The organism is Pseudanabaena sp. SR411 (assembly GCF_002251945.1).
In the GTDB taxonomy this organism is placed as follows: Bacteria; Cyanobacteriota; Cyanobacteriia; order Pseudanabaenales; family Pseudanabaenaceae; genus Pseudanabaena.
In genome coordinates this window covers 1-57,671 of sequence record NZ_NDHW01000056.1, presented here as the reverse complement: position 1 = coordinate 57,671, position 57,671 = coordinate 1, and the positions used below count along the sequence as shown (strand labels likewise).

General features: G+C 42.2%; 38 protein-coding genes and 2 pseudogenes (1 of these 40 running past the window's edge). 33 read left to right on the top strand and 7 right to left on the bottom strand.

Annotated features, from left to right (window positions below; all coding sequences use genetic code 11):
* From B9G53_RS03815 to B9G53_RS03805, 3 genes are all read left to right on the top strand, one after another.
* Window positions 1–4,174 carry the 3' portion of a non-ribosomal peptide synthetase gene (locus B9G53_RS03815; RefSeq protein WP_094529329.1) on the top strand. The gene continues 197 nt to the left of window position 1, outside the view, so only the last 4,174 of its 4,371 coding nucleotides appear in the window; the start codon falls outside the window, past its left edge; its stop codon occupies window positions 4,172–4,174.
* A gap of 298 nt (window positions 4,175–4,472) precedes the next feature.
* A complete protein-coding gene (locus tag B9G53_RS03810; RefSeq protein WP_094529326.1) occupies window positions 4,473–9,641 on the top strand; it encodes a non-ribosomal peptide synthetase in 5,169 nt (1,722 codons plus the stop codon).
* Complete coding sequence (locus B9G53_RS03805; protein ID WP_094529323.1) at window positions 9,638–13,930, top strand: non-ribosomal peptide synthetase; 4,293 nt, start codon at window positions 9,638–9,640, stop codon at window positions 13,928–13,930. Before B9G53_RS03810 ends, B9G53_RS03805 begins: the two co-directional genes overlap by 4 nt.
* A 38-nt stretch (window positions 13,931–13,968) precedes the next feature.
* Here B9G53_RS03805 and sppA read toward each other — a convergent pair whose 3' ends face one another.
* Entirely contained in the window at window positions 13,969–14,769 is an 801-nt protein-coding gene (sppA, locus tag B9G53_RS03800) for a signal peptide peptidase SppA (protein ID WP_094529320.1), read from the bottom strand.
* A 232-nt stretch (window positions 14,770–15,001) separates the two neighbouring features.
* Here sppA and B9G53_RS03795 point away from each other — a divergent pair, with 232 nt between their 5' ends.
* From B9G53_RS03795 to B9G53_RS03785, 4 genes and pseudogenes are all read left to right on the top strand, one after another.
* The gene (locus B9G53_RS03795) at window positions 15,002–16,393 is read left to right on the top strand and encodes a glycosyltransferase family 2 protein (RefSeq protein WP_094529317.1); all 1,392 of its coding nucleotides are present in this window, start codon (window positions 15,002–15,004) and stop codon (window positions 16,391–16,393) included.
* Window positions 16,386–17,561: an FAD-binding oxidoreductase gene (locus tag B9G53_RS03790; protein WP_094529315.1), complete on the top strand. Its 1,176-nt coding sequence runs from the start codon at window positions 16,386–16,388 to the stop codon at window positions 17,559–17,561. The genes B9G53_RS03795 and B9G53_RS03790 overlap by 8 nt, the downstream gene beginning before the upstream one ends.
* Window positions 17,562–17,601: 40 nt before the next feature.
* A pseudogene (locus B9G53_RS27175) lies at window positions 17,602–17,739 on the top strand (CU044_2847 family protein); the annotation flags it as partial.
* A 187-nt stretch (window positions 17,740–17,926) separates the two neighbouring features.
* On the top strand, window positions 17,927–18,280 hold the full coding sequence (locus B9G53_RS03785) for a DUF565 domain-containing protein (protein ID WP_094529313.1): 354 nt from the start codon (window positions 17,927–17,929) through the stop codon (window positions 18,278–18,280).
* Between the two features lie 125 nt (window positions 18,281–18,405).
* On the opposite strand, the gene B9G53_RS03780 is transcribed toward B9G53_RS03785, so the two are convergent.
* Window positions 18,406–18,999, bottom strand: a complete 594-nt coding sequence (locus tag B9G53_RS03780) for a cob(I)yrinic acid a,c-diamide adenosyltransferase (RefSeq protein ID WP_094529310.1) — start codon at window positions 18,997–18,999, stop codon at window positions 18,406–18,408.
* 255 nt (window positions 19,000–19,254) lie between these two features.
* On the opposite strand from B9G53_RS03780, the gene serS reads away from it, so the two are divergent.
* Window positions 19,255–20,529, top strand: a complete 1,275-nt coding sequence (serS, locus tag B9G53_RS03775; RefSeq protein WP_094529308.1) for a serine--tRNA ligase — start codon at window positions 19,255–19,257, stop codon at window positions 20,527–20,529.
* A gap of 48 nt (window positions 20,530–20,577) precedes the next feature.
* Window positions 20,578–21,249 (top strand): L-threonylcarbamoyladenylate synthase, encoded by a 672-nt coding sequence (locus B9G53_RS03770; RefSeq protein WP_094529305.1) that lies wholly within the window; start codon window positions 20,578–20,580, stop codon window positions 21,247–21,249.
* A gap of 34 nt (window positions 21,250–21,283) precedes the next feature.
* On the opposite strand, the gene B9G53_RS03765 is transcribed toward B9G53_RS03770, so the two are convergent.
* Window positions 21,284–23,434: an EAL domain-containing protein gene (locus tag B9G53_RS03765; protein ID WP_094529302.1), complete on the bottom strand. Its 2,151-nt coding sequence runs from the start codon at window positions 23,432–23,434 to the stop codon at window positions 21,284–21,286.
* A 211-nt stretch (window positions 23,435–23,645) separates the two neighbouring features.
* Here B9G53_RS03765 and B9G53_RS28935 point away from each other — a divergent pair.
* From B9G53_RS28935 to bchD, 9 genes and pseudogenes are all read left to right on the top strand, one after another.
* Window positions 23,646–23,843: pseudogene (locus tag B9G53_RS28935) on the top strand (ATPase domain-containing protein); the annotation flags it as partial.
* A gap of 411 nt (window positions 23,844–24,254) precedes the next feature.
* Entirely contained in the window at window positions 24,255–24,458 is a 204-nt protein-coding gene (locus B9G53_RS26640; protein WP_141211698.1) for a hypothetical protein, read from the top strand.
* A 64-nt stretch (window positions 24,459–24,522) separates the two neighbouring features.
* Window positions 24,523–28,014, top strand: coding sequence for a PAS domain S-box protein (locus B9G53_RS03760; RefSeq protein ID WP_094529299.1), 3,492 nt, complete (start codon window positions 24,523–24,525; stop codon window positions 28,012–28,014).
* A 444-nt stretch (window positions 28,015–28,458) separates the two neighbouring features.
* Complete coding sequence (locus B9G53_RS03755; RefSeq protein ID WP_094529296.1) at window positions 28,459–29,001, top strand: carboxymuconolactone decarboxylase family protein; 543 nt, start codon at window positions 28,459–28,461, stop codon at window positions 28,999–29,001.
* 209 nt (window positions 29,002–29,210) lie between these two features.
* Window positions 29,211–30,449: an adenylate/guanylate cyclase domain-containing protein gene (locus B9G53_RS03750; protein WP_094529294.1), complete on the top strand. Its 1,239-nt coding sequence runs from the start codon at window positions 29,211–29,213 to the stop codon at window positions 30,447–30,449.
* Window positions 30,450–30,652: 203 nt separating this feature from the next.
* Entirely contained in the window at window positions 30,653–31,057 is a 405-nt protein-coding gene (locus B9G53_RS03745) for a hypothetical protein (RefSeq protein ID WP_094529291.1), read from the top strand.
* A gap of 172 nt (window positions 31,058–31,229) precedes the next feature.
* Window positions 31,230–32,153, top strand: a complete 924-nt coding sequence (locus B9G53_RS03740; protein WP_094529288.1) for a LysR family transcriptional regulator — start codon at window positions 31,230–31,232, stop codon at window positions 32,151–32,153.
* An 82-nt stretch (window positions 32,154–32,235) separates the two neighbouring features.
* Window positions 32,236–33,264 carry an anthranilate phosphoribosyltransferase family protein gene (locus B9G53_RS03735; protein ID WP_094529285.1) on the top strand — a complete coding sequence of 343 codons (1,029 nt, stop codon included), beginning with the start codon at window positions 32,236–32,238 and terminating at the stop codon, window positions 33,262–33,264.
* 308 nt (window positions 33,265–33,572) lie between these two features.
* Window positions 33,573–35,621, top strand: coding sequence for a magnesium chelatase ATPase subunit D (gene bchD, locus B9G53_RS03730; RefSeq protein WP_094529283.1), 2,049 nt, complete (start codon window positions 33,573–33,575; stop codon window positions 35,619–35,621).
* Window positions 35,622–35,653: 32 nt separating this feature from the next.
* Here bchD and B9G53_RS03725 read toward each other — a convergent pair whose 3' ends face one another.
* Complete coding sequence (locus B9G53_RS03725; protein WP_094529281.1) at window positions 35,654–36,352, bottom strand: Uma2 family endonuclease; 699 nt, start codon at window positions 36,350–36,352, stop codon at window positions 35,654–35,656.
* Between the two features lie 144 nt (window positions 36,353–36,496).
* Here B9G53_RS03725 and B9G53_RS03720 point away from each other — a divergent pair, with 144 nt between their 5' ends.
* Entirely contained in the window at window positions 36,497–37,174 is a 678-nt protein-coding gene (locus tag B9G53_RS03720) for a DUF2459 domain-containing protein (protein WP_094529278.1), read from the top strand.
* 197 nt (window positions 37,175–37,371) lie between these two features.
* Here the strand turns inward: B9G53_RS03720 and B9G53_RS03715 are convergent, their stop codons facing one another.
* Entirely contained in the window at window positions 37,372–38,643 is a 1,272-nt protein-coding gene (locus B9G53_RS03715) for a glycosyltransferase (RefSeq protein ID WP_094529275.1), read from the bottom strand.
* Window positions 38,644–38,887: 244 nt separating this feature from the next.
* Here B9G53_RS03715 and B9G53_RS03710 point away from each other — a divergent pair, with 244 nt between their 5' ends.
* The gene (locus B9G53_RS03710; RefSeq protein WP_094529272.1) at window positions 38,888–39,682 is read left to right on the top strand and encodes a multidrug ABC transporter permease; all 795 of its coding nucleotides are present in this window, start codon (window positions 38,888–38,890) and stop codon (window positions 39,680–39,682) included.
* Between the two features lie 208 nt (window positions 39,683–39,890).
* The gene (gene crtD / locus B9G53_RS03705) at window positions 39,891–41,423 is read left to right on the top strand and encodes a C-3',4' desaturase CrtD (RefSeq protein WP_094529270.1); all 1,533 of its coding nucleotides are present in this window, start codon (window positions 39,891–39,893) and stop codon (window positions 41,421–41,423) included.
* Here crtD and B9G53_RS03700 read toward each other — a convergent pair.
* Window positions 41,397–42,488: an FAD-binding oxidoreductase gene (locus tag B9G53_RS03700; RefSeq protein ID WP_094529267.1), complete on the bottom strand. Its 1,092-nt coding sequence runs from the start codon at window positions 42,486–42,488 to the stop codon at window positions 41,397–41,399. The two genes, crtD and B9G53_RS03700, sit on opposite strands and share 27 nt — an antisense overlap.
* Window positions 42,489–42,663: 175 nt before the next feature.
* On the opposite strand from B9G53_RS03700, the gene B9G53_RS03695 reads away from it, so the two are divergent.
* From B9G53_RS03695 to clpX, 4 genes are all read left to right on the top strand, one after another.
* Window positions 42,664–43,074 carry an FHA domain-containing protein gene (locus B9G53_RS03695; protein ID WP_094529264.1) on the top strand — a complete coding sequence of 137 codons (411 nt, stop codon included), beginning with the start codon at window positions 42,664–42,666 and terminating at the stop codon, window positions 43,072–43,074.
* A gap of 288 nt (window positions 43,075–43,362) precedes the next feature.
* Window positions 43,363–44,772 (top strand): trigger factor, encoded by a 1,410-nt coding sequence (tig, locus tag B9G53_RS03690; RefSeq protein WP_094529262.1) that lies wholly within the window; start codon window positions 43,363–43,365, stop codon window positions 44,770–44,772.
* A gap of 194 nt (window positions 44,773–44,966) precedes the next feature.
* On the top strand, window positions 44,967–45,638 hold the full coding sequence (gene clpP / locus B9G53_RS03685; protein ID WP_094529259.1) for an ATP-dependent Clp endopeptidase proteolytic subunit ClpP: 672 nt from the start codon (window positions 44,967–44,969) through the stop codon (window positions 45,636–45,638).
* Between the two features lie 17 nt (window positions 45,639–45,655).
* The gene (clpX, locus tag B9G53_RS03680; protein ID WP_094529256.1) at window positions 45,656–46,993 is read left to right on the top strand and encodes an ATP-dependent protease ATP-binding subunit ClpX; all 1,338 of its coding nucleotides are present in this window, start codon (window positions 45,656–45,658) and stop codon (window positions 46,991–46,993) included.
* A 143-nt stretch (window positions 46,994–47,136) separates the two neighbouring features.
* On the opposite strand, the gene B9G53_RS03675 is transcribed toward clpX, so the two are convergent.
* Window positions 47,137–48,450 (bottom strand): phycobilisome linker polypeptide, encoded by a 1,314-nt coding sequence (locus B9G53_RS03675; protein WP_094529253.1) that lies wholly within the window; start codon window positions 48,448–48,450, stop codon window positions 47,137–47,139.
* A 409-nt stretch (window positions 48,451–48,859) separates the two neighbouring features.
* Between B9G53_RS03675 and B9G53_RS03670 the strand changes: the two genes are divergently transcribed.
* The 8 genes from B9G53_RS03670 to B9G53_RS03635 all read left to right on the top strand — a co-directional run bounded on the left by B9G53_RS03670 (window position 48,860) and on the right by B9G53_RS03635 (window position 57,330).
* Window positions 48,860–49,483 (top strand): phospholipid scramblase-related protein, encoded by a 624-nt coding sequence (locus B9G53_RS03670; protein WP_176453084.1) that lies wholly within the window; start codon window positions 48,860–48,862, stop codon window positions 49,481–49,483.
* A 12-nt stretch (window positions 49,484–49,495) separates the two neighbouring features.
* The gene (locus tag B9G53_RS03665; protein ID WP_176453083.1) at window positions 49,496–50,248 is read left to right on the top strand and encodes a biotin--[acetyl-CoA-carboxylase] ligase; all 753 of its coding nucleotides are present in this window, start codon (window positions 49,496–49,498) and stop codon (window positions 50,246–50,248) included.
* 9 nt (window positions 50,249–50,257) lie between these two features.
* On the top strand, window positions 50,258–51,316 hold the full coding sequence (locus B9G53_RS03660; RefSeq protein WP_094529245.1) for a M23 family metallopeptidase: 1,059 nt from the start codon (window positions 50,258–50,260) through the stop codon (window positions 51,314–51,316).
* Between the two features lie 259 nt (window positions 51,317–51,575).
* Window positions 51,576–52,214 carry a DUF938 domain-containing protein gene (locus B9G53_RS03650; protein WP_094529239.1) on the top strand — a complete coding sequence of 213 codons (639 nt, stop codon included), beginning with the start codon at window positions 51,576–51,578 and terminating at the stop codon, window positions 52,212–52,214.
* A 229-nt stretch (window positions 52,215–52,443) separates the two neighbouring features.
* Window positions 52,444–53,517, top strand: a complete 1,074-nt coding sequence (gene bchI, locus B9G53_RS03645) for a magnesium chelatase ATPase subunit I (protein ID WP_176453082.1) — start codon at window positions 52,444–52,446, stop codon at window positions 53,515–53,517.
* A 66-nt stretch (window positions 53,518–53,583) separates the two neighbouring features.
* A complete protein-coding gene (locus B9G53_RS27170) occupies window positions 53,584–53,727 on the top strand; it encodes a hypothetical protein (RefSeq protein WP_176453081.1) in 144 nt (47 codons plus the stop codon).
* A gap of 105 nt (window positions 53,728–53,832) precedes the next feature.
* The gene (locus tag B9G53_RS03640; RefSeq protein WP_094529236.1) at window positions 53,833–55,119 is read left to right on the top strand and encodes an ABC transporter substrate-binding protein; all 1,287 of its coding nucleotides are present in this window, start codon (window positions 53,833–53,835) and stop codon (window positions 55,117–55,119) included.
* Window positions 55,120–55,428: 309 nt separating this feature from the next.
* Window positions 55,429–57,330 (top strand): SPFH domain-containing protein, encoded by a 1,902-nt coding sequence (locus B9G53_RS03635; protein ID WP_094529339.1) that lies wholly within the window; start codon window positions 55,429–55,431, stop codon window positions 57,328–57,330.
* Window positions 57,331–57,671 lie beyond the last annotated feature (341 nt).

The window sequence follows — 57,671 nt, the reverse complement described above, 5'->3', positions numbered from 1 at the left end:
CATTGTCAAGATCGATCGCAATGGCAATTTGCCCTTGTCCTTTGGTCAGCAACGTCTTTGGTATTTACACCAATTTGAACCTGATAGCTCTTCTAACAACGTCCCTGTCGTGGTTAGGTTCAATGGAATTCTCAATATTCCAATGTTAGAGAAAAGTCTCCAAGCTGTAGCTCTTCGCCATGAAGTATTAAGAACTCGCTTTCCGCCAGTAGGTGATCAACCAACGCAAGTGATTGAACCTAATGTCTATCTTACTCTGCCCGTAGTTGATCTGCGACATCTCCCACTGGAAGAGCGTGATACAGAGGCACTACGACTAGCCACTGAAGAGGCTCGTCGTCCCTTCAATCTAGCACAGGGACCTATATTGCGGGTGCTCCTCCTACAGTTGAGTGATGATGAATATCTGCTAGTTTGGAATATGCACTGCATTATTTGTGATGGTGCTTCCTCCGATGTTTTTTATCAAGATCTCACGGTAATCTATGCTGCTTTTATTGAGGGCAAGCCTTCACCTTTAAAGGAGCTATCAATTCAATATGTTGATTTTGCCCATTGGCAACGCCAATGGCTGCAAGGAGAAGTTCTCGAATCCCAGATTAACTACTGGAAGCAAAAACTAGAAGGTTCTCTATCTACAATTAAGTTACCTACCGATCATCCTCGTCCACCGATAGTGCAAACCTATCAAGGCGATCGCCGTGCGCGCATGTTGCCTAAGTCTCTCAATGAAAGCCTCAACAACTTAAGTCAAAAGTTGGGAGGGACGCTATTCATGACTCTGATCGCCGCCTTTGAGACACTGCTACATCGGTATTCACAACAAAATGATATTTTGATTAGCTTTGCCAGCGCAGGTCGAGGTGAAGTTGAAACTGAAGGCGTAGTTGGATTTTTCTCTAATACTTTAATTCAACGTATTAATTTTGATGGCAATCCGACTTTTAGAGAACTCTTTAACCGAGTCCGTGAAGCATCACTGGAAGCGAATGCACATCAGGATCTACCCTTTGAGAAACTTGTAGAAGAACTACCTCCAGGACTAAGCCACAGCCGATCTCCTTTGTTTCAGGTTAAATTTGCGCTCAACCCACCTTGGTCGAATGGTCGTGGCATGGCTTCTGTAAAGCTTCCTGACCTGACGATCACTTCCCTATTTGGTTATATTTATCATGGCAAAACTAAGTACGACTTGATCTTAGTCATGCGGGAGCAAGATGAAGGGCTAGGGATGGTATTTGATTACAATGCTGACCTATTTGAAGCTAGTACAATTTCTCGAATGCTCGTCCATCTTGAGAAACTTCTGGAAGGGATTGTCGCTAATCCTGATCAGAAAATTTCTGATCTACCACTTTTAACAAATCTAGAACTAGAAAAGATCTTGTATGAGTGGAATAAAACCCAAACCCCAATTCCAGAACTTTGCATTCATCAATTATTTGAAACTCAAGTAGAGAAATCTCCTGATGCGATCGCTGTTATTGGTAAAGATGAGAAACTAACTTATCGCGAACTCAATAGCCGAGCCAATCAAATGGCTCAATATTTGCAATCTCAGGGCATTGGTATAGAGACCTTAGTTGCCATCTGTGTAGAGCGATCAGTAGATATGCTGATTGCCATGCTTGGCACACTCAAAGCTGGTGGAACCTATATTCCTCTCAATCCAGAATATCCCCATGAGCGCCGAGCATCTAAATTACATAATGCTCAGGTTTCTTTGATTTTAACTCAGTCTGATCTGCTAGGTTCCTTCTTAGATTATGGGTTTAGGGCAGTTTCTCTAGATACCGAATGGGAAGCGATCGCTCAGCATAGTAACGACAATCCCTTGATTGCGATGACACCCGATAACTTGGCATATGTCATTTACACATCTGGCTCAACAGGAGAACCCAAGGGCGTTACTATCTCTCATCGTAGTATGGTTAACCATTGTCTAGCAGTTGGCAAAGTATATGAGTTAAATGCTCAAGATCGAGTTTTACAGTTTTCCAATATCAGTTTTGATGTTGCTATTGAAGAAATTTTCCCCACCTTGTTGAATGGAGCCACTGTCGTTTTAGCTCAGTCTGAAGTTTATAACTCTATTACTAAGTTTATTGATAGTCTTAGCCAACAAGCAATTACAGTAATCAACATACCAACAGCTTTTTGGAATGAGATGGTTAGTAGCATGTCTATTCTAGATCATTTACTTCCTGAGAGCCTCCGTCTTGTAATTGTGGGAGGAGAGAAAGTTTCCAAATCTACCTACCAAAAGTGGCGATCACTTGTGGGGGATTATCCTAGATGGCTTAATGGTTACGGACCTACTGAAGCAACTGTCACAGCTACAATTTATGATCCCTGTAGTTCTGAGAATAATCTTCCCGCTGACTGTGAAATTCCTATCGGTCGAGCGATCACCAATCTTCAGACCTATGTTTTAGATCATAATTTACAAGCTTGTCCTATTGGCGTGAATGGAGAACTGTACATTGGCGGAGTTGGGCTTAGCCGTGGTTACTTAAATCGTCCAGACATTACTGCCAAAAGATTTATCCCCAACCCTTTTTCTAAGAATCCCAAAGATCGTCTCTATAAAACAGGTGATACTGCTCGCTATTTACCCGATGGTAATATTGGATTTATTGGTCGATCTGATTTTCAAATTAAAATTCGTGGGTTTCGAGTTGAACCTATCGAAGTTGAAACGCAATTGGAGCAGTATCCTGCCGTGAATAATTCTATTGTTCTATGCCAAGATGCACCCAATGGATACAAGATTTTAGTTGCCTATCTCAGTTCTAAACCTGATCAGGTGATTGATATTGAAGATTTAAGGGGCTTTCTCCAGCGCAAGCTACCATCTTATATGATACCTACAAGTTTTGTAGTTCTAGATGCCTTACCTCTAACAGCAAATGGCAAGGTAGATCGTCGAGCCTTACTTAATTTAGATATAGATAAGCTAGGAGATATAGAAGTAATTTCGCCTCGTGACGAGCTAGAGCAACAACTAGCAACTATATGGCAAAAGCTTTTAGGCATTAACGAAATAAGTGTGAATGCCAACTTTTTTGAGCTAGGAGGTAACTCACTTCTATCAGTCCGATTAGTTACAGAAATAGAAAGAGTCTTTAACTACCATTTCCCGCTTTCATCATTCTTTGAGATGGGAACGATCGCCGAAATTGCGAAGTGGATGCGCGAAAAGCCTTCTGAAACAATATTACCTGAGGACGTTCCTAAGGGACTTAGTATTGAAGACTATCGGGCTTTTCTATCTCTATGTGGTGGTCGGATTGGCAAGCACATCGGTAAACGAGGCTTAATCGTAGAAGTTACACCAACTGAGATGAAATCATCGAAGCCGTTTGTTTGGATTGGTTACACTGATTTTAGTAAGAATTTAGGATTGCATCAGCCTGTATATACGATGCCTGGTGGTAGTTGGACACCTTTGCATTCCACAGAAAACTATATTGAAGCGATCGCCTCAGTAATAGTTGATGAGCTACTGTCAGTTCCTCAAGATGAGCCTTACTTGATTGGCGGGAATTGCTATGAAGGTATTGTCGCAATGGAAGTAGCTCATCAATTACAGAAGAAGGGTAAAAAGGTTGCTTTCCTAGCGATAATTGATAAGCCAGGACCATCTAAAACCTATTATAAATTGCGTCAACTCGATCTTAAAATTTGTATGCTTAAATTCCATCTCATGCAGTTCTTACCGCTATCCCTGATTGACAAAGGTAAGTACATTGTTGAGAGGTTATTTTCCTTCAATGCAAAGGAAAGTATCAGTAAATCTGAGAGTGAGCGAGATTTCAGTCAATCTCTGATTGAGCAATCTCCCAAAAAGCTTAATAAACCTTTGAATGAATACGATCGCATATTACCTCAGGCATGGGACTCTATCGACCAAGTATCCAGAAATCATATTTCTAAAAGCTATTCTGGAATAGTTGTACTAACTGCACCTACAAAGAGTGGACTGAAATCGAGAACCAAAGATGTACTTTGGACGGATCTATCGTGGCTTTTTCCCTATTATGGGTGGGAAAAGTTACTAACAGGAAAAGTTGAATTGCATAAACTTGACTGCGCTCACGCTGATGTAGGGATGAAACAAAATGCTGAGCAGATCGGTCAGATTATTTGGAAAGCCTCTGAGGAGTTTCGTTGATAAATGTAACTTAGATATTCTTCTACTCAAGGATGTCATATATATGGCATCCTTGAGATTTTTTATTGTTTCCTACTTAATAACTTTAAGATATTTAAATAATATGTGACCAAAATGTTTTATAATTGTCATATGCATGATATCTTAAAAAAAGTTTTTGTCTATTATCTCGTATTTTCTAGTATTAAAAAGATATAGACTAAAAAATATTGTCTCTATCTGAAAATCTTTTGTGTATTGACCTTCCAAAATACGCTCTTAGTAGTTGTACATAAATGTTGAGAAAAGACCTAAAGTTATGATTAACACAATGTTTGACTATAAAAGCTCTGAATTGTCAATGATACCTCCCCTCAAAAATCAAGGTATTCAGCAATTATTTGAGGAGAAAGTTGAACAACATCCCGATGCGATCGCCTTGGTTTTTCAGGATCAACAAATCTCTTATAAGGAATTAAATAATCGCGCCAATCAACTAGCAAATTACTTAAAATCCTGTGGTGTTAAACCTGAGATATTAGTCGGTATTTGCCTAGAACGCTCCATAGAAATGGTTGTAGGATTATTAAGTATTCTTAAGGCAGGGGGGGCATATGTTCCACTAGATCCCACCTATCCTAAAGAGCGACTAGCTTTAATTTTAGAAGATACCCAACTATCATTTCTGTTAACACAGAGAAAGTTGAGTGATGTACTTTTTCAGTTTGAAAACTCTATAATTTGTCTTGATACAGATGCAGATTCTATTAAAAGACATAGCTGTGAAAACCCAACCAATGAGTTAAGCCCTGACAATCTCGCCTATATAATTTATACTTCTGGCTCAACTGGAAAACCAAAAGGGGTACAGATTACTCACGATAATATTTGGCAGTATCTCAGATCAATCAACAAGGTAATTCAAGTTCAGTCAAATGATATTTATCTTCACACAGCTTCTTTTTCTTTTTCTTCTTCGGTTAGGCAATTAATATTACCGTTATCTCGAGGAAGTAAAATTATTCTTGCCAGCTATGAACAAATTAGAAATCCTCTTAATCTGTTAACAATAATTCATCATCAAGGAGTAACGATTTTTGATACGGTACAGTCGGTATGGCGTTATGCACTTCAAGCTTTAGAAAGTCTAGAACAAGATTTTGTTAGAGAACTCCTACAGTCTAACTTGCGACTACTTATTTTTTCTGGCGGTTTATTACCATGCCAATTGCTTAAAAAAATCAGGAATCAATTAGCAAGTCAGACACGCATTGTTAATGTTTATGGTCAAACCGAAACTATCGGAGTATGTGCTTATCCTATCTCAGAGCAATTTGATCAAGAAGAAGGATACGTTCCCGTAGGATATCCGTTTGAACATATTCAAACATATGTTCTAGATGCTAATCTTCAGCCAGTTATCCAGAATGAGAAAGGTGAATTATATGTGGAATTTGCTGGTTTAGAGCGTGGATATTTAAATCGTACCGAGCTAAATTCTGAACAATTTATCAGTAATCCTTTTAATCAGGAATCTAGTACAAAGCTCTATAAGACAGGCGATGTTGCTCGATATCTATCCAATGGGGCTTTAGAAGTGTTGGGTCGCCTTGACCATCAAGTCAAAATTCGCGAAATGAGAATTGAGTTAGGCGAAATTGAACTGACTTTAGAGCAACATCCTAATATTAGACAAACCGTAGCCGTAACTGTAGATGATTTGGACAATGAAAAATATATAGTTGCTTATATAGTTCCTAAACTAATTTCAGATGATCTTAATCAAACTATATTTATAAGAGAAGTAAAAATATTCCTGAAAGAGAAGTTGCCTGAATACATGCAACCTTCCTCATTTGTGATACTTACCTCGCTACCTTTGACTCCTAATGGGAAGGTGGATCGACAGGCTTTACCTGCACCAGACATCACAAATATGCAGTTAGAGACTGAATTTGAGCCACCCAGTAATCCGACAGAAGAGACTTTAGCAAATATTTGGGCTAAGGTACTAAATATAAGCCGAGTTGGTATTAATGATAATTTCTTTGATTTGGGTGGACATTCCCTGTTAGTAACTCAAGTAATTTCAAGGTGTCGTCAAGCATTCTTAGTCGAAATACCTTTACTGATCTTTTTTGAGCAACCAACGATCGCTGAACTTGCTCTAATAATTGCTGAACTGAAGCTCCAAGAGACTGATTTATCGGTATCTCAAGCAATAACGCCAAGAAATAAATCCACTAACATAAAATTATCGTTTGCTCAGCAACGCCTGTGGATTTTGGATCAACTAGATCCAAATAGCGCTTTGTACAATATCCAAGATGCAGTCCAATTAATCGGCGAACTTCACGTAGATGTGTTACAACAAGCTCTTGATGCGATCGCTAAACGTCATGAAATCATTCGTACTAGTTATATTGCCGAAAATGGGAACCCTATACAAGTCATCAATGCTCCTAAATCAATAGAGTTAACCACAATTGATTTGCTAAGCTATGCAGAAACAGAACGAGAAGTTCAGATCCAAAAAATATTACAACAAGAAAGTCAACGACCTTTCAATCTAGCTTCAGACACAATGTTAAGGGGCTGTTTACTTCAACTAGCGCCACAAAAAAATATCCTGTTGCTAGTCATTCATCATATTGCCGCAGATGCTTGGTCAATGGGAATTCTTTGGGAAGAACTGACTCAACTATACCAAGCATTCTTAGAGGGTCAAGACAATCCCTTCCCTGAACTACCTATTCAATATGCTGATTTTACAGTTTGGCAGAGAGCATGGTTGTCAGGAGTAGTATTAGATCAGCAACTTCAATATTGGAAACGGCAGCTAGCAAACCTAAATCCAGTCTTAGAATTACCAACGGATTTTTCACGTCCCTTAGTTCAAAGCTATCGTGGCAAAAGTCAGTCAGTCCCACTTCCTGAAAAGCTTAGTTCTTCACTGCAAGAGCTTGGTCACCGTGAAGGTGTGACGTTGTATATGCTTTTACTCGCAGCATTTCAGACTTTATTGTATCGGTATACGGGGCAAGAAGATATTCTAGTAGGTTCGCCAATTGCTGGGCGCAATCGTACTGAAATAGAAAAATTAATAGGGTTTTTTGTAAATACCGTAGTATTACGGACTGACCTATCTGGCGATCCAAGTTTTCGGCAATTGTTGGCAAAAGTACGCTCTACAACTCTAGAAGCTTATTCTTATCAAGATTTACCCTTTGACAAACTGGTGGAAGAGATTCAGCCTGAACGCTCTTTAGCCTACAATCCCATATTTCAAGTTATGTTTTCGGTTGAGAAATCTCCTATATCGCAAAGAGAATTTGCTGGCTTAACTGCAAGATCCTTACCGATAGAAAGCAAAACTGTAAAGTTTGATTTGGATATAACTGTTATGGAGGACAGCGTAAATGAACTGGTCGTTGTATGGAACTACAATACGGATTTATTCAATCCTTCTACGATTGAGCGCATGGCTGGACATTTCCAAACTTTACTGGAAGGGATAGTTGCTAATCCTGAACAGTCTATTTCCCAGTTACCTTTGCTGACAAAATCAGAACAAGAACAGTTATTATTGGGATGGAATCATCGTCCGAGAGAATATACTCAAGAATGGGTTCAGCATTTATTTGAAGAGCAGACCGATCGCACACCAGAAGCAGTTGCGATATTGTTTGGACAACAACACCTTACCTATCGAGAACTAAATAGCAAAGCTAATCAGTTAGCCCATTATTTGCGATCGCGGGGTGTAGCAGCCGATCAATTTGTGGGCATTTCCGTAGAACGTTCCCTAGATATGATTGTGGCAATCTTGGGTGTTCTTAAAGCTGGAGCAGCCTATATTCCCCTTGATCCTGCCTATCCCAGCGATCGCTTGTCTTACATGATTAACGATGCGGATATCTCGGTGATATTAACTCAAGATTTGTGGCGATCGCAATTGACCGACCATCAAGCGGAGTTTATCTGTCTAGATTCAGACTGGGAAAAAATTGCTGCGTGTAGTCAAGAAAATCCCATCAAAACCAATACAGGGGAAAATCTAGCCTACGTGATCTATACCTCTGGATCCACAGGCAAGCCCAAGGGTGTAATGATTAGTCATCAGGCTTTGAGCATATTTACGCAAACGATTATTTCCGAATATCAAATTACCGCAGATGATCGCTTACTCCAGTTTGCTTCGATCAATTTTGATGTAGCAGTTGAAGAAATATATCCCTCTTTATGTACAGGGGCGACATTAGTAATACGTAACGATGAGATGCTATCTGACTTACAAACATTTTTTCAAGCCTGTGAAGATTGGCAGCTAACTGTAATTAATCTACCAACAGCCTACTGGCATGATTTAGTTGCCGAGATGACAGTGAAAGATATCCCTTTACCAGAATCTTTAAGACTAGTTCTTATTGGTGGTGAAAAAGTGCTACCTGAACCAGTCCGATCTTGGCAGAAATATGTTGTCAAATCTGGGAAGAGCGATCATTTGCAACTAATTAATGCCTACGGGCCGACGGAAACAACTGTTAGTGCCACATTGTATCGAGTCCCAAACACGATTGATATCAATGGGGAAGTGCCAATAGGTCGTCCCCTTGCTCACCTGCAAACCTATATTCTCGATCCACATTTACAACCAGTCCCCATCGGAGTATCAGGGGAACTTTATATAGGTGGGGATAGCTTGGCAAAAGGCTATCTCAATCGGCTAGAACTCACGAATGAGAAATTCATCCCCAATCCTTTTAGCCTAGAAGCAGGAAGCCGTCTTTATAAAACTGGTGACTTAGCTCGTTATTTACCAGACGGAAATATTGAATATCTTGGGCGCATTGATAATCAAGTCAAAATTCGTGGCTTCCGTATTGAGTTAGGAGAGATAGAAACTGTTCTTTCTCAACACCCCAATATTCGAGCAACGGTTGTCACAGCCAGAGAAGATAGCCCCAGCGACAAAAGACTTGTCGCCTATGTTGTTGCTGAGCAAGTGCAACCTCAAATCACTGATCTGAGAGGCTTTCTGCAAGAGCTTCTACCCAATTACATGATACCGACTGCATTTGTCTTCTTAGAAGCAATGCCGATCACTCCTAATGGCAAAATTGATTATCGAAACTTGCCTGCACCAGATACATCTAACCTACAATTAGACACTGAATTTGTTCCACCCAGTAATGCGATGGAAGAAAGCTTGGCTAATATCTGGGCTGAGGTACTAGGTATAAATCGAGTTGGTATTAATGACAACTTTTTTGACTTAGGTGGACATTCCCTGTTGGCGATTCAAGTAATTTCAAGATGTCGTCAATCATTTTCAGTCGAAATACCTTTGCAGATTTTGTTTGAGCAACCGACGATCGCTAAGTTAGGCGATCGCATCAAAACATTACTTTGGCTTACTGAAAGTCAACAAACTAACACCGATTCTATAACAAATCAAATGGATGAAATGGAGGAATTTGAACTGTGAACACCTTAGAATTTTTATCGGAATTGCGTCATTTAGGTATCCAAATCTCTACAGATGGCGACAAACTTCGATGCAATGCTCCTAAAGATGTATTAACATCCCAACTGCGATCGGAATTAGCTGAACGCAAAGCAGAAATTATTGCCTTATTACAGAATAATAATTCACCAGAAAAATCAACTCCTTTGAGAATACAATCTGCTTTACGAAATCAACCCTTGCCACTGTCCTTTGCTCAGCAAAGGTTATGGTTTTTAGACCAACTAGAATCAAATAGCTCTTTCTATAACTTACCAGAGGCGATGCGTTTTCAGGGTGAACTCAAGATAGATATCCTACAGCAAGCCCTTGATGAAATAGTTGTCCATCATGAAATATTACGCACAAACTATATTGTTAAGAACGGCAACCCAATTCAAAGTATTGCTGAACCTCGTCCAGTAAAGCTAAAAATTATTGATCTACAACAATATGAAGTAGTAGAACAGGAAATTCAAATCCAAAAAGTTCTACAGCAAGAAAGCCAGTCCCCCTTTAACCTTGCATCAGATCTAATGATAAGGGGATGCTTACTAAAACTATCCTCTTCTGAGCAGATCTTACTTCTAGTCCAACACCACATTGCCTCTGACGGGTGGTCAATGGGTATCCTGTGGGAGCAATTGACTCAATTGTATTTAGCATTCTTGGAAGGTAAACCAAACCCTTTACCAAAATTGCCGATTCAATATGTCGATTATGCAGTTTGGCAGAGAGAGTGGCTATCAAGCGAAGTAATAGAACGACAACTGAATTACTGGAAGAAACAACTAGCAAATGCAAACCCACTACTAGAGTTACCCACAGATCACCCTCGCCCATCAGTACAAACCTATCGTGGGGCTAGGCAGACTCACAAACTATCACCCAGTTTGAGTGCCGCAATCAATCAGCTTTGCCGTCAGGAAGGAGTGACCCTATACATGATTTTGCTGGCTGCATTCCAAGTCTTAATGCATCGCTACAGCCGACAAGAAGATATTATGGTTGGCTCTGCGATTGCGGGAAGAAATCAAATTGAAGTAGAAGAATTAATAGGTTTTTTTGTGAATACTTTAATATTACGCAACGACCTATCAGGGAATCCTAGCTTTAAAGAATTGCTATCAAAAGTACGCTCAACAACACTAGATGCTTATGCTCATCAAGATTTACCATTTGAAAAACTAGTAGAAGAACTAAACCCTGAGAGATCATTGAGTTACAGCCCTCTGTTTCAAGTCATGTTTGTACTCCAAAACACTCCTACTCAAACGGAAAAATTACTAGGCTTAGATACAAAGTTAGTCAGAATAGAAACATCAACAGCAAAATTTGATTTGGATCTTTCAGTAGAGGAGAAAGGGGACGGACTGATCGCATCTTGGACTTATAACATAGATCTATTTGATGCTGCCACCATTGAAAGGATGCATGAACATTTTCAGATTCTATTAGAAGGTATTGTCGCCAATCCTAACCAGCCAATTGATCGTTTACCTATGCTAACAGAAAAGGAACGACAGCATCTATTGATTGAATGGAACAACACTTCTACGGATTACCCTCAAAACAAATGTATTCATCAATTAGTTGAAGAACAGGTAGAACTTACACCTGATGCGATCGCTGTCATTTTTCAAGAACGGCAACTCACCTATCGAGAACTTAATAACCGCGCAAATCAGCTTGCACATTACTTGCAGAAACTAGGCGTAAGAAACGATGCGCTAGTTGGTATTTGCGTAGAGCGTTCCTTGGAAATGGTTGTGGGCTTGCTAGGCATTCTTAAAGCTGGTTGTGCTTATGTTCCACTCGATCCAACTTATCCCCAAGAAAGACTACATTTTATGCTTCAAGACACTCAAGTGTCAGTGTTATTGACCAATCAGAGTTTAGTCACTGAATTGCCAGAATACGATGCTCAGTTGGTGCTTTTAGATGCAGATTGGGATAAAATTGAGCAAGAAAAACAGGAAAATCTTATTCCTGAGGTGAGTCCAGAAAGCCTAGGTTATGTGATCTATACATCAGGTTCTACTGGTAAACCTAAAGGAGTACCAATGACACAGATTGCACTCTGTAATCTTATCTTGTGGCAACTTCGTAATACAACCATTTTTGCTCAAGCAAAAACTCTGCAATTTTCCCCTATCAGCTTTGATGTTTCTTTCCAAGAGATCTTCTCTACTTGGTGCGCTGGCGGAACATTAGTTTTGATTGGTGAAGAAATGCGGCGTGATGCTAGAGCTTTACTAAGCTTACTTAAAGAACAAGCTGTGGAAAGATTGTTTCTTCCCTTTGTTGCTTTACAGCAATTAGCAGAAGTAGCTCAAGTCTCTGGTTTGGTTCCTGATCACCTACAAGATATCATTACTGCGGGCGAACAATTACAAATTACTCCAGCAATTACTTATCTATTTACTAATCTTCCTAATGCTAGGTTACATAATCATTATGGTCCATCGGAAAGCCATGTTGTGACTGCTTTCACCTTAAATGGGTCAGTAGAAACTTGGTCACCTTTACCGCCCATTGGTCGAGCGATCGCCAACACTCATATTTTCATTCTTGACTCCCATCTCCAACCAGTTCCAATTGGCATTCCAGGTGAACTTTACATTGGTGGCGTATGTTTAGCTAGAGGCTATCTCAACCGTCCTGAATTGACAGCCGAAAAATTTATCCCTAACCCTTTCAGTCACGAGAAAGTACCGTATTTGTACAAAACGGGAGACTTGGTGCGATATTTAAGGGGAGGGAATATAGAATACCTTGGGCGCATTGATAACCAAGTAAAAATACGAGGTTTTCGCATTGAACTAGGAGAAGTTGAATCAACTCTTTGTCAACACCCTAGTGTCCAGACAGCAGTAGTAATACCACGAGAAGATATACCTGGTAATAAGCGTCTTGTTGCTTATATTGTTCCTAAACTAGAACAGAAACCGACAATCACTGAACTTCGTAACTTCCTAAAGTTAAAATTAGCAAGTTATATGATACCGTCATCATTTATTATGATGGAGGTTCTACCTCTAACTCCTAGCGGCAAATTAGACCGTCGGGCTTTACCTGCGCCAGACCTATCAAGTTTCCAATTAGATGCCGAATTTGTTCCACCGAATAACCCTACGGAAGCGCTATTAGCCAAGATATGGACTGACATACTGGGATTAGAACGAGTAGGTGTCAATGATAATTTCTTTGCTTTAGGTGGACATTCTTTACTATCTGTACGCCTAGTATCAGAAATAGAGAAAGCTTTTAATTTCCAGATTCCTCTATCTTCATTGTTTAAAATCAGCACCATAGCCGAAATTGCTGAATTGATCTGTGACAAGAAGCCACCTGAGACAATCGATGAACAGGAGATGTCTTTAGGACTAAGTCTTGATGACTACAGAGCTTTACTATCTCATAGTGCAGGTAAAGTTGGCTTGCGCTTGGGTAAGCGTGGATTAATTATTAGTATTTTGCCAGACTCTCAAACTACGTCTCAACCTTTTATATGGATTGGAGAAGTTAGAACTGGCAAAAAACTAAATCTTAAGCGACCTTTGTATGTAATGCCAGGAGCTAGTCTTTCAACCTCCATGAATTCTTATAATGACTATATTTCAGTAATCGCCTCTTTATTAGTGGATGAATTACTTAGCGTGTCATCTTGTGAATCTTATGCCTTAGGAGGCTGGTGTTATAACGGCTTAGTAGCTTTAGAAATGGCTCAAAGGTTACGCAAACTTGGCAAAAAAGTAGACTTAGTAACGTTAATTGACTCTGACTCTTTAGGTGTATCAAAAATTTATAGATTTGCCCATAAGATTAATTTCTACCTAGGAACCATAAGATTCCATCTATTTAAACTCTCAAAACTATCTCTTACAGATAAGTGGGAGTACATCATGTCCAGACTTAAGCCTTCAGAGAATAATTTTAATGATCATAATTTAAAAAACAATGCTGATGATACAAAATTTGAATTTGATCAAGAAGCTTTTAATGTACTTTCAAAAGCCGTTGTGGACTACAGACCTAAAGCTTATCGCGGAAAAGTTTTGCTGGTGATAGGCACTGAACAGATTGTATATGGAGAAAAAGATGTGAAGTATTGCGATCTTTCTTGGTTATTTCCTTATTGCGGTTGGGGTAACATACTGTGTGGTGAAGTACATGTTTCTAACATTAAGTGTGATCATCTGGAACTAATGGAAGATCCTTACTGTGAGCAAGTGGGTGTAGCTATTCAGAAAGCAGAAAGTCTACTTTGAGCAAACAAGAAGCCTCTCTAGAGTGGCTTCTTGTTTTGCTATTGCCACATCCAGAGAGGCATTCCATTGGTTTCGGCTTCAAATTGGAGACGCGCGATCGCACTGTCCGAACCGCTAGGCAAGAATTTACTGGCAAAGGATTTGGGCGGCTTAATTGTAAAGACTTTAGTGGTTTTGGGATCAAGTCCCACTAGTTCGGCAGCATAGCACCTTGCATCTTCTTCAGTGCCAATGCGATCGACTAAACCTAGTTCGACAGCTTGTTCACCTGTGAATACTCTGCCATCGGCGAACGATCGCACAGTAGCGGGGCTAAGTTTCCGACCTTCGGCTACGGTTTCGACAAATTGGTTGTAGCTGCTGTCGATTAATGATTGCAAGATCACTCTTTCTTCGGGAGTGATTTCGCGATCGAAGGAGAGAATATCTTTGTAAGTACCAGATTTGACGACTTTAAAGGAAACACCAATTTTATCGAGTAATTTTTCGATATTGTTGCCCCGCAAAATTACGCCGATGCTGCCTGTAATCGTGCCAGCATTAGAAACGATATAATCTGCACCAACGCCGATATATACGCCGCCACTAGCCGAAATATTGCCAAAACTGGCGACTACTTTTACTTTTTCGCGCAGTCGCTTGAGAGCGGCATATATTTCTTGAGAGTCGCCAACGGTTCCCCCAGGACTGTCAATCCGAAGTAATAGCGCGGGAAATTTCTGCTCCTCCACAAATTCAAGAGCTTCAAGAACGCGAGTCCTTGTGCCTGACCCGATCGCCCCCGTGATTTCAATACGTGCGATTTTTTTGCGAAATTTGCGTTTTAAAAAGCCGAACATTAAATTATGAGTTGTGATTTTGAATTGACTTTTACCATCTTAGCCTCTTACCGCAAATGATTGTCTGCACTGGATTTCTGTCAATGATTTAGATGCTAAATGCAGACAGTGCTTTGCGCCACCTACGTTTAGCATTTTTTGGGTTTTGAGAATCGCTAAAAACCAATGATCATCAAAAGCTGTATCCTAAATATATTCAAGCTAAACATTTCGCAATATATTAAAACCCCAAATGCACGAGACGGATTTTCGTAGCAGCCTTCAGACAGGAGGCGATCGCCGCAGACTGAAAACGATCATTGTGATGGCAATTGTCTATGGATCGACAATTGGTTTGCATCTTGCCCCTTGGACTCAATGGATGCTGATAGGGTTATTTAGTATTCAGGCTTTGCGGTTAATATTTGCGCCGCCGTTACCACCAATCTCGTCAGAAGCTATTTTCAACAATGATTTAGAAAGTGATTTAGAAAGTGATTCAGAGCCAACTTCTGATCAAGATTTACCATTTTTCTCATTGTTAGCATCGGCAAAAAATGAAGAGGCTGTAATTGGTAATTTAGTTAAAAATTTATGTCAGATCGATTATCCAAGCAATCGCTTCGAGGTTTGGATTGTTGATGACAATAGCAGTGATCGCACGCCTGAAGTTTTAGAATTACTGAAGCAGAAATATCCCCAATTAAAGACTCTGCGACGTGGTGATGATGCTCAGGGAGGCAAGTCGGGCGCTTTAAATCAAGTTTTAAGTTTAACGAAAGGCGATCTTATTGGTGTGTTTGATGCTGACGCTCATGTACCTGCGGATGTGTTGCGATCGCTTGTCCCCGTATTCCAACAACCAAAAATTGGGGCTGTTCAGTTACGCAAGGCGATCGCCAATGCCTCTGAGAATTGGTGGACAGCAGGGCAGTCAGCCGAAATGGCGCTTGATTGGTGTTTGCAAGATTTACGGATTCGGGTTGGCGGTGTGGGGGAATTGCGCGGCAATGGTCAATTTGTGCGCCTTGCCGCACTCAAAGACTGCGGTGGTTGGAATGAGCAAACTATTACGGATGATCTTGACCTCACGATCCGACTGCATTTGTGTCAATGGGATATTGCTTGTTTAAATTTCCCTGCGGTACAGGAAGAAGGCGTGGTTACGGCAAAACAACTATGGCATCAGCGCAATCGCTGGGCTGAGGGTGGCTTCCAACGCTATCTTGACTATGGAAATCTATTGCTAAGTGGGCGTATGGGATTCTTAAAAACCTTCGATGCTTCACTGTTTTACATCAATCAATATTTACTAACCGTTGCTTTTATTCCCGATACGATCGCCGCGATTGTATTGAGACATAACCCGATGCTGCCTGCGATCGCAGGCTTCTCCCTTGCCCTCAGCTCAGTAACTATGGCTTTTGGACTGCGACGCGCCTATCAAATGTCATGGCGATCGGCGATCTGGCAAACGGTTTCTGGCATGATTTATATGCTGCATTGGATTCCTGTCATCGCCAGTGTGACGCTGAGAATGTGCGTTCTTCCGAAGCGTTTAAAATGGGTAAAAACCCAACACCAAGGTGCTGGAGAGAATTTATTAGCAGATATCGAATTGCAAGAGATAGAAAACCATGCATGATTGGATTGTAATCGGTGGCGGTATCACAGGCATATCGCTGAGCTATGAACTGCAAAAGTCTGGCTTTTCGGTATTGCTAATTGAGCAGCATCAACAACTTCAGGGTGGCAGTAGTCTTGGCTATGGGGGCATCTCATACTGGGCTGGCTCAACGTCTCTCACGCAACAACTTTGCCAAGAGGGAATTACTAGACAACGAGAACTTTCCCATGAACTGGGAATGGATACGGAATTTCGTGAGATTGATTTGCTATTGACGCTCGAACCTGACGCAGATTCAGAAGCTATTCTCGCGCAATATGCTAATTGCATGATTTCCCCGACTTTGCTCAACGCTCAAGAAGCTTGTGATCGCGAACCACAATTAAATGTGAATGGAATTGGTGGAGCTTTACTGCTGCCCCATGCTCATATCAACTTAAATTGTTTTGTAAAAGCCCATCGCCAAGCAATCCACAAATTGGGCGGCGAAATTATTTACACCAAAGTCAATCAAATCTTAATCGAAGGCGATCGCGTCTCAGGTGTAACTACAGAACAGGGAGAATTTCGCAGTGATCGAGTGGTTGTTTGTGCAGGAGCCATGTCTCGCGCTCTACTTAAATCATCAGGGATTCATGCCAGAATCTATTACACCCATGCCGAAGCGATCGATACAGAACCCGTTGATCTCGAATTGCGATCGATGGTAATGCCTGCGGATACTAAGCGCTATGAATTAGAAGGAGCAACCAAGGACATTGATCAAGATGCGATTTGGGATGTGGCTGGGCATGAGCTTTTGCCCCCTTCGATTGATGCTGGAGCTATTCAGTATTGCGATCGCCGCATCAGGTTTGGTCAGCTTAGCCGTGTTTTAACTGATCCTTACGCAGCGATCGATCCTATTGAAAGTGAATTGGCTATTCGGGCTTATGTCAGTAAAGTTCTTCCAAAAATTGGTGAATTAAAGGGCAAATGGCGAAATTGTCTGGTTGCTTTTAGTAGTGACAATTTACCGCTAGTTGGTTCACTCAAGGAATGCGAAAATCTCTATCTATTCTCTGGATTCACCAGTCCAACTGTTTATGTACCGACTCTATCCAAAAGATTTACAGAACATGCAAAGGGCAAAGCTGATGAGATAATTGACGCACTCTCTCCTCAAAGGTTTTCAGTAATCGCTTAAGAGAGTGTTTGAGAAGTCTCTATTTAGCATAAATTTCTTCGCCAATATCGACAAAGTAACCCTCAAATTTGGTATTAAAATTGCAGGCGAAGCAGGTATTCTCTACATCACCAAAAGCTCAGTCGAAAGTAATCTCGAAACTACAGTTGAATGCTCTTTTCCCAAAAAAGCAGGTTGAAATTTGAGAGAATGCTCTAGTCACTTACGCTTAATTATCCTACAGTAATTCCCGATCAAATGAACCATAAGGGAACTTTTGAAAGCATCGCTTTACAATGCTTTCAAAAGTTCCCTAAGTTTGGGTTTGATCGCAAAGCGCTGTAGGATTGCTATATAGAAATCCAAATTCTAGTTGAGAGATTTTTATGCAAAATACTCGTCTTAGTACAATTGTTAGCACCAGTGTTGGGCAAATATCCCAATGGTCACGAAATCCTTGGCGACGGACATCGTTGATATTGATTAGTTTGTTGGTAGGCTTTTTTTTAGCATCTGTAATCTCCACTATATCGGGAGCCAAATCTGAGCAAGATATTTCGACTGCGGCAATTACTCTGTTTATTGTGGAAATGATTAATCGCTATGTTTATACTCTCAAACGAGTTACTCCAAGCGATAACAATGCAGCACCGAGACTATTAACTAAGGAAATTTTAAATTCTCTTAAATTAGGTTTAGTTTATGGACTATTTTTGGAAGCTTTCAAGCTCGGCTCATAATTATAGTAACGCGATGTAAAGATGAGGGGTTTGCGCTCTACCCCCCAATCAAAAACCGATGGAAAGTATTGCAAAGCAGTACTTTCCATCGGTTAAAAGTTCGCATAGCAAGATTAGATTTCTATCTAACTGCGGCGATGGGTGACTTGATCAGCATATTCAGAAATGCGATCAGGTATTGACGCACCAATTAAGATGATATTGACCTTGGGCGATCGCGTTTCTAGCACTTCTAACAATTCGTCCTCAGTAATTAGCGATCGCGCCACTAACAAATCGGCTTCGTCGAGGATCACTAAACCTGCTTGAGCTGACTTAATCGCAACTTTGGCATAGTCCCATAGCTCCAATACCGACGATTTCTCAATATCTGTCAATTCAAGATCGTCTTTAGATAGATCACGCTGGGCTTCACACCTTAGCCATTCTAGATTTTCAACAAGCCGACGGGGATTGCTCAAACCTTGATTAATTCCTGTCTGAAAAAACTGGATGAGTAAGACATTTGTGCCTTGTCCTGCAATGCGTAAGCCTTGGGCGATGATATCAGCATAGAGATTGCGATGGGGTGCGATAAACACCTGCACATGTCCTTTAATTGGAGTCACGATCGATGATGGTTTAGGCGAGCTAGAATCTACTGAGTTAGTGTTGGGCTGATTTTGGTTGTTTTTGAGGGGATTCGTCTTAATCTGAGCCGTCTTAATTTGAGCAACCATAAACAAATCTAGTGTTTAAATTTCCAATATGCATCATAGCAGACGCTAGATATAGAAATTATCAAATCTGTAACATTCACAAATAAACCCCAATAATTATCGAGGTGAGCTTGGTCTACCTCGATAATTACTAAAACAACCCAACTATTCATTTGAAAGCGTTGCAAAGCAACGCTTTCAAATGAATAGTTGGGTTGGGTTTGAGCGCAAAGCGCTGTATGATGCTCTGAGTGCGTTTAGGTTAAATAAAAGTCCGTGTTAGACATTAAGCTCGTGCGATCGCAGCCCGAACAGGTGCAAGCTCGCCTCAACAGTCGAGGCAAAGGTTACGACATTAGTAGATTGGTCGAACTAGAGCAAGAAGTTCGTGCATTGGAAACTCAGCGATCGCATTTGCAAGCCGAAAGCAATGACATCGGTAAGCAAGTTGGCATCAAAATGAAGTCTGGTGCGCCTGAGGCGGAAATTCAAGCACTCAAAGCGCGATCGCCAGAAATCAAACAACTATTAGCAGAACTAGAACCCAAGGAAAAATCCTTGCGCGAAGAAAGCAACGCCATTTTAATGACTTTGCCAAATTTGCCTAGTGAAACCACGCCCATTGGGGCAAATGAAACCGAAAACGTTGAAGTGCGTCGTTGGGGTGATGAATATAAGACTACGCGCACCGATATTCTGCCCCATTGGGAAATTGGCGAAAAATTAGGGATTCTTAATTTTGAACGCGCCGTTAAAATCTCTCAGGCTCGTTTTGTGAACTTGATTGGTGCAGGAGCAGCCCTCGAACGCGCTTTAATTCAGTTCATGTTGAATACCCACACTGCCAATGGTTATGTGGAAGTTGCGCCGCCACTGTTGGTGAATACGGCTAGCATGACAGGCACAGGGCAATTGCCCAAGTTTGCTGAAGACCTATTCAAATGTGCAGAAGATGAACTTTGGTTAATTCCTACTGCTGAAGTTCCCGTTACGAATCTGTATCGTGATGAAATCTTTGATGATGAGAATTTGCCAGTTCATCATTGTGCCTATACCCCATGTTTTCGTCGTGAAGCAGGAAGCTATGGACGTGACACTAGGGGCTTGATTCGGTTACATCAGTTCAACAAAGTGGAACTAGTTAAATTCGTGCGTCCCGAAAACTCGGCGGAAGAGCATGAAAAACTAGTGCGCGATGCCGAATCAATTTTGCAAGCATTGAAACTTCCCTATCGCGTTGTCGAACTTTGCACAGGTGACATCGGCTTTAGTGCCGCCAAATGCTATGACCTCGAAGTTTGGTTGCCGACTGCAAATACCTATCGCGAAATTTCTAGCTGCTCGAATTTCCATGATTTTCAAGCCAGACGCGCTAATATTCGCTTTAAGTCCAAGGGCAAAAAAGGAACTGAATTTCTGCACACGCTCAATGGTTCAGGTTTAGCGGTCGGACGCACCATGTCCGCGATTTTGGAAAACTATCAGCAACCTGACGGACGTATTTTAATTCCTGAAGTGTTACAACCTCTACTCAACAGACAATATTTGTAGAAAAAGCAAGCATTTGCTTTTTCTGCAACACTATCGCGAGACATAACTATGGCAACAATCCACCGACTGCATCCAGACAATCCACAAGCCCGCACGATCGCTCAAATCGTAAGTGCTTTACGCGATGGCGCGATCATGCTCTATCCGACGGATACTGTCTATGCGATCGGTTGTGACCTGATGTCAAAATCAGCCGTGGAGCGTGTTCGCAAGCTCAAGCAGATGTCGAATGATAAGCCGCTGACGTTTTTATGTTCTTCTCTCTCGAATATCTCTGAATATGCGATCGTCTCTAATGCCAACTATCGGACGATGAAAAGCCTCGTTCCAGGTCCTTTCACGTTCATTTTACCAGCAACTAAACTTGTACCAAAATTGGTGTTAAATCCTAAGCGTAAAACTACAGGGATTCGCGTTCCTGATCATGGCGTATCGCAGACGATCATTGAAGCGTTAGGAAATCCGATTATTTCTACATCCGCAAATCTGCAAGAAGACGATCTTGATGATGAAGACTTTAGTCATCAAACTAAGACTGGGAAACAGCGTAATGTTTGTGATTTGCCAAAGATGGAACTATTCGATTACTTTTCCAAATTGGTCGATTTGATTGTTGATGACGGATCCGATCATAGTTATGAAGTATCGACAATTCTCGACTTAACTGATGATCTGAATCCGCAAATCCTGCGCCAAGGATTAGGAGAATTCTCTGTTTAATTGGTATAACAGTTCTGTTCTACTAATTGCAAGACTAGCGATTAAAGTTAATAGGACTGGGGCGATTGATTGCGTAACCTTGAGCATAATCTACACCAATCTCCCGCAGTTTTGCTAAGATAATTTCGTCTTCGACAAATTCAGCGATCGTTTCTAGATTCATCGCATGGGCAATATTATTAATGCCTTCAACGATCGCTTGAGAAATCGAGTGATGACTAATATGCTTGACAAAAGCACCATCGATTTTTAGATAATCAACTGGTAAATTCATTAGATAGGCAAAGGAACTTAACCCACTACCAAAATCATCTAAAGCAAAACGACAGCCTAGTTTTTTGATCTCGCTAATGAAATATCTGGCTTGGTCAAAGTTTGCGATCGCCGCAGTTTCCGTAATTTCAAAACAAATGTTCTGTGGCGGGACTTGGTGGCGAGGGAATTGTTCGATTAAAAACTTGAGAAATTGCTCGCTGCCAATACTAGTTCCCGAAAGATTGATCGTATACCAGCTATCAGCAAGTCCTTGCTGATTAGATAATTTGTGATAGTTCGAGAAAAAAGTTTCGACTACCCAGCGATCGATCTCGGTAATCAATCCATAACGCTCGGCGGAGGGAATAAAAGTATTGGGCGATAATATTTCTCCATTTTCGTCCAACATTCTCAATAGAACTTCATAATGTTCTGTTAATACATTGGAATTAATAGCGAGAATCTTTTGGGAGTAAAGACAAAAATGATTGGTTTCCAACGCTTGGCTGATTTTAGACACCACATGCCTTTCACCCCTTTGTCTGCGAAGTTCGCCATCATCTAGATGATAAACATGAATGCAGTTGCGCCCTTTATCTTTAGCTGCATAACAAGCCGCATCTGCTGCTCCCATGACCTCCATCAAGTCTTGGCTGGTGCGGTCAATGGTGACAACTCCAATGCTGACACCGATGATAAAGGTTTTGTTATTCCAAACAAATCGAAATTGACGCACTAAACCCTTAAGATTTTCGGCGATCTGGATTGCTTGAGAAAGCGGACATTGAGTAAGCAAAAGACCAAATTCATCGCCTCCCAATCGAGCTAACTTGTCATTAGTCCGAACTCCCTTTTGCAAAAGGGCGCTAACTTGGCGTAGTAGCTCATCGCCAGCGATATGCCCTGCGGTATCGTTAACGACTTTGAATTGATCTAAATCTAAATAACAGAGCGCATGGTGTTGACTGCCATCTTGGGCAGAGGCGATCGCCTCAATCAGTTGCTGCTCAAAGCCACGACGGTTAGTTAAACCCGTAAGGGCATCGTGACTTGCTTCCCAATTGAGTTGCTTAGCCAGATAACGCGATTCGGTGACATCATGAAAGACGACTACTGCACCGATAACTTCTCCTTGGCGATCGCGGATTGGAGCCGCAGAGTCCTCGATCGCATATTCTATTCCATCCCGCGCAATCAAAATCGTATGGTTTGCCAAGCCCACAATTTCTCCCTGTTCTAGAGCCTTGCTAATCGGATTTTCTACGGGCTTTCTCGTTGTCTCATTAATAATGTGGAAAACATCATACAGCGGCAGTCCTTCCACCTCATTCTCTTTCCATCCAGTTATTTGTTCGGCAATAGGATTGAAATAGCGAATATTTCCTTGGGCATCGGTGGTAATGACGGCATCACCAATGGATTGCAAGGTGACTTGAGCTAATTCTTTCTCAGCAAAAAAGATATCCTTGAGGCGTTGATTCTCTTCTATCTCTTGAATGAGCCGCAAATTTTGTTCTTGGAGATGTTTCTGAAGTCGTCGGATCGTTAAGTGGGTCTCGACTCGCGCTAATAATTCTTCAACTTGAAATGGTTTGGAAATATAATCAACTCCGCCTATCGAGAGTCCCTGTACCTTATTGACGGTTTCATTGAGCGCACTCAAGAAAATAATCGGAATATCGGCGGTGCGATCGCTAGATTTTAATTGTCTACAAACTTCATAGCCATCCATATCAGGAAGTTTAATATCCAGCAGAATCAGTTCTGTTGCTGGTAACTCGGCAGCTCTCAGTGCCATTGCCCCCGTTGTCGCACTGCGAACTTTATACCCATATTCGCTCAAAGTATCTTTAATCAGACGTAGGTTATCGGGTAAATCATCAACAACTAAAATATTACCTCGATTGCTGGTAACTACATCACTGGTCATACTGATTCCTATGAATTTTAATACCTGAATATGAAGATAAAAATCTATTTAAACTATAGGTTTTAACAACTACTCTATAGCGAGCCTAAATGAGTTGTAAGATCTGGAGGGTTGTGAGAGTGCGCCCCGAAGGAGCGTACTTTCACAACCCATTTAGGATTGCTCTAGAATATATCTTTATATATTCTAGAGTAGTTGCGAGGGAAAGAGGCTGAATTATCTGTGACTTACTTCCCTCAACTTCAATAATCAGGTTTCTAATGAGCGGATCTCAACGGGGATCGCGCAACTCGATGATAGGTTTGGTGGAGAGGTTTCCTATCGCAGTAGCAGTATTCTCATCAAAGGTCGGGCAGGTACGGGTAAAACCACACTGGTCGGCTATTTTGCTCAGGCAACCTGTATGAGGCAGGGCTATTTCAAAAATGAGTAAATCAGAGTAAGGGATTGATAAATAGCTTTCAATGTTGATTATTCTGGTATTTACTATTATTTGACTAAATTTAGTCTTTAACTTTTGATTAAAGTCTCAGACTTTAAACGAGATTTAGCCATTTGAGACATTGATTAGCACTAACGCCGATCAGAGAAATTAGCTAAATTTAGTTATTTTGAGTCAAATAGTATAAAGAAAATATTGAGAAGTATATTTACTCTTATTATCTTCAATTACCTAGTTTTTGAAATAGCCCTGCCTGTATGAGGGGGGAAAGATGCTTATATCTAGAGACCGAAGAATCACCACCACAAATTCTTCGCAATTTACACTCGATTAGTCTGGATTTAAATTCATATTTGGAGCAGGGATTATTAAAATTTGATGCTGCACGACCCACCAATTACAACTGCGATCATGTCTCCTGAATGGTTACAGCAAATGTACGAGGCGGCTTATTACTGCGATGCCGAAGTAATGATGGAATTAATCATGCAGATCCCATCTTCGCAACAGGCGATCAGTGCTGCTCTTAGATGTTTAGTGTTAGATTTTAAAACAGTTCTGATTATGGAGTTAACAAAATAACTCAACTTTATGCAGAAGTTTATGTAAAAGTTTGTTCTCGGCAAGCAAATATCTACGAATATTTATGAATAGGCATATTTCGCAAATCTCAGGGGTACTCGTCATTGTAATCGCCCTAACTGTAATGCTCGGTTGGCAATTTGACATCTCCCTACTCAAAAGCGGATTGCCTTTCATAAACGTAAGCATGAAGGCAAATGCAGCAATTTGCTTCTTATTTGCGGGCATATCCTTGATGTTGTTGCTGCGCCAACGATCCGCCCGATCGCATTATCGAGTTTCTCAAGGACTGGCGGGGGCAATTGTTGCGATCGGATTGCTCACACTGATTGAGTATTGCTTTGGTTGGGATCTACATATCGACCAATTGCTGTTTCGAGATGTTGTATCTTCAAAAACTCCTTATGCAGGACGAATGGGTGTAAATACGGCTGTCAATTTTGTCCTGATGGGTATAGCATTGTTGCTGCTAGGTCGCAATTGCCAACGAAATACTTGGTGGGCGCAGATTTGTGGTAGTATTGCGGCTTTAATTTCTCTGTTAGCTTTATTTGGACAGATCTTCAATGTCGGCGTTCTGGCAAGTCTTGGCGCACTGGCAACGATTCAGGCAGTAAACTCAATCCTCAGCTTTTTTATTCTCTATGTGGGGATTTTGTACCTTCGACCTAAGGAAGGATTAATGCAAACATTAACCAGCCCCCTAGTCGGTGGAGAGATTGCTCGCAGATTGTTGCCTTGGGCAATTATCCTTCCAATTATATTAGAATTATCTTCTTTTTATGGGCAAAAAATAGGCTGGTATAACCCTGAATTTGGCTATGCATTGAGGTTAACTATTTTAGTTTTCACTTTCTCAATACTTATTTGGGTAACAGCTCGATTTCTCAATCAAGTAGATAGAAAACGCCAACAAGCCGAAAAAGAACTCAAAAAACTTAACGAGACCTTAGAAATTCTTGTGGCGGAACGGACAAAATCTTTGCGAACCAGTGAAGATCAGTTTCGCCATGCATTTGAAGATGCCTCGATCGGGATGGCGATCATTTCCTTGGATGGGCATTGGATTAAAGTCAATTCTGCGCTGTGTCAGATTATTGGCTACTCTCCAGAAGAGTTATTCACGCTAACTTTTCAAGATATTACCTATTCTGACGATTTAGATATAGATCTCAGGTATGTTAAGCAACTATTAGCAGGAGAGATTTCAACTTATCAACTAGAAAAACGCTATCTTCACAAACAAGGACATATTGTGTGGATTTTGCTGAATGTCTCTCTAATAAAAGATACTCAAGGAAATCCACTACATTTTATTTCTCAAATCCAAAATGTCTCGGCTCGGAAAGAGGCTCAAAAGACGCTAGAACTTCAGAGCATCATTATGAATAATATGGCTGGGGGAGTCTGTTTAGTCAAAGCCACAGATCTGACGATCGGTTACACCAATCCTAAATTTGATGCAATGTTTGGCTACGAAGACGGAGAACTTGCTGGTCAGCCCGTTGGTGTGATCAATTATGTCGATACAGAGGTGACACCCGACGCAACCGTGGAAGATATTGTCACTCAACTTGATCGCGATGGCGAAGCGAAATATGAAGTCCATAACAAGAAAAAAGATGGCACACTTTTTTGGTGTCGAGTCCATACCTCTAGGTTTGAGCATCCTGAATATGGAACTGTCTATGTCGCAGTTCAAGAGGATGTAACAGAGCTAAAACTGTCCGAAAAAGCCCTACAAACTACCGCACATCGCCTTGATTTTCTCCTCAATTACAGTCCCGTCGTTATTTTTAGTAGCAAACCAGATGGTGACTATGGCGCAACATTTATTAGCGAAAATATCAAGGAGGTAATGGGCTACGACCCTAAAGCATTTTTAGAAGAGTCGGAATTTTGGATAAATCATCTACATCCAGATGATGTAGATCCAGTACTTAATGGGCTAACAAATCTATTTGCCGAAGATTTGCATTTTCAGGAGTTTCGTCTTTTGCACGCAGATGGAAATTATCGTTGGATACTTGAACAACTGCGGATAATTCGAGATCATGCAGGTAATCCGATTGAAATTTTGGGGTATTTGATTGATATTAGCGATCGCAAACAGGTGGAGTTGGAACTTCAGAAAGCAAAAGAAGCCGCAGAAGTTGCAAACCTTGCCAAAAGCATGTTCTTGTCCAATATGAGTCATGAACTCCGCACTCCTCTCAATGCTATTTTAGGATTTACAGAATTGATGAGTTACGATCTCTCTCTGAGTCCTGAGCACCAAGAAGATCTAGCGATCGTCAATCGTAGCGGTAAGCATCTATTAGAACTAATTAATGACATTTTAGACTTATCTAAAATTGAAAGCGGACAGATGAAGCTTAATCCCTCTGACTTTGATTTAGAGAACTTACTGATTTCGATTGAAGAACTGTTTCAAGTTCAAGCCCAATCAAAAGAATTGAAACTAATAGTCGATCGCGATCGCAATCTTCCCAAATTTGTGCATACTGATCAGAAAAAACTCTACCAAACCCTAGTCAATCTGCTCGGTAATGCAATTAAGTTTACTAAACAAGGGAGCGTCACTTTAAGAGTCAGGCTACTGGGAATACCTATTCTGAAGCAAGCTCAACTTCTTTTTGAGGTTGAAGATACAGGAGTGGGAATTGCTTCAAAAGATATTGATAGCTTATTTAAAGCATTCGTGCAGGCTCAAGCTGGGAATCAATTGAATCAAGGCACTGGGCTAGGTTTAGCGATTAGCCAAAGATTTATCCAACTTATGGGTAGTCAGATTCGAGTGCAAAGTACTCTCAACCAAGGCAGTACTTTTTCCTTTGAGCTTGGAGTGCAGTTACCTCAAGCAGCTATCCTTACTTCGGAACCGCTTAATCAAAGAGTAATTAGTTTAGCTTCAGGACAACCGACTTACCGCATTCTGATCGTTGAAGATTTAGCAGATAATCGCCGCTTGCTAGTCGAGCTTCTGACTGCGATCGGCTTTGAGGTCAGAGAAGCAACGCATGGCATTGAGGCACTTTCTTTGTGGGAGAGTTGGTCACCACATCTGATTCTAATGGATCTGCGAATGCCAATCATGGACGGATACACTGCCACAAAACGCATTAGAGAAAAACCTCAGAGCCAAGATACTGTCATTATTGCCTTAACTGCCAGCGTTTTTGATGAAGAGCGAGATCAAGTGCTTATGGCTGGCTGTAACGACTTTATCGGTAAGCCATTTCAGCCAAAAGAACTCTTTGATAAAATTGCTCAACATCTGGGAGTGCAATATATCTACGAAACTAGAGAAAAAGCTGCTACACAACCATCGGTTAAAACGCTTTCTGTAGAAGATTTATCCGCAATGCCTCCTCAGTGGTTAGAACAAATGTATCAAGCCGCTTACTATCTTGACACCGAAGTTATGAACGAATTAATCGCTCAAATTCCCGAATCTAACGCAAGACTATCCAAGGCATTAATAGCTACTATTAATAATTTTAATTCTGACCGAATTATGGAGTTAATTCGACCTCTGCTCCCAAATCTAGGTTAGTTACTGATGTTACGTGGAACTCAGACAATGAACCTATTGCTGCTAGCATAACAGGGCAACCACGGGGGGATTGCCCCTACCTGTAAATTTTAGATCTTGTAGGGGCTGCGCCCCCGTGCCAGCCCTAGACTTACGCCATCGCAAGAATTCCTTCCACGTAACATCAGTTAGTTATAGCAAAAAAAGCGTTAGCTAGGACACAAGCGACGGCAGCTATATCTTTTTACAAGAAAAGGGTTGAGGAGTAAGGTTTTGAGAAGCTTCCACATAACATCAGTTAATTTCAGTTAATCATTTAGAGCTAAGCATTTTGCCTGTTTGAGGAACTATCGCAACTCTGTTATGATTCTATCAACCCTATAGTTAGGTATAGGGAGCTTTGCTATGCTCAATGCAAGCAGCTTTAACAACTTATAAAATATAAATTTAAAATTTAAAATAAATATGACTCATTTTGCTATCGTCGAATACGACCAAGTAACTGATCCGAAGGTTAAAGAAGTTTACGATCAGATTCTGACAGAATTGGGATTTGGGATTGTTCCAAATATTTTTAAATCAATGGCAATCAATCCCGATATATTGGAAGCAAATTGGAAAAAATTTCGCTCAACTATCCTACAAGGTGATGTGCCACGGACTCTCAAGGAGATGGTTGGTGTTGCAATTTCTCAGGCTAACAATAGTATGTATGCCTTAAAAGTGCATTTGCATGGGCTTTCCGCTTTAGGAATGAGTGAAGAAGTTCTCCAGACTTTAGTCTCTAACTTTGATGCTTGTCCATTACCAGAAAGGGAGAAAGCAGTAATTAGATTTGGTTTACTAGCAGGGACAAAACCTCTTGAGATTAACGAATCCCATTACCAAAATTTGCAATCTTTCGGATTAGATGATTCTGAGATTTTTGAGATTGTGGCAGCCGCAGATTTATTTTCTAGTGTGAATCGTTATACCGATGCGATCGCTCTGGAAATCGACGCTTTGTAACTTCTACTAAGTAAATTTGGGGAATTAAATGTAGGATGGGTTAGCGATCTCGTAACCCATAATTGAGGCTTACCTAATTGATGTGTTACGTTGCACTAACCTATCCTACAGATAATCAAGCCTTCTTACTTACAAAAAATTTGTAGTTTTCAAGTTGATGGATACAACTTGAAAACTGCGGCGATTATGCATGGCGAACTGTCTAAATAATGAATTCTTCGTCCGACCCTTTAAATAGAAAAGAACTTGAAAAACTAGATCAAGAAGAACTTCTATTAACAGCCCGCAGTCTTTTGGCAGAAACGCAAGCTCTTTCTGTCAGAATTGCTGCTGTCAACGAAATTGCTACAGCCATTAATCGTTCTCTGAGTCTTGATGAAATATTGCGAGTAGTTGGTAAACAAGCTAAGTGGTTATTAGACTTTGGGCATCTTAGTGTATATCTAGTTAAAAATAATTCTGGACGCTTCATCAAATTAGCTGGAGCAGCGATCCAGTTTGATGAAGCTACAATGAACACCAGTAAGAGTTTCCAAAAAGCTCTCATAACTGGGCAATCTCAACTGATCAAACAATCTGACCCTAACGAGTTTCTTGGTCAATATAGTTCTCAAATCATTCTACCTCTTGAAAGTTCTAAGACAATTTTTGGTGTGATAATTTTTGCTTCCATTAAGCCAAATGCCTATAATCAAGAAGATTTAAGAATTGGGTATTTATTGTCATTGCAATTATCATCAGCAATTCGGAATGCCAACTCTTTCGAGGAATTAAATTTACTCTATTCTGAAATTGAGAAAGAAAAACAAAAATCTGAAAAGTTACTATTAAATATTTTACCTGCTCAAATTGCCGAAGAATTGAAACATACAGGTAGAGTTAAGCCTGTTTATTATCCATCAGCATCGGTTTTATTTACTGACTTTGAGAACTTTTCGACAATAGCTGAGTTAATGGAGCCAGAGGATTTAGTAAAAGAGCTTGATTATTGTTTCTCTTATTTTGATCGAGTGATCGAAAAATATAATTTAGAGAAGTTAAAAACAATAGGAGATAGCTATATGTGCTGTGGAGGTATTCCTCAGGCTAATCACACGCATCCTTTAGATGTGATTATGGCAGCATTACAAATCCAAAAATTTATGGCGTTCCGCAAGATCAAAAAAAGTAAACAAAATCTACCTTACTGGGATATTCGCATCGGCATCCATTCAGGTTCTTTGCTGAGTGGTGTCATTGGTAAGAAAAAGTTTGTTTACGATGTTTGGGGGGATACGGTTAATCTTGCATCTAGAATGGAATCATCGGGAGTTGCTGGTCAAATCAACATCTCTCAAGCTACATTTGAGTTAGTCAAAGACTCTTTTGAAGTTGAGCATCGTGGAAAAATATTGGCAAAAAACATGGGAGAAGTGGATATGTATCTAATCAAAGGGATCAAAAATTAAATCTAAGGAAGATAGTATTGCGGACGCAATACTACTAGTAGGTTTTAGATGGCAAATTGGTGTAAGTAGATAGGCATAATTAATTACAAACCCAAACGCGCCCCGCAGGGGCGAAACCTTACGGGTTTGGGTAATAGCTACTTAGATGTAGTACTTTTCGCTATAACCTGTGACTAATACTCTTACTTTAAAAGATCAAAATTATGCGTGCTTTACGAAATTTACCGCTCCTATCATTGACTCTTGTGTTAATTGGTTATATTGCCTATGGATGGTTGCTTTCGATTCACAAGGCTGATTGGCGGATCTGGATTCCCGCAGGGGCGATCGCTTTTGGAGTGGACTGGTTATTCTCCGTAGGATGGGCGATCGCAGCCGTGATATTTGTCTTTTATCAAAAGTCGCAGTTTGCATTGTCTTTAGGGATCAGTATTGTCTGGGTGTTGCTGATGTATGTGGCAAGAAATGAACTACGTGCTTTTTTAGCCCATAATCGCGGATTGAGTTTCTTTATTCTTGTGTTAACCGCTGGCGCAGGGCTAGGCTTGGGATGGTTTACGGATACATTGCCCACAATTCGCACCTTTGGTGAATCATTAGTTAAATAAAACCAGAAGACGATTGGCGGGGCAAAGCTCCGCCACCCGTCTTTTGGTTTTATGTCCTAGCAAGACTGGCGACAGCTATAAATTGGGATTACTTGTTACTAGCGCTACTTTTCTAAAACCCCAGAAGTTGCTTAATGATGGCAGACACAACTAAAACCATCATTGATTTTTCATGCGTTTGGAACAGTTACAGGCTTTTTTGGCAGTTGCGGAAACAGGAAACTTTCAACAGGCAGCGCAGAAATGTGGAGTTAGTCAATCAACTATCAGCCGACAGGTGCAGTCTTTGGAAGCAACTGTCGGCATATCTTTGTTTCATCGTCAGGGGAATGCGAAGCTAACTCTGGGCGGCGATCGCCTGTTACCCCATGCTAAGAAAATTTGTCAGCTTTGGTCAACAGCCGAACAAGAGTTACTTGATTTGCAAGCAGGCAAACAAACAGAGCTTTGTGTCGCGGGGATTCCTTCAGCATGTGCTTATCAGTTACCACCGATATTGCAAAGATTTTCTAAGGTTTATCCCAATGTCCAGTTACGAGTAACGACTTTAGGAAGCGATCGCGCTCTGAAGGTTCTCAAGGATGGCTTGATAGATATTGCGATCGTGATGAATAATCCATTTTTAATTGCCAGTTCCGAAATGGTAGTTGAACGCCTATATGAAGAAAAAATCCAACTTTTGCTGCCTGTTAATCATCCCCTCTGTAAAAAAGAATCGCTAACATGGAAAGATTTGAATAATGTCCCCCAAGCTGTATTCAAAGATGGCTATGGATTGCAGCGTCTTGTCCAAGATCAGTTCAATCGCCAAGGGCTACGATTACATGCAGCTCTAGAGCTTAATTCTCTAGAAGCTTTTCGAGGCGTAGTTAAGCAAGGCAGTTTGTTAGCCTTGCTTCCAGAAACCTTTTTGGTGGAATTAAATCATGATCCAGACTTAGTAGTGCGATCGCTCAATGATCCCTGTCTAACTCGCGAAATTGTGCTTGTTACTACCAGCGATCGTATTCAAATTCCGCCAATTCAATATTTTTGTAAACTGGCAGCCCAAATGATTCAGCAGGAAATTCCTGTCGTTTTCAAAAGCGCACTATAAACCTAGAAAGCAGATACTCTCTACTTTCTAGGCTATAATTCAACATCTAATCGACTTTTGCATTAAATTCACCCGTAAAGTAATGAGTAAAGAATTTCGCGAATTTTTGCGTAAAGTTGGTAGTGGTACACATACCAGCAAAAGCCTAACGCGCCAAGAGGCTGAGGCTGCTACGGTCATGATGTTGCAAGGAATTGCTACTCCTGCTCAGATCGGCGCATTTATGATCGCCCATCGGATTAAACGTCCAACTAGTGAGGAACTAGCAGGGATGCTCGATGCTTATAAACTGCTGGGGGCAAAGCTAGCGCCGATCGCATCCCATAAACAAGTTTTAGTACTGGGATCGCCCTATGATGGCAGATCAAAGACTGCACCAGTTAGTCCTGTAACGGCGATCGTTTTAGCAGCAGCAGGTATTCCGATCTTGATGCATGGGGGCGATCGGATGCCAACTAAAGAAGGTTTACCTTTTATCGAAATTTGGCAAGCTTTGGGGCTAAATTGGCAGGATCTGACCATTGAGCAAGTGCAATTCAATCTAGAAACCAAAAATTTGGGATTTGTCTATTTGCCCAAACATTTTCCCCTTGCCCAAGGGCTAGTTCCCTATCGCGAGCAAATTGGCAAACGTCCACCCTTTGCGACCCTTGAGCTAATGTGGTCTCCCTATCAAGGCAAACAATTCATCGTCTCAGGGTTTGTCCATCCGCCTACCGAAACTAATATTCGCGAAGCCTTTGCTCAGCATGGTATTACCGAATTTGCTACGGTCAAGGGTTGGGAGGGAAGTGTGGACTTGCCGCGATCGCGTACAGCGATCATCGGTATCAATCATGGGGATCACTTTGAGCGCCTGACTCTATCCGCAAGAAACTATGGATTTAGCTCTGAAGATCCTGCGATCGCTGATGATTCGGAAATGGCGATAAAAATTATCTCTGCTCTCAAAGCCGAACCTTCCGAATACCTTAACTCCGTGTTATGGAACTGTGGATTCTATCTCTGGCTCTATGGACTACATGATGAAATTACCGAGGCGATCGCCCATGCCCAAGAAATCATCAGCAGTGGTAGAGCATTTCAGAAATTAGAGGATTTACGAGCTTAACTTCTCAAAATCAAAAACGATAGTTTCTTTGTGTATTGCTCTTGCGTGGTTTCTTCAAACAATTTTTCTAGTTGTTCTAGGGCAAAGCTTCACTGATTGAGCTAGAGAAAATACCAAAACACAAAATGGCATAGCCATTTGTGTTTTTAAAATCCTTACTGGGTTTGATTTTCAATACACAAAAGTGTGCCGATACTTTTGTGTATTGGTATAAATTTTAGCTTAGACGACTAAACGCTATAATTGACCCGAAGCTTAAAATTTCATTTCCAAATTTTTTTATATTTTCCAACCTATAACTCGATCGCATGGTATCTTCGCCGCCCACCAACCTAACCACAAATATCTCTAACACACCCATCACATTTCCGCTAGCGGCTGTGGTCGGTCAAGAAGCGATTAAAACCGCTTTACTGCTAGCAGCGATCGATCCTGCGATCGGTGGCATTGCCCTCGCAGGTAGACGCGGCACTGCCAAATCCGTCCTTGCGCGTGGGATTCATGCCCTGCTGCCTCCCATCGAAGTTGCCGTTGAGTCTCTTAGTAACTGCGATCCAACTAAGCCCGACACATGGGACGATGCTCTAGTCAAGGCGATGAAGGACAAAGACAAGAGCGAAATTGCCACCAAAGTTATTCCTGCGCCATTCATCCAAATTCCGTTGGGAATTACCGAAGATCGGCTGATTGGTTCTGTGGATGTAAGTCGTTCGGTGCGCGAAGGTCAAACTGTATTTCAGCCAGGGATTTTAGCAGAAGCGCATCGGGGCGTTCTCTATATTGACGAAATTAATTTACTCGATCCTCAGATTTCTAATTTACTACTTTCTGTTCTCTCTACAGGCTATAACCAAGTCGAACGCGAAGGCATTAGCTATCAACATCCCTGTCAACCTTTGCTGATTGCCACCTATAACCCTGAAGAGGGTATTTTAGGCGAACATCTGATGGATCGGATTGCGATTAATCTTTCGGCTGATGGAGTTCTCTCACTCGATCAACGAGTGGAAGCAGTAGATATGGTATTGGGCTATGCCAATTCTCCTGAAGCCTTTTTGAGTAGCTATGACTCGGATATTGACGATCTGCGAACACAGATTATTTTGGCGCGAGAATGGCTTACTGATGTGACGATTTCTAGGGCGCAGATTCAGTATCTCGTTGCGGAAGCAGTGCGGGGTGGAGTGCAAGGACATCGTGCTGAGTTGTTTGCTTTACGGGTAGCGAAGGCGGCGGCGGCGTTGGAAAGTCGGACTCAAGTTAATGCTGACGATCTGCGTCAAGCAGTGGAATTGGTAATCGTACCGCGATCGCCTCTTTCTCCTGAGCAACAACAACCTGAACAGCAACAGCAGCAACAAGCGCCACCGCCTCCCCCAAATCAAGACGATGGCGAACAGGAGCAGGATGATAATCAAGAGGATCAGGAACAAGATCAAGAGCAGGATGAATCTCCTGAAATTCCTGAAGAGTTTGTCTTTGATCCTGAAGGTGTAATTCTCGATCCTGAAGTTCTCTTCTTTGCTCAGTCGATGCAAAAGCAGGGGCGATCTGGTACGCGCAACCTGATCTATTCCCAAGAACGGGGACGTTATATTAAGCCAGTTTTGCCTCAAGGAAAGAGCGATCGCATTGCCGTTGATGCCACCCTCCGCGCTTCAGCTCCTTATCAAAAAGCGCGAAGATTGCGTCAACCCCATCGCAAAGTGATCGTTGAGGATGTGGACATCAGAGCGAAGAAGCTAGCACGTAAGGCGGGAGCACTGACAATTTTCTTAGTAGATGCATCGGGTTCAATGGCACTCAATCGGATGCAGTCGGCTAAGGGTGCAGCTTTACGGATGCTTACCGATAGCTATCAGAACCGTGACCAAATTTCGCTAATTCCCTTCCGAGGCGAAAAAGCCGATGTATTGTTACCGCCCACCCGTTCTATTGAGGCAGCACGTCGTCGTCTTGATACGATGCCCTGTGGTGGTGGTTCACCGCTAGCGCATGGCTTAACGCAGGCTGTGCGGGTGGCGATGAATGCTAGACAGTCGGGTGATGTTGGTTCAGTGACGATTGTGGCGATTACCGATGGTCGCGGCAATGTGCCTTTAGCGCGATCGCAGGGTGAACCCATCGATCCTGAAAACAAGCCTGATATCAAAGCCGAATTAATCGATATTTGTCGTAAGATTCGGGCTTTGAATTTAGGGCTGTTGGTTATCGATACGGAAAACAAATTCGTATCTACGGGATTTGCCAAGGAACTCGCCGCCGCAGGTGGTGGCAAGTATTACCATTTGCCTAAGGCAACTGATCAAGCGATCGCCAATGTCGCTCTCAGTGCGATCGCCGATCTGCGTAACTAAAAAAGAAAGGGTGCAAAGCACCCTTTCTTTTTTTATGGCTCAATTCCTAATTCTCTAAGTTTTGCCGCAAGGCGATCGGCTCGTTGTCTTTCAGCTTCAGCACGTTGTGTTGCTGAGTCAGCGCGTTCTCTTTCTTTTACTAATAAATCTTGAATTTCGGCATAACTTAAAAAAGCAGTACCATCAGAATGAAACATTTTTAAAGTTTCATCGGTAATTTCAAATTGCATTCCCAATCTGGGGCTTTGCCACTTGCGCTCAATGAAAATTGGAGATAGTCCACCATCACGCTCTCTTAGCCATACACCTAGGTGATTAGCCTCATAGTTATAAATGTAATATTCTTCCACACCATAGCGATCATAAAAAAGAAGTTTTTTATCCATCTCTTCTCGCGTATTTGTGGGAGAGAGAATCTCAAATACAACTTGTGGAGGAATATTATCTTCTAACCATTGTTTGTAAGAACCTCGATGTCCTCTTGGTCTACCGATCGCCACCATGATATCAGGAGCAGTCGAGAGATCATTGCGTCCTTGGACGGGATACCATAACAAATCACCTGCAACAAAAATCTTCAGATCACTATTTTGATGTTGACTAAAAAACCAGTCAAGATTTTCTTTGATTGTGACAATCCAAATAAAATGCGTTGTATTGCTTGCCATGGGCTGACCATCGCTTTCAGGGTAAACAATTTCAGTTGATGAGATGGTTAGCTGCGAAACCATAGCACAACTCCATAAAAAGATAATTGACTTATTTTAACATTACGCTAATTTTTAGGATGGGCGGCGCAAAGCGCTGCCCATCCTAAAAATTAGCATGAACACATTATGATAATTGGAGCATAGACAATATTTTTAAAATTGCCCATGACTCGTAAGCAGAAAACTGCAATATTTCTAGGAATATTACTGGGGATTTTGATCGCGATCGCCAGTTATTTTCTCTATTGCCCTAGTCCACCTGCGGGGCTATTTCCTCCTGCACCAAACGTAAAAACTCGCACGATTTATTTCGTCCAACATGAATGGCATTCGGGCTTAGCATGGGCGCAACAGACAGGAGAAACTTTTGGTGCAGAAGAATGGAAAGATGCTCCCTATGTGGAAGTGGGATGGGGCGATCGCCAGTTTTATTTTGCGGGTGATCAGTCTATTCCTTCGATGCTGCGAGCTGCTTTCATTCCATCGGATAGCGTCATGCATGTGACAAGTTTTGCAGAAGCACCTGAGAAATTTTTTAAATTTCCTGTTTTGCCGATAGAGCTATCAGAGGCGGGATTTCAAAATTTATTTGCTCATGTGAAGCAGACCTTTGCAGTTAATGAGAAAGGCGATCGCTTAGCAGCGATCGGCAAAGGTCAATATGGCGTGAGTAACTTCTATGCGGCTGTGCCGAGATATTTCTCCGCTTTTAATTGCAATACATGGGCGGCTGAGGCTTTACGAAATGGAGGAGTTTCTGTCTGTCCTAATCGCGCTGTATTAGCAAAAAATCTTGGTGAGCAAATCAAATCTTTACAAAACATAAGTAGGGGCAATTCATGAATTGCCTTTAAGTCTTTATAGCTGCCGTCGATAGTGTTAGGACAAAAGCAAAACCCAAGAAGATAATGGCGGCGCTTCGCGCCGCCATTATCTTCTTGGGTTTTATGTCCTTATACACTTGACGACAGCTATAAAATAAGAGCGCGAATTTTGATGGCGCGGCAAAGCCACGCCATCAAAATTAAATTGCAGAACCATTACGTGAATTCTTTTAAAGCCGATCGCAATATTTCCGCAGTTTCATAGTTCTGTTGCAGCTCATGGAGTTGGATTGCTCTTGTGAAAGAGGCGATCGCTTCTGGGAAATAACCTACTTTCATCAGCACGACACCTAGATTTTGATGAGCATCAGCATAGTTCGGTTCGAGAGTAATTGCTTTTTGGTAAGCAGCGATCGCATCGGTAAAACGTCCTGAAGTTTTGAGCGCAATTCCATAATTAAAATATCCTTGAGCAAAATTGGGAGCAATTTGAGTTACCTTTTCGTAGCAAGCGATCGCTTCTTTTTGATAATTTTCTTGATAGATATTGCCTAGATTTAGATAAGCCGAAAGTTTTACAAGATTGGGGACATCTATCGCGATCACTTGTTCATAGGCGCTCTTGGCTAATTCCCAATCTTCATTTTGTTGATAGGCAAGCCCCAAATGGTAATAGAGTTCACAGCAAATTAACTTTTGTTGTTCTGGATCATCAATTAAGGCTAATCCTCTTTGTAATAGCTCGATTCCTAAATTGCGATCGCGATCTTGAGGACTACTAATGTACAAAGCACCCAGTTTATTGAGCATATAACTATCATCAGGAAATGACTCTAAATGCTTATACATCAATTGTTTTGCAAACTCATACTTATGCTTAAGTTGAATTTCGTTATCCGTATAGCCGTAATGTAGTAAAACTGGAACTTCTACATTGAGCAACTGCCAATGAGGTTCTTGCGTTTGTAAGGCTACCACCGATTGATCAATGGATTCGTGATAGATACCTGTAAATGTAATCGCAGGATGATTGCGAAATAGTCGTAATACTAAGGAATAGGGGGACTGGGTTGTGTCTATTTCCGATCGCAAAAGATTGATGGCTAGACAATCATCTCGTTTCATCACCTCTTGCAAAATAGCGATCGCACTTTGCTCCAAAACTTCATCGGCATCAATGACTAAAATCCATTTGCCCTTAGCTTGTGCGATCGCATAGTTCCGCGCCTGTGAGAAATCATCACACCACTCAAAATGAAATACTCGCGCCTGATATTTCTTGGCGATCGCAACTGTGTGATCGCTCGATCCTGTATCGACGACAATGATTTCATCGGCAATCGATTTTAAACTCTCCAAGCATTTTGGTAAGCGCTGCTCTTCATTTTTGACAATTAGGCAAGCACTTAGGGTGATCGCGATTGGCGATCGGGCAAATCCTTTCTTGGCAGATTTAGCTAAAGGTTTAGATGTTTGGGGTCGGGACATTGAGCATCACATTTGAGAATCACAAGAAAATTTTTAAAAGCCCTACTTCGCAGAAGTTTTTAAATTTTTTTTGGTTTGGGTTGCCACGTAAAGCACTGTAATTATACCAATTCACAAAAATGTGACACACTTTTGTGAATTGAAAACCAATCATGGCAAGGGCTTTAAAAACACAAAATGGCTAAGCCATTTTGTGTTTTGGTATTACGGGTTAGGATATTTATCTTAACAGTTGAACTGACCTATGCAGCTTAGATATATATTGCGCGTTACGACGACTTTATTTTCCACCTACTATGCCTATATGCTCGAATATCGAGCCGAACTTTTCATCTGGTTGTTATCCAATTCTTTACCATTTATTTTGATGGGAGCATGGCTAAAAGCATCCGAAACTGGCAGCTTTGGTTTCACAGCTTTAGAGTTTATTCGTTACTTCTTAGCCGTGTTTGTAGTGCGTCAATTTAATATTGTTTGGGTGATTTGGGACTTTGAGAAGGAACTGCTTTCAGGACAGCTTTCCCATCGTTTATTACAACCTATCGATCCATTTTGGCATCATTTGATTAATCACATTGCAGAACGTTTTGCTAGACTGCCGATGCTGGTAGTGCTGATCGCTTTATTCTTTATTCTCTATCCGCAATCCTTCTGGATTCCTTCATGGTCAACGGGTTTGATGGCAACATTCATTGTCACGATCGCCTTTTTATTGAGATTCCTGATCCAATATACCTTTGGACTTTTATCATTTTGGACAGAGCGTGCAAGTGCGATCGAGCAACTCTGGTTTTTAGCCTATATATTTCTATCGGGTATCATTGCCCCTTTGGATGTATTCCCGCCGCTAGTTCGCGATATTGTCCTGTGGACTCCTTTCCCTTATATGGTGTATTTTCCTGCGGCGCTTTTGGTGGGAAAGGCGATCGCTGTTTGGCAAGGGATTGGAATTATGGCGGGATGGATGGGTATCTTTTTTGTAGCCAATCGTTGGCTATGGCGTAAGGGAATCCAACAATATTCTGGGATGGGAGCTTAGTACCAAAACCTTAGTATATCTATAGCCAGCCAAGTCAGGACATAAAACCCAAAAGAGAGTTGCGGCGCGAAGCGCCGCAACTCTCTTTTGGGTTTTGGCTTTGTCTTAACATTGATATCTATAGCTATACAAGATAAAAAATTGCAAAATTGCTCATGTTAGGGCGATCGCTTAGACTAGATTAAGAATTGTTAATTAGTTATAGCCAGTGTTGAGTAAATCTAAACAAAAAACAGATCAGAAAATCATCGTCATTGGGGCAGGAATTGGGGGCTTAACGGCGGCGGCTTTGCTAGCTAAGCGTGGCTATGAAGTCATTGTTTATGACTTGGCTCTTGTTGCTGGTGGTTGTGCATCCACATTTAAGCGACGCGGATTTACCTTTGATGTCGGTGCAACACAGGTGGCAGGATTAGAATCTGGCGGGATTCACGATCGCATTTTTAAGGAACTAGAAATTGAGATTCCTGAAGCAACCTATTGCGATCCAGCTTGTGCGGTATTTTTGCCAAATGAGAGTGAGCCGATTAATGTCTGGCGCGATCGCAATAAATGGAAACTCGAACGACAAAGACAATTCCCTAATAGCGAACCATTTTGGAATTTTCTTGAAGATTTATTTTTGCGAAGTTGGCGATTTCAGTCACGCGATCCGATTTTGCCACCACGTAATATTTGGGACGCATGGCAATTAGTCAGAGCCTTGCGAATTGATACCTTGGCAACAGTTCCCTATACATTCTCAACGGTGGGCGATGCTTTACGTGGGTTTGGATTGGCAAATGATCAGAGATTACGCACCTTTCTCGATTTGCAATTGAAGCTCTATTCACAGGTGAATGCTGAAGAGACAGCTTTACTTTATGCCGCAACAGCTTTAGCGGTTTCTCAAACTCCTTTAGGGCTGTTTCATCTTAAGGGAAGTATGCAAGTGTTAAGCGATCGCCTGATTGAGAGCATTGAGCGCGACGGGGGGAAGGTGTTGATGCAGCATCAAGTTACAGAGATCGCGGCTCAAGGTAAAAATAAAAAGGTAAAAGTAAAAAATCTGCGATCGCAAGCGATTTTTGAAGATAGCGCCGATCACATCGTGGCGAATGTGACGGTGAATAACTTTGTGCAGCTTTTGGGAGATGATGCGCCCAAGGGATATGCTCAACGGGTTGCCAATCTCAAGCCTGCTTCAGTAGCTTTTGTGGTTTATTTGGGAGTGGATCGTGCTGCGATTCCTGAAGACTGTCCGCCGCATTTACAATTTCTGGAAGCCTATGAAGATTCCAAAATTAATCAACCACATTCGCTATTTGTTTCCGTTAGCAAGGAAGGGGATGGACGCGCTCCTGATGGAAAAGCAACAATCATTGCCTCTGAGTTTACCGATGCAGCTGTTTGGTATGGTGGCGAGGATTATCAGGAACTCAAAAAGAGATTTACGGAACGGGCGATCGCACAGTTAAGCACATATTTCCATCTCAACGAAGAGACAATCATTCATATCGAAGCTGCTACACCACAGACTTTTGAGCGATATACAGGACGCGATCGCGGCATAGTTGGCGGCGTAGGAATGCGTGTTTCTACCTTTGGTCCCTTTGGTTTCGCCAATCGCACACCACTCAAAAGCATTTGGCTAGTCGGTGACTCTACCCATCCTGGGGAAGGAACCGCGGGGGTGAGTTATTCAGCGCTCACAGTAGTAAGACAGATAGAGCAGTTACAGCGTAAAAGGTCGCCAAGGTAGATCACTTGTCCCAGTTAATAGTAAATCTTTGGTAATTTGAGCCGTGACGGGAGCCATCAATACACCATTGCGATAGTGACCTGTAGCAATCAAAATGTGAGGATGATCTGGTACAAAGCCTAAAATTGGCGATTGATTGGCAACTGGTCTGGGGCGATCGCCTGCCCATGTTTCTAAAACTTCAGCATTGGCAAAAGTGGGACACCATGCGATCGCCTGTTCTAGTAATAAAGACACATTAGCTTCGTTGGGCAATTCACTTGGGTCAAACTCTAAGGTTGCGCCGAGCCAATAGCGATCGCTGTCTAACGGCACAATATTCAGATCCGAGCCATCCTCATTTTCAATATGCACAACATTTTTTAGGTTTAGCTTGGGGATATGTAGCAGCAACGCTTGACCAGCAACAGGTTGCATCAGGGCTTGTCCCGCATATTTGGGATGATTTTTTAAAAATGGGGAAAGTAGAGCGTTAGAGCCTAAGCCTGATGTAACGATGATGCGATCGCTAGATAGATCTTCTAAATTCTCGACTGGTGTATTCCAAAGAAACTTCACCCCATTTTGAGTTGCGGCTTCGACGAGGGCATTTACTAACTGGGTGGGATGCACCGCCCGATCACATGGGCTTAATAAGCCACCATCGGTTTGCCATTGCGAGAAATCTTGAGCAATTTGATCGCGATCAAGCCATTGCAAATCAAAACCTTGCCTTTTGCGAATTTCAGACAGCGATCGCGATTTTGTTTCCGCATCAGGCGATCGATATAAATTTAAAATGCCGTTGCGGTTGTAGAGAATGTTGTGTTGTGTTTGGGCAGTTAGCTCAGCAATTAGGCGATCGTATTTACTCAAACTTGCCAAGCGCAACTTTACTAAAACACCTCTTGCCCTAGAACTAGAAGCAGCCATCAGTACCCCTAATGCTGATCCTGTTGCCCCTATTGCAGGGCTAGCATTTACTTCCAGAACGGTCACATTTAGCTCATATTCTTTGCATTTGCTTAATTCATAGGCAATCATTGCTCCGATTACACCGCAGCCAATAATGGTGACAGTTTGCATAGATATTTTCAATTTTTCAGTAGAGTAGACAAAGGCGCGAAGTACCCTTGTCTACTCTAAGATCTGATTGCCATCATCATTAAAGTCAATGCTAAACTTTTGGAATAAGTGCAAATTCTCTAAACATTTGCAGTCAAAAATTTTCTAATCCTGCTAAATTACTGCATTAAAATCCGTGATTACGCTAAACCTGCTGCATCCCATCGAATCTACCCCAATCCAAACATGGAAATTTGACTCTGAGCCTGTGATTCGGATTGGGCGATCGGGCGATAATGACGTGATTCTTTATAGCTCTGTTGTTTCTCGCTATCATGTGGAGCTACATCGTCATTCTCTCTATTGGGAAATCGTCAATATTGGCGCAAACGGTACATATATTAACGATCAACAAATTGATAAGGAGCGCGTGCAGAATGGGGTGACTATTCGACTTGCGACAACGGGACCTAAATTACAAATTTTATTAGATGGGGTTGAGTCAATGTCTCCTTCATCTCACGATGCTGCTACTAGTCCAAAGTCCCCAACCAAGCCAAGCGATGGTCGCCCTACCTTTATGTCACGTAAAGACTCTGTGATTTAGATTTTTTGTGGTGAGGCTTTGCCTCACCACAAAAAATCTGGTTCTTTTACTTTACTGTGCGTCCCTAAGTAATTTAATTTACAGCTTGGTATGGATGCGAGTTCAAAACTGCGACACCTAATTTAGAGTTTTTTGAAATATGCGATCGCCAATATCGTATTATCATAGACTTGACATAATTTGGCACTTGCTGACAGTTTTGCCAAAGGTTGGCAAAAGTCCAAAAAATGTTTTTTGATTTCTAGATATATTCAAATCTAGGCATACTTAATCTAGGCATATTTAATAATGAAGGTCACTCTAGAGAAGCTTCCCGCTAGTCAAATTGGTTTTGACATTCAAGTAGAAGGGGCAAAGTCTCAAGCAATATACGATCGCATCGTCAAAGACTTGACGCGCACGATGCAAGTACCTGGTTTTCGCAAAGGTAAAGCGCCGACTCAACTTGTATTGAGACAAGTTGGTACACAACGACTCAAAGCCAATGTCCTCGAAGAGTTGCTAGAAAAAACCTTAACCGAAGCCCTTGCTGAGAATAAAGATGTTAAAGATAAGGCTCTGGGCGGCTTTCAGTTAATTACCGATATTGAATCTCTTGTCCAAACCTTCACCCCAGGGCAAGAAGTATCCTTTAAGGCGGCGATCGACGTTGAGCCAGAGGTAACTCTCAACAAATATCAAGGCTTCACGGTTAAGGCTGAAGAAATCAAGCCCGATCTCACCGAAGTCGATCGCACCTTAAACGAATTTCAAGTCCGCAAAGCCACGATCGTCCCGATCGAAGATCGCCCTGTAGCCCTAAATGATGTCGTTACTGTCGATCTCAAAGTCCTCGATCGCGCCACAGGCGAAGAGTTACCTGATGCAGGTGAAGAGGATTTTCAGTTAGATGTTGATGAAAAAGCCTTTATCCCTGAAGTTGTTAAGGCAATTGTAGGTGCAGAGATTGATTCAGTCGTTGAAGTCGAGTCGATTTTCCCCGAAGAATATTACCCCGAAGAATATGTCGGCAAGGAAATCAAATATGTGGTTACGATCAAATCGATCAAAGGTCGTGAGCTTCCAGCCCTAGATGATGAGTTTGCTCAATCAATCAGCGACAAAGAGACGATCGCCGAATTGCGTGAACTCCTCGAAAAGCGTGTCATTGATGAGGCTGAGTCTAAGACCCAAGCCAACAAAGAACGTGCTGTGCTTGAAGCCCTCACCGCCGAACTCGAAGTAGATCTACCAGCAACCCTGTTGCAGCAAGAACTCGACTTTTTGGTGAGACAACAGGCTAGCTACTTGCAAGAGCGCATCGATCCCGCAATGGCAAAGCAACTGTTTACCAAGGAATTGGTTGAAGAAATGCGTCGCCTTAATCAACCAGAAGCAGTAACCCGTCTCCGCCGCAAAGTTGCCCTTGATAAAATTGCCGAGGAGGAAAAACTTGCTGTCGATGAAGCCGAACTCAAAGAAAGGGTTGCTAACACCTTGGAAATGCTCAAAGATCCCAATATCGATCCCGCTAGATTAGCTAGCTTGATTCGTGAGGAAATGCGGACTGAAGTTGCAGTGAAGTGGTTGATCGAGCATTCTGAGATTGAGTTAGTCGAGCAAGGTTCACTCCAGCCAGAGCCTGAAGCCCTCGAAACTATCTCTCCAGAGACTGATACAGACGTTGTAACCGTTGAGGCAACATCGGAAGAAGCTTAATTAAAAGTAAGAGGGGTGCTTTGCACCCCTCTTACTTTTAAATTGCGTAGAATAGTATGGCTAGATACCAATACTGTTTTTGAGGCATAATAGCTCTTAAATCTGTATGGTAAAACCCCAGCTTTGCCCATCAAGCTTTGCCCATCAAGTTTTACCTAGGATAATGCATCAAATTTATGGTGAATTAAAAACGAATGTTCCCTTTATCTAGTCAATTAACATCAAATCAATTTGCGATCGCTTCGACCCAAAATCAGGTTGTGCCGATGGTAGTCGAGCAATCAGGTAAAGGCGAGAGAGCATTTGATATCTTCTCACGCTTATTGCGTGAGCGCATCGTGTTCTTAGGTTCGCAAGTAGATGACACCACATCGAACCTGATTATGTCGCAGCTTTTATTTTTAGAAGCTGAAGATCCTGAAAAGGATATTTATCTTTATATCAACTCCCCTGGTGGCTCAGTCTATGCAGGCATGGCGATTCTTGACACCATGAACCATGTCCGTCCCGATGTTTGTACTATCTGCATGGGGCTGGCGGCTAGCATGGGCGCATTTTTATTAGCGGCTGGTGCTAAGGGCAAGCGCATGTCTTTGCCTAATGCACGAATCATGATTCACCAACCTCTTGGTGGTGCTCAAGGTCAGGCAGTTGATATCGAAATTCAAGCTAGGGAAATCTTGTACATTAAGCGATCGCTCAACGAAATGCTGGCTGCTAATACAGGCAAGCCTCTCGAACAGATCGAACAGGATACCGAGCGCGATTTCTTCATGTCACCTGCGGAAGCTCAACAATATGGTTTAATTGATCGCGTTTTAACCAATTCTAAAAGCCTCCAGCCATCTGTCCTATCCCTAGTCTAGCCACAGCGAGATAGCTTATGCCCAGTAAATATGACTCTCATCTTAAATGTTCCTTCTGTGGTAAATCACAGGAGCAGGTACGCAAACTCATTGCAGGACCAGGGGTATACATTTGTGATGAGTGCGTGGATTTATGTAACGAAATTCTCGATGAGGAGTTGTTTAACAGCGCTCCGCCTCAATCTACTCAACGGAAAGATCCTGCCAATGAAAAGCGGAAAACTAAAACTGCGGCAAATCTTAATCTTAGTCAGATTCCCAAGCCTCGCGATATCAAGCGCTATCTTGATGAAAATGTAGTTGGTCAAGACGAAGCCAAAAAAGTTTTGTCGGTTGCTGTATATAACCACTACAAGCGTCTAAGTTTTATCGAGTCGGCTGGCAAAGGTCAGGTTGAAGATGGGGTTGAACTTCAGAAGTCGAATATTTTGTTGATTGGTCCCACGGGTTGTGGGAAGACCCTGTTAGCTCAGACTTTAGCAGAAATGCTGGATGTACCTTTTGCGGTTGCTGATGCTACGACACTTACTGAGGCGGGCTATGTCGGTGAAGATGTAGAGAATATTTTACTGAGGCTCTTACAGGTTGCTGACCTTGATGTTGAAGAGGCTCAGCGCGGCATTATTTATATTGATGAAATCGATAAAATTGCGCGTAAGGGTGAAAATACTTCGATTACCCGTGATGTTTCGGGTGAAGGTGTCCAACAAGCCTTACTCAAAATGCTCGAAGGCACGATTGCCAACGTACCGCCTCAGGGTGGACGCAAGCATCCTTACCAAGACTGCATTCAGATTGACACCAAAAATATCTTGTTTATTTGCGGTGGCGCATTCGGTGGCATGGAAAAGCTTATCGAGCAGCGCATTGGCAAAAAGTCGATGGGCTTTGTGCAGCAAGGCGAGTCGATTCCCCGCGAAAAGAGGACTGCGGAGATTTTGAAAAACCTCCAGCCCGATGATCTGGTCAAGTTTGGGATGATTCCTGAATTCATTGGTCGGGTTCCTGTAACGGCTGTTCTTGATCCCCTTGATGAAAAAGCGCTCATGGCAATTTTGACTGAGCCTCGCAGCGCGTTGATCAAGCAATACCAAAAGCTCTTAAAAATGGATAATGTCCAGCTTGAGTTTCAGATGGATGCGGTTCAAGCGATCGCCAAGGAAGCGTATCGTCGTAAAACAGGGGCGAGAGCTTTACGCGGTATCGTCGAGCAGTTGATGCTAGACATGATGTATGAGTTGCCTTCACGCAAGGATGTCACCAAATGTCTAATTACCCGTGACATGGTGGAAAAACTATCTACGGCGGAGATTTTGCAGCATCCTGCCTCAATGCCTAAACCTGAATCAGCATAGACACCCAAAGGACTCGCTAAGCGAGTCCTTTGGAGTTATACATGTCAAAAAGAGAACGGCGGCGCATTGCGCCGCCGTTCTCTTTTTGATATATCCTGTTACACTTTTGTGAAATTGACAAAAATATCCATCAACTCCTTAAATTAACTCTTAGGTTTCCGTTGCGATCGTGGTGTTTGCGTATCACTTTTGGGCTTGTTAAAACCACTACCTGCTTTACTGGAGGTTTTAGACTTCTTCGATTTAGGCAATGGTAATGGAGCATCCAATTCAATTACAGGCTCCAATGTTAAGCCTGAGCCAGTTGCCTCAAAATCATCTTCAATAGATGTTTTCTGCACATGCTCTGGCATCTCAGAACTTGGTTCGACAATCTGTTGCGGATCTTGATCAGGACTATTAGTAGATGAATCTACAACTTGTTCTAGAACAATTTCTGGAACAACTTCTACAACAGGCTCTAGTTCTACAACAGGTTCTAGAACTGTAAAGATCTCAGCGATCGCTACTGGTTCTTGAATTTGAGGGCTAGACTCTTTTTTGCTAAAACCATGACCAGCTTTAGTAGAAGTTTTAGCCTTTTTAGGCTTGACTGCTGCTTCAGCAGGAGGCTTTGACTTCTCCAGAATGTGCTCCGAAATAGGTTCTGGAACAATTTCGGGAATAATCTCCACAATAGGCTCTGGGGTGGAGACAATCTCAGCGATAGCTACTGGTTCTTGACTTTGAGTGCTAGCCTCCTTTTTGCTAAAACCATGACCAGCTTTAGTAGAAGTTTTAGCCTTTTTAGGCTTGACTACTGCTTCAGCAGGAGGCTTTGACTTCTCCAGAACKTGCTCCGAAATAGGTTCTGGAACAATTTCGGGAATAATCTCCACAATAGACTCTGGGACGGGAACAATCTCAGCGATCGCTACTGGTTCTTGACTTTGATGGCTAGCCTCCTTTTTGCTAAAACCATGACTAGCTTTAGTGGAATCTTTGGATTTTTTGGGTTTGACTGTTGTTTCAGCAAGGGGCTTTTGGGTTTTAGAGGTAGATATGGGTGCTACTTTAGGAATATTTTCAGGGACATCTTTAGGAATATTGCTGGAAATATCAGCAGAAATATCTTTAACGATAATTTCTGGGATGATTTCTGAGATGTTTTCAGGTTCAACGATGAGCGCGATCGCAGGAGTTTCTTCAAGAACATGCTCTTGATCTTGAGCAGAATCCACTTCAGAGTTAATCCTTGGTAGATCAAGCTGAAGACGTTGAATAGATATATTGGTAATCTTGCCGCCAAATCGATGGATTGCTTGCACCCTTTTGGAAAGGGAGCTATAGGGAACTGTAACTGTATTAGTGCCTTGCATCCTGTCGAAATGATTACCACCAGTAAACTCAATAGTTACACGCTGACTTGCATCAACGCTTAAGTTTGTGCTTGCCGAATTAATATCTAAACTTTTCATGTCAAACTCATCCTAGCGATCGCGGTTAGGCAATCACACGTCAAAAACTTTTTTAAATAATCTGTATAAGTATTCCGTAAAAATGTCTCTGAAAACCAGTTTTTTCTGCCTTAAATATTAAAAAAAATAGCTCAATAGGTGTTTCAGGGAGGTCAAACATCATAAACGGCTCAGTGCTTTTCATGACAGTCGTTTCAGACATCGAAGACCTGCGAGGCTAAGACTTAGTGTATCAAGCTTTTCAGTACTTTAAGCTAAGGCATCTCCCGAAACACCTATTGAGCCAAAAAACTTAGCAAACCATGCAATTCAAAACCCGAAATTATTATGACAGGATTTGCTCGTCACAACAATTTTGAGCTTACAAATTAGGATGCTGTATTCTGAAGGGCAGCTTTTGAAAACAAATATGAGTATTTTCTTACAAACCCTTGCCCAAGCCAATGCAATTTACGTCAAACAAAAATTTGAAATGGCGGAAATATTTGGTTTTGAGACTCGCAACCGTTATCAAATTCAAACAGATGATGGTCGGCAGTTTGGTTACTGTGCTGAGCCAAAGCTAGGTTTTTTAGATGCTATAATGCGTCAGTTTTTAGGACATTGGCGGGTTTTTAATATTGTGGGAACTGATCTGCATAATCAACAGGTCTTTCGCGCTCATCATCCTTTTCGCTGGTTCTTTCAGCATCTTGATATTTTTGGTGCAGGCGATCGCCCTGTAGGAAGTTTGCAACAGAGATTTGCATGGTTTAACAAAAAGTTTGATTTTCTCGATACTAGGGGTCGAGTGATCATGACGATGAATTCGCCACTTTGGAAAATTTGGACGTTCCCCATCAAAAAAGGGGAAAGGGAAGTATCCGTAATTGAAAAGAAATGGACGGGGCTGTCTAAAGAGCTATTTACTGATGCCGATAACTTTAGGGTGCGATTTATCGATGCAAAATTAACTGCTGATGAAAAGTTGCTGTTACTTGCTGGTGCAGTGTTTACCGATCTTTTATACTTTGAAACTAAAGCTTCTTCATAGTTAAAAATTACTTTGAATTTTCAGATTATCCGTTACGAAGAAATCGAGTCCACTAATAATGAAGCATGGCGCTTAATCGATCGCCTTAATTCTGTCGAAGCTCCAAATGGCAATCAACCCCATGAGGTTGATTGCCATACCGTGATCATTGCTAAACGTCAGACCAAGGGTAGGGGGCAACGTGGTCATAGTTGGCAATCCGATTTGGGTGGACTATTTATGTCGGTGATTTTACAGCCCAATGTTGCCGCAGCGAATGCCCACCAAATTACACTTTGGTCAGCTTGGGGCATTGCCAAAGCGCTCAATGAAACAGGGGCAAATGTCAAGCTTAAATGGCTCAATGATCTTTTAATCGATCGCCATAAATTGGGTGGTATTCTCACCGAGACAAGGATCGAAGGTGAGAAAATTCTTTATGCAGTGGTGGGGATCGGCATTAATTGGACAAATGATGTGCCTGAAGGCGCGATCGCACTGGGAGAATTGCCAACTACTTTGTCAAGTATGGATGAACTGATCGAGGTGGTGCTAAAAGGGGTTGATTTAGGTCAAACTCGTAGCGATCGCGAAGGAATTATGGGCATTTTGGCGGAATATTTGGAGATGCTCAGCGATAAAAAAGTGCGTCAAATGATTAATGGGCGGGAACTTCAAGGGCAAATAATCGACATTAGACCAACAGGCGAACTGGTAGTAAGATGGGAGGGAAATTCCCAAGACGCAATCTATCAGCCCCAAACTTTTTCTGTCGGCTATCAGTAGAATTAACATATGCGAAAATCAACAATCTCAACCATCACACTGGCTACCCTGCTCTGCCTCTCCACAAATAACTACTTTCTAGTTGGCTCAGCATATGCCGCGTCCAAGTCGGCTGTATCACCTGATATTGCAGTTTCTCAACCTTCTGTGCCAGCCCCTCAAGCACAACCTCAACCTGAGATTGCTCCTGCACCGAACACTATTGAGATTCAAAGCGATCGCAATGTTAATAACTCGGCTCCAACTAATCAGCCTGTAATTAATAATGTAGAAAAGCGCGACTCTGTGCAAGTTAACATTGAGTCTACCAACCCCGCCCCAAAAGCAGTAGTCAAGCGATCGCAACCAGTCGGACAACCTGTCGAAATTGTCTTGGAAAATCGATCCACTGGTTGTAAATTCAAGGCTAGTAGCCTTTTAGAACGTGATGCTGATCTTTGCAATCCCGCAGCGATCGCCTCTAAAAATAATTCTCAGAACAATCCCAAAAACTATTATCAAAATGGCAGTGTCCTCTATGCTGCTGCTTCGGGTGACACGGCTGTACAAGTGCGCCGCCTAACGGAGCAAGAAATTGCTGCGATGAGCTTGCCTAGCAATGGCGACAAGCAAATGCTGTTCCCCTTGATCGCTCCATCGATAATTAGTTCGATCTTTGGGACTCGCGTGCATCCTGTCACGGGGCAAGTCCGCTTTCACCAAGGTACAGACTTAGCGGCTCCTGAAGGCACACCTGTCGTCGCCGCCTTTAGCGGTCGCGTGGAAATTGCAGGTTGGCTTGGAGGCTATGGCTTAATCGTGGTAATTTCCCACGGTGATACCCATGAGACGCGGTATGCCCACTTGTCTGAGGTCTTGGTCAAGCCAGGGCAGGAGATCAAGCAGGGCAATGTGATCGGTTTAGTTGGCAGTACGGGGATGGCAACTGGCCCCCACCTGCATTTTGAGATTTGGCAAAAGATGCAAGAGGGACTGGTGGCGATCGATCCTACGCCGCAGTTGATGCTTGCTATGGAGCAGTTGCAAAAATATCTCGCCCAATCACCTAAATCAACCAATAAAGCTTAAAAGAACATTTTATGGCGCGTCTTTGCCGCGCCATAAAATGTTCTTTTAAGCTAAAAAAAATGGCTACACCATTTTTTTTGTATAGGTTTTGCCAGTCATGGTAGGACAAAATCAAAGCCCAAAAGAGAGTTGCGGCGCGAAGCGCCGCAACTCTCTTTTGGGTTGATACACTTGGAGATATAAGGTAAAAATGGAAATAGGCGATCGCGCAATCTGATGATTTTGCCTCATCCATCACCATCATCCCCGAACAGAACCTATGCAAGATGCTAGACAATATGCGCCAGCCACCCTGAGAAATCGTGAAGCGATCTTAGAAACGCTATTGCAAATTTTGCCACCCACAGGAAATATCCTTGAAATCTCTAGCGGCACTGGCGAACATGCCGTCTACTTCGCGCCACACCTTCAACAGCGCCAATGGATACCCACTGATCCTAACCCGATCGCAGTTTCCAGCATCACCGCTTGGCAAAAATATCATCCATCGCCTAACCTCGTTGCACCACTAACAATTGATGTGACTGAACCCGATTGGCAAGGACATCCACAGTTACAAAATCAAGACATTCAGGCGATCGTTAATATCAACATGATTCATATTGCGCCTTGGGCTGCTTGTTTGGGGCTATTGTCTGGGACAAATAAGCTATTGCCAGAGGGCGGACTGCTATATCTATATGGGGCGTACAAACAAAATGGCAAACATACGGCTCCTAGCAATGCTGACTTTGATGTTAGTCTACGCAGTCAAAACCCAGAATGGGGAGTTCGCGATCTGGATGAAGTGATTGCGGTTGCTAGTCAGCAAAATCTTGTCCTCAAAACAGTGCAACCCATGCCAGCCAATAATCTATCAGTGATTTTCCAGAAAATCTCAAATCAAAAAACCAAATAGTAATGGCGGCGCGAAACGTCACCATTACTATTTGGTTTTTTTGAAAGCACGCCGTAGGTGGGCTTTCAAAAAAACAATTTTGATGTTTTTAGCACCGAAGGTGCTAAAAACATCAAAATTGTTTTCATAACGAGAATTGCTGTTAGGAATATGAGCGTTTACTTTTGGGTTGTGAAAAGTTGTATATTGGCTAAAGTGACATATTTATCGATACAAAATTTAAAAAACCTTGATTGCAACTCCCATTAAACCAACTGTAACGACAAGACGACCTGTATTTCCTTTCACCGCCGTGATCGGACAGGAAGAAATGAAGCTCGCCCTGTTGCTCAACGTCATCGATCCCAAAATCGGTGGGGTGATGGTCATGGGCGATCGCGGTACGGGCAAATCCACCACCGTTCGCGCCCTTGCCGACCTCCTTCCCGAAATCGAAGTTGTTGCTGACGATCCATTTAGCAGCCATCCCACCGATGGCGATCTCCAAAGCGAAGAAGTGCGCCGCCGTGTTGCCAATGGAGAAACACTGCCTGTAACCACCAAACAAGTAATTATGGTGGACTTGCCTCTCGGTGCAACAGAAGACCGTGTATGCGGCACAATCGATATTGAAAAGGCTCTATCAGAAGGTGTTAAAGCCTTTGAACTCGGACTACTAGCCAAGGCAAATCGCGGCATTCTCTACATTGATGAAGTTAACCTCCTCGATGATCACCTTGTTGATGTGTTGCTGGACTCTGCTGCATCAGGATGGAATACTGTTGAGCGTGAAGGTATTTCGATTCGTCACCCTGCCAGATTTGTGCTAGTTGGTTCAGGGAATCCTGAAGAAGGCGAATTACGTCCCCAATTGCTCGATCGCTTTGGCATGTATGCTGAAATTCGCACCGTGCGCGAACCAGAACTACGTGTGCGAGTTGTGGAGGAACGCACTAATTTTGATGGTAATCCCCATGGATTTCTTAAGGACTATGCCTCTCAACAAGAAGAACTCCAAGCCAAAATCGTGAGAGCGCAAACACTTCTCAGTGAAGTTGATATTCCTCAAGATCTGCGTTTGAATATCTCTAGGGTTTGCTCTGAGCTTAATGTTGACGGGTTGCGTGGTGATATCGTCAGTAACCGTGCAGCTAGAGCGATCGCTGCTTTTGAGGGACGCAAAGAAGTAGAAGTAGATGATATCAAACGAGTCATCGGTCTCTGCTTACGTCACCGTCTCCGCAAAGATCCTCTGGAGTCGATTGATACTGGTTATAAGGTTCTCAAAACCTTTAATCAAGTTTTTGGAATCGAGGAAGAATAGAACTAAAAAGAGTGAAGCAATGCTTCACTCTTTTTAGTTTAGAATTGTTCAATAATAAGGAAGACCGTGCTGAACATCTGCGTCAATGTCGAGGAGCAGAGTCGAGAAGCAGAAGAATGGGTGATTTTGGCAGCAATGGCTGTGTGGGAAGATGGCTCTTATAAAGTCCTGCACTATAAAATTCTATTGGAAAAACCGAAAGTAAGGTGATCGCTGTTTAAATTTTTGGAGTGATGATCGCGATGTTACATGCAAGCATAAACCAGACAGCGTTCTACTTTGCTCTATAATCAAACTTAAGTTAGTAATTTTGATATGACACCTAATCTCTTCTCAAACCTCAATCGCCGCAAATTTATCGGACTCTCTACCCTATTTTTACTAGGAGCCTGTGGAGCGCAAACGACTCAATCCACGACTTCTTCAGGTAAAAGCAAAATTGTCTTTTGGACAATGCAATTAAAACCGCAGTTTGACAAATACATGACGGATTTAATTGCAGGATTTGTTAAAGAAAATCCGACAGCCGAAGTGGAATGGGTGGATATTCCTTGGGGAGAGATGGAAACTAAGATTTTGAGTTCTGTGGCTGCAAAAACTGCTCCTGATGTCGTGAATCTAAATCCTCAATTTGCATCGAAGCTAGCCGAGAAAAAAGCGCTGGTGGATATGGGCAAGGCTATATCCGATGCGGATATAGCTAGCTATTTCCCAAATATTTGGAAAGCGAATCAACTGGATAATGTCACCTTTGGATTGCCTTGGTATGTTGCCACAGATATCACCATTTACAACCGTTCTCTATTTGAAAAAGCTGGCTTAGATCCTGCCAAACCACCTAAAACCTTTGAGGAACTTACTAAAGTTTCTGAACAGATTAAAGCAAAAACTGGCAAGTATGCTTTCATGCTGACAATGGATGGTGGTCAGGTTTTAGAAGCGATGGTACAGATGGGCATGAAGTTGCTGGATGCCAATGGCAAGGCTGCTTTTAACGACGCTGCTGGCAAAGCTGCCTTTGACTATTGGGTAAACCTCTTTGAGAAGCAACTAATTCCTCGTGAGATCTTGACCGAAGGACATCGCAAAGCCGTAGAACTTTATCAAGCGGGGGAATTGGCGATTTTATTAACTGGCCCGCAATTTTTACAAACGGTGGCTCAGAATGCCCCCGAGACCGCTAAAGTAACCGATATTGGCTCACAAATTACTGGCTCAACGGGTAAAAAGAGCGCGGCTGTGATGAATGTCGCTGTACCAACGACATCCACCAATCAAGAGCTAGCCGTAAAATTCGCACTCTATTTAACAAATGCTGAAAATCAGCTTGCTTTTACCAAGGTAGAAAATCTCTTACCTTCTACAATTAAGAGTTCTAGCGATCGCTATTTCACGGAAGCCGCCAAAGATGCATCTATTCTTGATCGCGCTAGAGTGATCAGCGCCTCACAACTTCCACAATCCGAAGTCTTAATCCCTCCTGCCAAAGACATTGAGAAGCTTCGCAAGATTATTTATGAAGAGTTACAACTTGCCATGCTCAAGGAGAAGCCTAGCGATAAAGCGATCGCTTCTGCTGCCGAACGTTGGAACTCACTTTAATAAAGATAGGACTTACGCAAAAATGTCTTGAAACCCGCATTTTATAGTAGGGGCAATTCATGAATTGCCCCTACATTTCATCCTCTTGCGTAAGTCCTAAAAGAGCTGAAGTCTTTTCCTGTGGCAAAGACTTTAGCTTGTTAATTTTCTTAGTGAATTTTGAGGATTTCCTGACAACTGCGCTAGATTAGCGGCAGTTATGAAAGTGGGGTATTACTCGTGAAGAAATTAATTAATATTCAGGATATTTGTCAAAGCTTTAGCAGGAAGTTTTGGCAGAGATCGATTGTCTCTGGTGCAGCGATCGCCATGCTTGGTACTGTTACATTACCTGTGATCAGTGGTAATGGATCAGCGATCGCTCAACAAATTTCGCAGAAAGATACAACTCAAACGCGATCGCAATCTGTACAAATGATGCAAGTAGCCGATCTTAAATTTCCATTGTGGGTATGGATAATTGGTGGCATTGTGCTCGTCTTTGTCTTTCTGCCACAGGTGGGTTGGATTTTAGGGTTGATTGTGATTGGTGAACGCGAAGTTGGGATTGTGGTTAAAAAATTCTCATTTCGTGGTGATTTACCAGCAGGACAACTTGTTGCTCTCAATGGGGAAGCAGGATATCAAGCCGATACCCTTGCGCCAGGTTGGTATTTTGGCTATTATCCTTGGCAGTATGGAATTCGTAAAGAGTCTGTGGTGGTAATTCCCCAAGGTGAAATTGGGTTAATTATTGCCAACGATGGCAAATCGATTCCACCCGATCGCATTCTTGGTAAAACTGTCCCCTGCGACAACTTCCAAAACGCGAGAGAATTTCTGTTAGCGGGTGGTGAAAAAGGTCGCCAGATCGGGATCATGACCGCAGGAACCTATCGCATTAACACTGCTCTATTTACAATTGTTACTTCCGCCAATGCTGCTCAAAATGGCATGTCGCCTGCGGAGTTAAAGCTCTATTCAGTTGCCACCGAAAAAGTTGGTATTGTCACTACGTTAGATGGTATTCCCATCGAAGCAGGCGCGATCGCAGGCGCGATTATTCCCGAACATGACAACTTCCAAAATGCTCAGTTATTCATTAATGGCGGTGGTCGTCGTGGCTTGCAGGAGCAAGTAATTCTATCGGGTTCATGGAACCTCAACCCTTGGTTTGCTCAAGTGGAACAGGTGAAAATGACTGAAATTCCCATTGGCTATGTGGGCGTAGTGATTTCCTTTGTAGGCGGATCGCAAGATGATGTCAGTGGCGCTCTGTTTACCCATGGTCATTTAGTGAATGTGGGTGACAAAGGTGTATGGATTGAGCCGCTTTACCCAGGCAAGCATCCATTGAATACGCACATTATGAAAGTAGAACTAGTTCCCACCACTAATATTGTGCTAAATTTCAGCTCTCGCACAGAAGAGCATGGTTACGATTCTAAACTTAGTGCTTTAAATGTGCGGTCTAATGATGGCTTTGCCTTCAATTTAGAAGTTGCCCAGATCATTCATGTGGGTTCACTGGACGCTCCTAGAGTAATTTCGCGAGTTGGCTCAATGCAAAATCTCGTTGATCATGTGCTGCGTCCCACCGTTGGCAATTACTTCCGTAACTCGGCTCAGGCTTATACCGTCTTAGATTTCTTGATTGCTCGCAGCGATCGCCAAGCAGAAGCCGCAGATTTTATTCGTAATGCTCTGCACGCCTATGATGTGCAAGCAGTTGACACTTTACTCGGTCAAATCGAACCACCTGAAACCCTAATGCAGACCCTCACCGATCGCAAAATTGCTGAGGAACAACGTAAAACTTACGAAGTACAGAGAGTTTCGCAAACTCAACGCCAAGAGCTGGTGCGAGAAACTTCCCTTGCAGATATCCAAAGAGAAATCGTCACGGCTGAACAAGGTGTACGCATTGCTGAACTTCAGGCTAATGCTAAAGTCAAAGAGGCAAGTGGCGAAGCTGAGGCGATCCGCGTCACTGGGGAAGCGAAAGCCGATGCCTATCGCGCTGGGGTCGATGCTCTTGGTGGTAACTCCTATGTAGCGTTGCAATTAATGCAAACAATTGGCGATCGCAATGTGCGGGTTGTGCCAGATGTGGCTGTCAATGGTGGCGATCGCGGTGGTGGGTTGCTCGATGGTGTATTAGGAATGTTGCTCTGGAATCAAAATAAAGAAGCAAAGGAATCAAAATCCGATAGCCTCACCAGATTGCCATAAGAATAGATTTTTGATGGCGCGGCGAAGCCGCGCCATCAAAAGTTTTTTTATTTTACAGCGAAGCCCTAACCACTATGGATTGGTCATTGTTTGAGTACGAGGTTAGCTCTGGGTTTGATTGCACAGAGCAAGAATAAAAGGCGATCGCTAAGTTAACGTGAGTTCGATGGAGTAGACAAAAGTAAAAGAAAAGCTGAGACTAGTAGACAGTCAAAGGATAATTGACGGGTAAAATAAAGGCATAGGAAAGAGCTAAGGAAAAAGCTATGCCAGCAAAACGATACAAAGTGAAGTTAAGTGAAGAAGAACGTCAAAAGCTAGAACAAATAACCAAAAATGGC

Bases quoted from the DNA above. Each gene is read 5' to 3' on its own strand.
- B9G53_RS03770 (WP_094529305.1), top strand. From the start codon at position 20,578: ATGGCAACAATCCACCGACTGCATCCAGACAATCCACAAGCCCGCACG.
- B9G53_RS03740 (WP_094529288.1), top strand. From the start codon at position 31,230: ATGCGTTTGGAACAGTTACAGGCTTTTTTGGCAGTTGCGGAAACAGGA.
- bchD (WP_094529283.1), top strand. From the start codon at position 33,573: ATGGTATCTTCGCCGCCCACCAACCTAACCACAAATATCTCTAACACA.
- B9G53_RS03670 (WP_176453084.1), top strand. From the start codon at position 48,860: ATGAGTATTTTCTTACAAACCCTTGCCCAAGCCAATGCAATTTACGTC.
- B9G53_RS03745 (WP_094529291.1), top strand. From the start codon at position 30,653: ATGCGTGCTTTACGAAATTTACCGCTCCTATCATTGACTCTTGTGTTA.
- B9G53_RS03810 (WP_094529326.1), top strand. From the start codon at position 4,473: ATGATTAACACAATGTTTGACTATAAAAGCTCTGAATTGTCAATGATA.
- tig (WP_094529262.1), top strand. From the start codon at position 43,363: ATGAAGGTCACTCTAGAGAAGCTTCCCGCTAGTCAAATTGGTTTTGAC.
- B9G53_RS03765 (WP_094529302.1), bottom strand. From the start codon at position 23,434: ATGACCAGTGATGTAGTTACCAGCAATCGAGGTAATATTTTAGTTGTT.
- sppA (WP_094529320.1), bottom strand. From the start codon at position 14,769: ATGTTCGGCTTTTTAAAACGCAAATTTCGCAAAAAAATCGCACGTATT.
- B9G53_RS03700 (WP_094529267.1), bottom strand. From the start codon at position 42,488: ATGCAAACTGTCACCATTATTGGCTGCGGTGTAATCGGAGCAATGATT.
- B9G53_RS03715 (WP_094529275.1), bottom strand. From the start codon at position 38,643: ATGTCCCGACCCCAAACATCTAAACCTTTAGCTAAATCTGCCAAGAAA.
- B9G53_RS03720 (WP_094529278.1), top strand. From the start codon at position 36,497: ATGACTCGTAAGCAGAAAACTGCAATATTTCTAGGAATATTACTGGGG.
- B9G53_RS03755 (WP_094529296.1), top strand. From the start codon at position 28,459: ATGACTCATTTTGCTATCGTCGAATACGACCAAGTAACTGATCCGAAG.
- B9G53_RS03795 (WP_094529317.1), top strand. From the start codon at position 15,002: ATGCACGAGACGGATTTTCGTAGCAGCCTTCAGACAGGAGGCGATCGC.
- B9G53_RS03710 (WP_094529272.1), top strand. From the start codon at position 38,888: ATGCAGCTTAGATATATATTGCGCGTTACGACGACTTTATTTTCCACC.
- B9G53_RS03650 (WP_094529239.1), top strand. From the start codon at position 51,576: ATGCAAGATGCTAGACAATATGCGCCAGCCACCCTGAGAAATCGTGAA.
- B9G53_RS03760 (WP_094529299.1), top strand. From the start codon at position 24,523: ATGAATAGGCATATTTCGCAAATCTCAGGGGTACTCGTCATTGTAATC.
- B9G53_RS03735 (WP_094529285.1), top strand. From the start codon at position 32,236: ATGAGTAAAGAATTTCGCGAATTTTTGCGTAAAGTTGGTAGTGGTACA.
- B9G53_RS03790 (WP_094529315.1), top strand. From the start codon at position 16,386: ATGCATGATTGGATTGTAATCGGTGGCGGTATCACAGGCATATCGCTG.
- B9G53_RS03635 (WP_094529339.1), top strand. From the start codon at position 55,429: ATGCTTGGTACTGTTACATTACCTGTGATCAGTGGTAATGGATCAGCG.
- clpX (WP_094529256.1), top strand. From the start codon at position 45,656: ATGCCCAGTAAATATGACTCTCATCTTAAATGTTCCTTCTGTGGTAAA.
- B9G53_RS03750 (WP_094529294.1), top strand. From the start codon at position 29,211: ATGAATTCTTCGTCCGACCCTTTAAATAGAAAAGAACTTGAAAAACTA.
- clpP (WP_094529259.1), top strand. From the start codon at position 44,967: ATGTTCCCTTTATCTAGTCAATTAACATCAAATCAATTTGCGATCGCT.
- B9G53_RS03725 (WP_094529281.1), bottom strand. From the start codon at position 36,352: ATGGTTTCGCAGCTAACCATCTCATCAACTGAAATTGTTTACCCTGAA.
- B9G53_RS03660 (WP_094529245.1), top strand. From the start codon at position 50,258: ATGCGAAAATCAACAATCTCAACCATCACACTGGCTACCCTGCTCTGC.
- B9G53_RS03640 (WP_094529236.1), top strand. From the start codon at position 53,833: ATGACACCTAATCTCTTCTCAAACCTCAATCGCCGCAAATTTATCGGA.
- B9G53_RS26640 (WP_141211698.1), top strand. From the start codon at position 24,255: ATGCTGCACGACCCACCAATTACAACTGCGATCATGTCTCCTGAATGG.
- B9G53_RS03780 (WP_094529310.1), bottom strand. From the start codon at position 18,999: ATGGTTGCTCAAATTAAGACGGCTCAGATTAAGACGAATCCCCTCAAA.
- B9G53_RS03785 (WP_094529313.1), top strand. From the start codon at position 17,927: ATGCAAAATACTCGTCTTAGTACAATTGTTAGCACCAGTGTTGGGCAA.